Origin of the sequence: Paenarthrobacter sp. PAE-2 (assembly GCF_026013155.1) — a bacterium.
GTDB lineage: Bacteria > Actinomycetota > Actinomycetes > Actinomycetales > Micrococcaceae > Arthrobacter > Arthrobacter ureafaciens.
In genome coordinates, this window is record NZ_JAPDNV010000002.1 from 83,961 (window position 1) to 141,631 (window position 57,671).

Consider the following 57,671-nt stretch of genomic DNA (forward strand, 5'->3'; position numbering starts at 1 on the left):
GCCGTCCTAGGCGGGTTTCGAGCAGCTTGCCGTTCCAAAGTTGGTGGTAGCGGCACGCAGTAGGGGCCTGGAGTCTGGTTTCAATCACGACGGCGGCGGCCCGGCTATGTAGCGGAAGGGGCCGAAGCGACCTGCTTCCCTGTTCGCCAGCACCTCAAGGACTTCGTCCACCATCCGCTGCGGGTGATAGACCACGTCCGCATAGTAATAGTGCAAGCTCAGTCGTCCGCCCCGGATGGAGGCGTTGTCCCGGTAATGGTCCTTTTTGACCTGTTTCGCCTCGAAGTGTGTTTCGCCATCCAATTCGACGATCAGGCAATCCTCGATCAAGCAGTCAACTTCACCCACGCCCGGGACATCCGCGTGCATCTGAACCTTAAGGCCGGCCCGTGTGAAGTGCGTGTGGGCCAGCACTTCCAGAAGTGAGTCGGCCCTTGGCAGGACCAGATCAACTATGGCCCTCAGCCGTCCGTTTCTATTGCCAGGCAGTTTGCTCCGAAGAAAGTCCGGGCCCAGCAGGGCCTGGCTGACAGCAGCCTGCATCATGACCAGTGCTTCGAGTTCGGGCCTGCACCTCAGGGCATGGAGCAGTACATCGGCAACCCCGGCCACCGGCAAGTAGGGATGATCAGGATGTATGCACTCGCCGTGGTGAACTATGCGCCGCCGGGCCAACCCCGTGCCGCAGCTGAGATGGAGGTCCGCGACATCATGCAGGGTCCAGAGCCCGTAGAAGCGGGCCGCCGAAACACACGTCAGCATCCCGTTGGCACGGAACGCGGCCACAATGTCCGGATCGGCGCCCTTGGACACGTACACGCCGCGATGCAGTCTGGCGATCCGGCCTGATCCTACTGCCTTGGCCAAGGCTCGGCGGCTGAAGCCAGCGGTGTAAAGGGTCTTGGTAGTCGCAGCCCCATGACGGCTGCGGAGAAAATCAACGATGTCCATATGGCCATCGTTAGGTCCGCAGAAGGAGCCCGGTGGGCACAAAGCGGGCTATGTGGATAACCCTCCCGGGCCTCCACGACCCGCATTGCGGGCTGCCGCACCCACTTTGCCGGAGCACTACGACGCGGGGATTTGGGGACCAGTACCCCTCCAATGACGGCGTGTCAGCTGTTTGGGGCGGCAAAGTGGGTGGTGGCGGCACGCAGTCGGGACCCTGAGTTTGGGATCTGTAAATCGCTGCACACCAGGGAAAAAATCATTGACCATCCAAGTTGCAAATATGACAGGGTTGTCATAAGCTATTCACGGATCCACTAAATGCCTCCGGTGGGTCTGATGCGAACGGAGATTGTGGTCCCGGTTCGGTGCAGCGTATGACTCGTAACGCTGCAGCGAGCCGGGGCCATTCCGTTTAAGAGCCCAGCAATCCGACTCGGAATCCAGCAGTCCGATGGGGAGCTCAGCAATCCGATGGGGAGCACAATGTTCCGAAGGATGCGTACCGCCACCACCCACATTGAAGCCGCCAAGGTAGGACACGCCGCATAAACGGGGCCTATGGTTCCTCTTCAAGGCCAAAGTCGGTCGTCACGGCCCGCCCAGCACAAAACCTGCTACACCTCCAAGCAAGCAACCCAACCGGCACCGGCACCCCCGCCAACAAAAAAGCAGGCACCCTCCCCCATAAGGGTCAGGTGCCTGCCGGGAACACAAAAACCTAGCTGCTGCGGTCCACCACGGCGTGTGCAAAGTTGGTCAGGGACGCCTTCACAACACCCTCCGGCAGCGGCGCCAAGGCGGCGATGGCCTGGTCGGACCAGTCGCGGGCGATCTTCCAGGACTCCGCAGTGACAGGGTGTTCGCGCAGTCCGGCAACGGCGTCAGCCAAGGCGGCGTCGGAAGTCAGGTCTCCGTCCACCAGCTCCAGCAGGGCGCTGGCCGAGGCATCGCCGGCTGCAGCATCACGACGCAGCAGCAGGACGGGCAGCGTAGGCACGCCTTCGCGGAGGTCGGTGCCCGGGGACTTGCCGGACTTTACCTTCACGCCGGTGACATCGATGACGTCGTCGGCCAGCTGGAAGGCAACGCCCACCTTTTCGCCGTATTCCACCAGCACATCTTCAAACGCAGCGTCAGCGCCGGCGAAAATCGCCCCCAGCTGCCCCGACGCGGCAACAAGCGAGCCGGTCTTGTCCGCAATGACGGAGAGGTAGTGCTCAACGGCGTCCTCGTCCTCGCGGGGACCAACGGTTTCGTGGAGCTGGCCGAGGCAGAGGCGTTCGAACGTCCGGGCCTGGATACCAAGCGCGCGGGAACCCAGCTCGGAAACCAGGATCGATGCACGGGCGAAGATGAGGTCGCCGGTGAGGATGGCCACGGAGTTGCCCCATACCTCGTGGGCCGTGGGGGCACCGCGCCGGAAGGGTGCGGAGTCCATGACGTCGTCGTGGTACAGGGTGGCCAGGTGGGTCAGTTCAACTACGACGGCGGCCTGGACCACCTCTGGGCGTGAAGCGTCGCCGAGGTGGGCACACAGGAGAGTCAACAGGGGACGGATGCGCTTGCCGCCTGCTTCCACCAGGTGCCGCGACGTCGCGTCAGCCAGGGGATCGGAATTGGAGATGGCCTCGCGAAGCTTCTTCTCAACCCGGGCAAGGTTGGTGGTGATGGCGGGCCCCAGCTCGGGATCACCTGCGATGGCGGCAAATCCTGCGGGCAGCTGGAGTCCGGTGGCGATCGCGGTGGTGTTGGGAGCAGGCTCTTGGGGGTCCGGCAGGCCGTGCCCGGCGTGGGTCCAGCTGTGTTCGGCAGAGTTCGTCACGGATTAACCCTAACTAGTTGGTGCGGAAACCGCGGTGTCAGACCCTGCCGCCGTCAAAGACCGGCCGGAGGATGTATTGGATGTCGGCGGAACAAGCATTTCGAGGACCCGGATCACACGGTCCTCAAAACCCTTGGCCGACGAATCAGTCAGGTTTGCCAGCAGGCGAACCACAAAGCGCATCAGCACCGGGATGGGCATGCCCGTGCGCAGGGCCAGCTTCATCACGGCAGGCTTGCCGATCAGGAAGGCAAACGCCCTTCCGAGCGTGAAGTGCGAACCCCACTGGTCCCGGACGTAGTCCGCGTACCGCGACAGGTGCGCGTCGGCGTCGTCCGTTGTCCACCCGGCGGAAGCGGAACGCGCGGTGGCGTCGACAATAAACTCCGCAGCGAACCGCGCCGATTCCATGGCGTAGGAAATGCCCTCACCGTTAAAGGGGGAAACCATTCCGCCGGCGTCCCCGAGCAGGAGCATGCCGGGCGAGTAGTGGGGTGTGCGGTTGAAGCCCATGGGCAGCGCGGCACCGCGGATCTCCCCCACTTGGTTCTCCGGGGTGAAGCCCCACTCGGCAGGCATGCCGGCGGTCCACTCGCGCAGGACCTGCTTGTAGTCGAGCTTGCCGAATTCCTTGGACGAATTCAGGATCCCAAGGCCCACATTGGACGTGCCGTCGCCGACGCCGAAGACCCAGCCGTACCCGGGCAGCGGCTTTCCGGACTTGCCGGGCAGCTCCAGCCACCCTTCCATCCAGTCGTCGTCATGGCGCGGCGAGGTGAAGTAGGTGCGCACGGCCACGCCCAAGGGCCGGTCGTCGCGCTTGTGCATTCCAAGGGACACTGCGGTCCGCGTCGAGTTGCCGTCCGCGGCCAGTACGACGTCGGCAAGGAAGTCGCGCGTCTCCCCCGTCTTCCGTCCGGACTCGTCCAGGATGGCGGCGCGCGCGCCGATGACCCGGCCGTCGTCGTCCTGCAGTGCGCTGGTGACGCTGTGGCGTTCAAGCACGACGGCGCCCGCGGACTCAGCGTGCCGGGCGAGGGACTCGTCGAAGCCCAGCCGGGTACGGATCAGGCCGTAGGTGGGGAAATCGGAGACCTCGGGCCAGGGCAGCTCGATGGTGCGGCCGCCGGCAATGAGTCGAAGGCCCTTGTTCCGCCGCCAACCGGCGTCCTCGGAATGCGGAAGTCCCAGCTTCTGGATCTCACGGACAGCGCGCGGCGTGAGTCCGTCGCCGCACACCTTTTCCCGGGGGAAGGCCGTTTTTTCGAGCACCGTGACGTCGATGCCTGCCTGGGCGAGGTAATACGCGGCGGTGGATCCGGCGGGACCCGCGCCAACTATGAGTACTTTCACGTTGTCCTAAATCAGCAACTTAGCCGGACTGTGCGCCTGTACGGCGGGGCTTGATCTGGCGGCGCAGCTTCGCGACAGGCACGCTTTCCCGGTGCTCCGCCGGCTTCTGCGCACGGTGCACGGCCACGATGCCGCCACTGAGGTTGCGGTAGGTGATGTCCGTCCAGCCGGCGTCGGCGAGCCACTGGGCCAGGTGGTCCTGGTCCGGCCAGGCGCGAATGGACTCGGCCAGGTACACGTAGGCGTCCGGGTTGGAGGAGACCTTGGTGGCGATCGCCGGCAGGGCGCGCATGAGGTATTCGGTGTACATGGTGCGCCACAGCGGAATGACCGGCTGGGAGAACTCGGCGATGACCAGGCGGCCGCCGGGCTTGGTGACCCTGAGCATCTCTTCCAAGGCCTTGCGCGGCTCCACGACGTTGCGCAGGCCAAAGGAAATGGTGGAGGCGTCAAAGCTGTTGTCCGCGAACGGGAGGTTGGTGGCATCCCCGGCGATGAAGTCGATATCCGGGCGGCGGCGCTTGCCTACTTTGAGCATCCCCAGGGAGAAGTCGCAGGCGACGACGTCCACGCCGGCGTCCGCGTAGGGCTCGCTTGAGGTGCCCGTTCCAGCCGCGAGGTCCAGGACGCGCTGGCCTGCCTTGACGTCTATGGCATCCACCACGATCCGGCGCCACCGACGGGTCTGCCCCATGGAGAGGACATCATTGACGACGTCGTATTTTGGGGCGACATCATCAAACATCGTCGCAACTTCGTCCGGACGCTTTTCCAAGGATGCTCGGTTCACCCTGCAATTGTCTCAGACATTCCGCGGAGTTTGCTGCGCTGTAGAAGACGGCGCGGGTTCAGCTTGCGGCCGGGAGTACTGTAGTTCCATCATGACCAGCACTCTGCGTACTTTGACAGTCCCCCTCGATGTTGATTCATCCTCAGGGGGGCTGCCGTCGTTTTTGGTGCGCGATGACGTGCTTTGCTGGTCACGCCGCGAGGCCGGGTTGGTGGGCTATGGCGAGCTGACCCGGTTCAACGCCACCGGCCCTGACCGTTTCCTCGAGGCCGATATGTGGTGGCGGCATCTGATTCTTGAGGCCGATATCACAGACCAGGTGGAGCTTCCTGGTACGGGTCCGGTCGCCTTCGGCTCGTTCGCTTTCTCCAAGACGTCTCCGCACGTTTCGCGCCTCATCCTCCCCGAACTAGTGGTCGGCATGCGTGACGGCCGGGCCTGGGCCACGCAGCTGACGTTCGACGACGCCCCGCTCACCGAGGCGGGCGTGCTGGCGGCCCTGAAACGCTGGCTGTCCGACGCCAGCGGTGACGAGCCCGCCGCGGGAGGGTCCGACGTCGGGCCCTCGCCTGAGGTTGCTGCGCTCAACGGTTCGCGGGGCTCGCTTGGCCGCGGTTCCTTGAGCGAGACCGCGTGGATGGAGGCCGTCACCAACGGCGTGGAGGAAATCCGCGCCGGTAAGCTGGAGAAGCTGGTGTTGGCGCGCGACGTTGTTGCGAACTTGCCGGAAGGCGTCAGCGCAGCTGAGGTGCTTCGCCAGCTCGCGGCCAGGTACCGGGAATGCTGGACGTACGGCGTTGACGGTTTGGTGGGGGCGACGCCGGAGATGTTGATCCAGGTGGAGGGCCGCACCGCCCAGGCCCGCGTACTTGCCGGAACCCTGGACCGTCGGGATGCCGAGGGCGTTGAGGGCTCCCCCATGGAGTACGCCGAGCGCGTCCTGGCCGGTTCCGAGAAGCAGCGGCACGAGCACGAGATTGCCATTGATTCCCTGACCCGGCAGCTGGCACCCTTTTCCGAGGCCATGAACTCCCACAGCGAGCCGTTCATCCTGGAGCTGCCCAACGTGTGGCACCTGGCCTCGGACGTGAAGGCGGAGCTGGCCGATATCGAGGGGCACGTGCCCACCTGCCTGGCCCTCATCAATGCGCTGCACCCCACCGCCGCAGTGTGCGGAACGCCAACCCAGGTTGCCGGAGCTTTGATCCGCAAACTCGAGCACTTGGACCGCGGCCCGTACGCCGGACCGGTCGGCTGGCTCGACGCTGCCGGGAACGGCGAATGGGGCATCGCCCTGCGCGGGGCAGTGATTGAGGACGCCAACACCGTCCGGCTGTACGCAGGGTGCGGGATCGTGGAGGGTTCCCAGCCCGAGGCCGAGCTTGCTGAGACGTGGGCGAAGTTCCGGCCCATGCTGGAAGCTCTGGGTATCCGGCGGTAAATCCGGTATCCCGGACACAGGGTCTGTAAGGATACTTGTATCTTGGCTAAACTGGTTATCTAATAGTGAAACTTCGTTTCCTGTGATGCACATCTCATGTTCGGCGCTACACTAAAACCGACTCAGTTCAGCATCCACTGCAACAAAAGGTAAAAAAACATGCAGATCTCCCGTTCGGTTCTGTCCGGCACCAAGGTGGCAGCCTTGCTCGCAGCAGGCGCCCTTGCCCTGACCGCTTGCGGTGGCTCGTCCACTCCGGCCGCTTCCTCGGGTTCGGGCCCCCAGCTCATCAACGCCGGCAAGCTCACGGTGTGCTCGGACATTCCCTACGAGCCCTTCGAATTCCAGAAGGACGGCAAGAACGTCGGCTTCGACATGGACATCGCCGCAGAGCTCGCCAAGGACCTCAAGGCTGAACTCAACGTTGTGGACAGCTCCTTCGAAGCAATCGAAACCGGAACCGCACTGGCTGGCTGCGACGTCTCCATCTCCTCGGTTTCCATCACCGATGTCCGCAAGAACGTCATGGACTTCTCCAACCCGTACATGGATGACGACCTGACCCTCGTGGCTTCCTCCTCCTCCGGAATCACCAACCTGGACGGCGCCAAGGGCAAGAAGGTGGGCGTCCAGCAGGCAACCACCGGCGCCCAGTACGCCAAGGACAAGGGAATCGATGCCCAGCAGTTCGAGGACTCCGGCCTCCTGGTCCAGGCCCTCAAGGCAGGCACGATTGATGCAGCAGTCGGCAACCAGTCCGTGCTTGGCTACGCCATCAAGGACGAGTCCAACCTCAAGCGCGTTGAAGACTACGCCACGGGCGAGAAGCTCGGAATTGCCTACAAGAAGGGCAACACCGCCATGGGCGACGCCGTGAACGGAACCCTGAAGCGCATCACGGACGACGGCACGCTCGACAAGTTCAAGACCACCTGGTTCGGCGAGGCCGCCAAGTAGTTCCGAGCCCCGGCTCCCCAAGATCCACGCAAGCGGGGCCCCGTCACGATGATGTTCAGCAAAGGACAACTCGTACGGGGCCCCAATTGCGCAACATGAATGTGAGAACAGCATGGCAATGACTGCACGTCAACGCGCCAAAGTCAGTCTGTACGTCCAGGCCGGAATCTTCGTAGTGGTCCTGGCCGCCGTGATCCTTGCCGTGGACTGGAAGACGGTGGGAAACAGCGTCTTCAACTTCGCCAAGATCGGCCCGATGTTCCCGGGCATCTTCCTGATCGGCCTCAAGAACACCCTCATCTACACGGCCCTTGGCTTCATAGTCGGCCTCTCCGGCGGCCTGCTGCTGGCCCTGATGAAGCTTTCCTCCTTCCCGCTGTACCGCTGGATCGCCACCGGCTACATCGAGTTCTTCCGCGGCGTCCCCGCGCTGCTGGTCTTCATCGCCTTCGGCTACGGTGTTCCGCTGGCCTTCGGGATCCAGTGGGACGTCAACGTGATCGTCATGGTCTCCCTGGGCATGGTGGCCGCGGCTTACATCGCTGAAACACTCCGCGCAGGCCTGCAGGCCGTGCCCAAGGGCCAGATGGAGGCCGCCCGTTCGCTGGGTATGCCGCACTGGCGCGCGATGGTCACCATCGTCATCCCCCAGGCGTTCAAGATCGTCCTCCCGCCGTTGACCAACGAGATCATCCTGCTCACCAAGGACTCGTCGCTGATCTACGTACTGGGCCTGACTGCATCGCAGTACGAACTGACCAAGTTCGGCCGGGACGGTATCTCCAGCCTCGGCGCCGGCTTGACGCCGCTGCTCGTGGCAGGTGCCTTCTACCTGATCATCACCATCCCCTTGAGCCTCCTGGCACGGAAGTTCGAAAGCCGCTCCGCGCGGACCAAGCGATAGGCAGGACCGTCATGACTAACTCCGCTACAGTCCACGCTGCGGGCGTGACCATCAAGGACCTCCGCAAGTCCTACGGCAGCAACGAGGTCCTCAAGGGCATCTCGCTGTCCGTCGAACCGGGCCAGGTGGTGTGCCTGATCGGGCCTTCCGGTTCCGGCAAGTCCACCCTGCTGCGCTGCGTCAATCTCCTTGAGCAGCCCAACGCGGGCGTCATCAACGTGGGCAAGTTCGAGGCGACCGATCCCGACGTCGACCTTAACCGCATGCGCCAAAGCGTGGGAATGGTGTTCCAGCACTTCAACCTCTTCCCGCACTTGAGCGTCCTGGACAACTGCACCGTGTCCCAGATCAAGGTCCTCAAGCGTTCCAAGGCCGAAGCAGGCGAGGTTGCCCGGCGGAACCTGGAACGCGTGGGCCTGGGACACCTCGCCGAGCGCTACCCGGACCAGCTCTCCGGCGGGCAGCAGCAGCGCGTGGCCATTGCCCGCGCCCTGTCCATGGACCCGCAGCTGATGCTCTTCGACGAGCCCACCTCCGCGCTGGACCCGGAAACCGTTGGCGACGTCCTGGCCGTCATGCGCAAGCTGGCCCAGGAAGGGATGACCATGCTGGTGGTCACGCACGAGATGGGCTTTGCCCGCGAAGTCGCCGATCGCGTCGTGTTCATGGACGGCGGCGTTGTGGTGGAGGAAGGCCCGGCCGAGAAGGTCATCAGCGCCCCCACCCAGCCGCGGACCAAGGAATTCCTGCGCCGGGTCCTGGATCCCACGCACATCGGCGTCGAAGAGGACTAACCCCTCCGTTCCTCTATCACATCCCGACGGGTTTTGGGCGATCCTCTCTCACATCCCGACGGGTTTCGGGCGTTCCTCAGGCAGCGAGCACGTTACCGACCGCAGCCGAGACGGCGTCCTTGATCCGGGCATGAAGTCCGCGTAGTCCCACCCGGTCTGCGCGGACTTCCACAATGCTGCGTCCCTTGAGCGGTGCCTTCAGCGCTTCGGCAAGTTCCGCCGTCGTACTCACCGCTTGATGCCCGACGCCGTAAGCCGCCGCGAGCGCCGAAAGGTCCACTGCGTGCGGGGTGCCGAAGAGGCGTTCGACGGCGGTGCCGTAGGCGCCTGAGTCCTCAACTGCGCCGTGCTCGAGCAGCCCGAAGATGGCCCCGCCGGCGTCGTTGAGGACCACGATGCGAAGGTCCGGAGTCGGTTCGCCCTTGCCCAGAAGCAGGCCGCCGACGTCATGGAGGAAGGTGACGTCGCCCAGGAGGACGGTGGTTTCGCGTCCGCTGCCGAGGGCAATTCCGGTGGCTGTTGCCAAGGTTCCGTCGATGCCGGCGAGTCCGCGGTTGGCGTAGACCGTTGCGATGGGGTCGGGGTGCGGTTGGCCGGCAAGGTCCACGTCGCGGATGCCGTTGGAGGAGCCGAGCACGAGTTTTCCGCGGGCGTGCTTCCAAACAGTTGCGCCGATCGACGGCCCGGTGGCGGCCGCTTCTTCGGCCAGCACTCCGTCAAGGGCGTGCTGGGCTGCGGCGCCGGCCAGCAGCCAGGAATCGAGCCAGTCAGCGGAACCCCGGCCTGCGAATTCGGCCAAGCCGGGCAGCGTTTCCACCGGCGCTTCCCTTCGGCGTCCTTCCTGGTACCAGGCAACGGGAACAGGCTGGTAAATCACCGCTTCCACGCTTTCGCGCGCCAGGAGTGCGCCCACCGGCCGGGACAGCGTTGGCCGGCCGAAGAGCACAACGCGCTCAATGGGCGCCGGCGATTCCGGACCGAAGTGCTCAAGCAGCAGCCGGTACGGGCCCACGGAGTTCGGCCCGAACCGCGCATTCGAGGATGGCTCCGCCAGCAACGGCAACCCGTGGGCCCGGGCGAAAGCTTCGGCGACGGGACCGGCGTCGTGCCCTGCAAGCACCACCGTACGTCGCTCCGGAAGCCCGGCGGATGCTTCGGGAAGATCAAGCGCCTGCGGACCGGCGTCGTAATGGAAGAGTCCGTGACCCGCCGCGGTCGGGAGGGCGTCGCCCGCCTCCGGCACCAGGGGGTCGCGGAAGGCGAGGTTCACCTGGACCGGACCGGGCGGGGTGTCTTCCAACGCGCCCGTGGCGGCGTACAGGGCAGTGGCCACCGCGCGCTGCGGGTTGTCACCCGCGGCGACGTCGACGGCGAAACGTACGTGATCGCCGAAGAGGTCCAGTTGGGTGGTGGTCTGGTTGGCCCCGGTTCCGTGCAATTCCGCCGGCCGGTCGGCCGATATGACAATCAGCGGCACGGCCGCATGGTTCGCTTCCATCACGGCGGGGAGGAGGTTTCCGACGGCGGTCCCCGACGTCGTCAGTACGGCGGCGGGGGCTTCGGTCGATAAGGCGAGGCCCAATGCCGTGAACCCGGCATCGCGCTCGTCGATCCTGACGTGCAAGTGGACCCTCCCTGCAGCTTCGGCTTCGGCGAGGGCGTAGGCCATGGGTGCCGAACGCGAACCCGGAGCCACCACCACGTGCCGCACACCGCCGTCGAGCAGTGCCGTTACAGCGATCCGGGCGGCGCCAAGGGAGGTCAGGGAGATCTGCGAAGTCACCGTTCCAGTCTATGGGCGCGGTTCTCCTGTCGCGGTTCTCCTGTCGCGGTGCGGGAGGAAACCGTCAAACCCGGCAGGATGTGGAAGAGCAACCGGCCCTCTCTCACATAATGCCCGCCATCTGCCATTCCTTTACGACAGTCGTGCCCGAGGTGACGCCGCTCGATGACGTTGCGTGGCTATGCGCATAGACTCGGTGGATAAGGAGAGAAAATGGCAAAGGGCCCCACTGTTTATGACGTTGCCGAACGTGCAGGTGTCTCCATAGCGACAGTTTCCTTCACCTTCAGGCAGCCGGAGAAAGTCAAGGCATCCACCCGGGAACTGGTTCTGGCCGCCGCGGAAGCATTGGGCTACGTGCCCAGCGCCAGTGCCAGGGGTTTGGCGCGGGGCCGCACGGGCGCCCTTGGCCTGTTCGCTTACGACTACCTCCTGGACCCCGCCAAAGGTGAGGGCGGGGTTTCCGGATCTCCTGCAGCGGAGGGCCCCGACAATGAGGACCTAAGGTTGTTTCCGCTGTACGTTGACGAGGTTCAGCGCGGCGTCGAGTTGGAGTGCTGGCGCCGTGGGCAGGCACTCCTGGTGGGCGGCGGCAACCCGGAGAACAACGAGGCCGTGCTGTCAGACATCGCCGGCCGCGTGGACGGACTTGCAGTGTTCCCGCGCTCGGTCCCCAGCTCCACTCTTGCCCGGATTGCCCGCCGAATTCCCGTGGTGGAAGTCTCGGAGAGCGCGCTGAACCCCGAACTGGACCACGTCACCGTGGACAACGCATCCGGAATCCGGGCCGTGACGGAGCACCTTGTTACGGTCCACGGAATGGAGCGGTTGATCTTCCTCGGCGGCGTGCCGTCCTCCGATAACGACGAACGCATGCAGGCGTTTCTGGCCACGCTGGCTGATGCCGGCATCGAGCCGGCGGGCAAACCCGCCTATCCATGCGGGGGCGAGGACGCCGTCGCCAAGGCCATCCGAGACACTTGCACTGGCGATCAAATACCCGAGGCCATCGTATGCGCCACGGACCAGGATGCCCTGGTGGTCCTGGACACCCTCGCTTCCATCGGTGTGAGCGTACCTGGTGAAGTCGCCGTCACCGGCTTTGACGGCATCGCGGCAGGACGCGTGGCCAGGCCTTCGTTGACCACTGTGCGCCAACCCATGGAACTCATGGGACGCACCATGGTGCGGCTGCTGATGGAACGTTTGGATGATCCGGAAAAGCGTCCGACGGCGGTGAGCCTCCCGGTGCACCTGGTGGTCCGCGAGAGCTGCGGCTGCCAAGGCGGTTAGTTCTTCCCGCTCCCCGCTAAGGGGAAAACTTATCCACTTACCGCTCCGAAGTGTTGCCAAACTCACAGTCAATGCGCTTAGATTAGGTCTTGTCCGAAATCAAAGCGCATAGATTCTTATGCGCAGGCCTCATTCTGTCCTGACCATTCGCGCCTCCGATTGTCTGCAGACCTTGGCCACCACGAAAGGAACGACGATGATCCATCCGAAAGCCGCGAAGGCAGCTGCTGTTGGTCTGGCTGCTGCCCTCCTCTTGACGGCTTGCGGCCGGGACGACAACGGCGCAGCAAAAGAATCCTCAACCCCCGTAGCTTCAGGTCCGGCCACCGGAACCATTACTCTGTGGGCGCAGGGCAGTGAGGGGGAAGCGTTGCCCGAGCTTCTCAAGGAATTCGAGGCAGAGAACCCCGGCGTAACTGTCAACGTCACAGCCATTCCATGGAACGCCGCGCTCAGCAAGTACCAGACAGCGATCGCGGGAGGAACTGTGCCGGACGTCGCGCAAATGGGTACGACGTGGATGGGCGACTTCAGTCCCGCGTTCGAGCCCACGCCATCGGAGATAGATTCCAGTACGTTCTTCCCCGGCTCGGTGAAGTCCACCGAAGTCGAGGGCACCAGCTACGGTGTGCCCTGGTACGTGGAGACCCGGGTGGTCTACTACCGGACCGACCTCGCCGAGAAGGCGGGGATCGACAAATCCCCGGAGACGTGGGACGACTTCAAGAACCTCGCCAAAGCTCTTCAGGAAAAAGCAGGGGCACAATACGGCGTTCAGATGCCTCCAGGCGGTGCGGACTCGTACCAGGCAACATTGCCGTTCCAGTGGTCAAATGGCGCCAAGCTCTTGAACGACGACGGGACCAAGTGGACCCTCGACACCCCGGAAGCTGCTGAGGCCCTGAAGTTCTACTCCGGCTTCTTCAGCGAAGGAATAGCATCCAAGACCGTAGCCACTGGCGCAACAGCCGAAACGCAATTCGTGGACGGCTCAGCTCCCATGATGATCAGCGGCCCGTGGCATGTGGGGCTTCTCAACAAAGCCGGTGGTGAGGGCTTCGCGGAGAAGTACAAAGTGGTGCCGATGCCGAAGGCGAAGACTGCCACCTCCTTCGTGGGCGGATCCAACCTTGTGGTTTTCAAAAAGTCCAAGAACCGGGATGCAGCCTGGGAGCTTGTCCAGTGGCTGTCCAAGCCCGAGGTTCAACTCAAGTGGTACAAGGCCACCGGAGATCTTCCCTCCCAGGAGAGCGCTTGGAAGGATCCATCGCTTGCCGGCGACAGCAAGCTTGCCGTCTTCGGAGAACAGTTGAAGACCACCAATAACCCGCCTTCCGTTGAGACGTGGACCCAAGTAGCCGCAGCCGCAGACAGCGAGCTCGAACAGGTCGTGAAGGGCGGCAAAACTCCCGAAGAGGCCCTGAAGTCCTTGCAGCAGACGGCCGAATCACTCGGTACAGGGAAATAAATGGTGACCACCACCTCAAACGTCAGGCCTGCCAGCACCTCCGGGGCTGGCAGGCCTCCCCTGCGGCGAAACAACGCACGCCGACGTCGGAACGCCATCGTGGCTTGGCTCTTCGCTTTACCGTTTGTGCTCGTTTTCGCCGTCTTCATGTTGGGTCCGTTGGTGTCATCGTTCCTGATGTCCTTCACGGATTTCAGGGCCCGCGACATCGACCAACCCTTGGCAGTGGGCTTTGTCGGCTTTGACCAGTACGCAGAACTGTTTGAAAACAAGCAATTTCTGCACTCGCTCGCGAACACGGCCTACTTCGTTGTAGTCGGCATTCCCCTGACTACGGCGCTCGCGCTGGCTCTGGCTGTCGCCCTGAACAACGGCATCACACGATTCCGCACCGCGTTCCGCGTTGGGTTCTACACTCCCGTCGTCACGAGCATCGTGGCCGTGGCGGTAGTTTGGCGCTTCATCCTGCAGCCTGACGGCCTGCTGAACGTCATCCTCGGCGCATTCGGCATCACCGGTCCGGATTGGCTCAACAGCACCACGTGGTCCATGCCCGCCCTCATTCTGTTGGCTGTTTGGCGAAACCTTGGAACGTTGATGATCATCTTCCTGGCCGGCCTGCAGAACGTTTCCGAAGAAGTCCTCGAAGCGGCCGCGATGGACGGTGCCAACGCCTGGCAGCGCTTCATGCGCATCACCCTGCCGATGCTGCGACCAACGCTTCTCCTTGGCACAGTGCTCCTGTCAGTAGGATTCCTGCAGTTCTTTGAGGAGCCGTTTGTCATGACCAAGGGCGGCCCACTGGATTCGACCTTGTCGATCAGCTACTTCACCTACAACCAATTCGGGTTCGGGAAGTACGGTCTTGCGTCCGCGGCCAGCTACGTGCTGTTCGTCGCCATCGCTTTGTTGAGCCTCCTCCAGTTCAAAGCCCTGCGATCGAAGGACTGAACCATCATGACTAATCCTCAATTGGCCCTGAGGCGCAAGCGCCGCATTCCGTCTGCACGTATCTGGACGTATGCGGTCCTGATAGTTGGGGTCGCTGCCACGCTCCTGCCCTTCGCCTGGATGTTCCTCGGCGCTTTCAAGTCCCAGGGCGAACTCACGCGCCGACCCATCACGTGGTGGCCCGAACATGCCACGTTTGAGAATTTCGCGGTGTGGATCAACCAACTGCACATCGAAACGTTCTTCCTCAACAGCCTTGTGGTCGCGGTATTCACTGTGCTCGGCAACCTGCTGTTTTGTTCGATGGTGGGCTACGCCTTGGCAAAGATGGACTTTCCAGGCAAGCGTTTCTTGTTCGTGCTGGTCATGATCATGCTCATGGTCCCTGGCGTTGTGACGTTCGTACCCCTGTTCGTCCTGGTCAGCAAGCTAGGTCTGGTCAGCACCTATCCCGGACTGATTCTGCCGTTCCTGGCGTCCCCAATGGGAGTTTTCCTGATGCGCCAGTTCATTGCGGGAATTCCGGATTCGCTGATCGAAGCAGCCCGGATTGACGGAGCCGGAGAACTACGGACATTCCTGCGAATTGTTCTTCCGCTGTGCGGCCCTCCCTTGGCAACGCTGGGCATCCTTACCTTCCTCGGTTCCTGGAATAACTTCCTTTGGCCGCTGGTCGTTGCCCAGAGTGAGGAGATGTACACCCTCCCCGTTGCTTTGTCCTTGTACTCAACCGGGCAGAATGCCACGAACTATGGCCTGCTCCTCGCCGGATCGGTGCTGGTCATCACGCCCATCCTTATTTTGTTTGTCTGTCTGCAGCGGTATTTCGTCCAAGGCGTCGCTACCGCAGGTATCAAATAAACCCTGGCGCATTCCAGACTTACGCATCCAATTGAGAAAGAACCATGCCTTCACAACCGCAAACACGCACGCGCCTTGCAATGTCCTTTGCTGATGACGGAACCGAATACCGGGACCTCAATGGCAACGGGATCATGGATCCCTACGAGGATCATCGTCTCAGTCCCCTGGAACGAACCGAGGACTTGCTGTCCCGGCTGAGCCTGGAAGAAAAAGCCGGCGTCATGTTCCACACGGTTATTGAGACCGGGCCTGCGGGTTCCCTGCTTGAGACTCCGGGCAACATCAGCAAGTCTCCCACCAGCACCGTGGTGCTTGGGAAGTTGATGAACCACTTCAATATCCATGGGCTGGGCACGGCACGGGAAGCCGCACGCTGGAGCAACTCCCTGCAGGAACTTGCCGAGCGAACACCGCACGGCATTCCGATCACTATCTCCACCGACCCGCGCCACGCCTTCATTGAAAACTCCGGCGCATCGTTCACTGCAGCACATTTCTCCCAATGGCCGGAACCCATCGGCCTCTCGGCGATCGGCAGCCTGGAGCAGATCCGCAGGTTTGCCGATATCGCCAGGCAGGAGTACACGGCTGTTGGCATTCGGGCCGCGTTGCATCCTACGGTGGATCTGGCCACCGAGCCCCGATGGTGCCGGCAGGCCGGCACCTTCGGACAGGATTCCGAGCTGAGTTCACAGTACGTGGTGGAGTACCTGCAGGGGTTCCAAGGGGATACCCTGGGCCCGGGCAGCGTGGCCTGCACTACCAAACACTTCCCCGGGGGCGGGCCCCAGCGGGACGGCGAGGATGCGCACTTCCCCTACGGGCGCGAACAGGTCTACCCGGGTGGACGGTTCCAGGAGCATCTGGCTCCCTTCCGCCGCGCGATAGCCAATCAGACCAGCGCCATCATGCCGTACTACGGCATGCCGGTCGGGCTCGAACTCGACGGCGAACCCGTAGAGGAAGTGGGGTTCGGCTACAACAAGCAAATGATCACCGGCCTCCTCAGGGGCAAGCTTGGTTACGACGGTGTTGTCCTCAGCGACTGGGAACTGGTCAATGACAACCTGGTGGATGACCAGGTACTCCCGGCGCGTGCCTGGGGTGTCGAGGATCTCAGCGCGTCCCAAAGAATGCTGAAGATTCTCAATGCGGGCGTGGATCAGTTCGGCGGCGAAGAATGTACCGATCTCCTCATCAACCTGGTGAGGCAGGGACTCGTCGCCGAGGAACGTATCGATGAATCTGTTCGGCGGTTGTTGCTGGTGAAGTTCCAGCTGGGACTCTTCGATAACCCGTTCGTGGATGAAGATGAGGCTGATCGAATTGTCGGAAATGCGGAATTCCGGCGCGAAGGTCGGATCGCCCAGAGCCGTTCAGTGACGGTGCTCAAAAACGGCCCGTCAAACAGTACTGCCCTTCTTCCTTTGACAGGCTCACCCTCGCTGTATGTGGAGGGCATGGACCCAGCCAACGTCACAGGGTTCGGTTCCGTCACCACGAACCCTGACGAAGCCGACGTCGCGCTTGTCCGGCTGATCGCTCCTTGGGAACATCGGGATGACCTCTTCTTGGAGAAGCATTTTCACGCGGGCAGCCTTGACTTCCCGCCGGGCCTTATCGCGCGGCTTCGCTCGTTGGCGGCCCGGGTTCCCCTGATCATCGACGTGTGTTTGGACCGACCTGCCATCCTGACGCCGCTCACGGAATTTGCGTCAGCCATCGTCGGGACTTTCGGGGTCTCAGATCCGGCACTCCTCGACGCCCTGTTCGGACGTGTCCAGCCCCAGGGCCGCTTGCCGTTCGAGCTACCCCGATCCATGGACGCCGTCCGAGCGTCCCGGGCGGACGTCCCTGGCGACACCGCCGATCCCCTATACCCGTTTGGGCACGGCCTGGACCTGCCTCAGCGAACAAGCCCCGGAAAACAGACCGAAAGCTGAATCCATTACACAGTCAGGATTTTTCTCATGAACCATTTGTCGTCAGGTACGTCCGGAAAACCAAGTGCTACGCGTCGCCACGTCCTCGCAGGGGCGGCGGCAGTCGCCGTCGCGGGTTTGGTCTCGGCCACCACGCAAGCCGGCATAGCTGTGGCAGGTACCCGTCCGACGTCGGACGATCCGTTTTCATCCCGCGGCCGTTTCAAGGGTGGAATCGATCGCAAGGTCATCAACCAGTGGGCGCAGGACACGTGGAATTCGTTGGTGGCGATGACTCATCCGGAGACCGGCCTGCCCGCCGACTACATCGGGGAATCAATCAAGGACCCCCAGCGGAGCGGCTTCACATCGCCCACCAACATCGGGGGCTACATGTGGAGCACAATCGTGGCCCGGGAACTGCAGATCATCAGTGCCAAGGAGTGCCGGGACCGCCTGGCCCAAACGCTCACCACGTTGTCCGGCCTCAAACACCATGAGCCCAGTGGCATGCTTTACAACTGGTACGACGAAAGTACCGGGGAAGTCATAACATCGTGGCCGGAAAACGGCCAACCGGTGACGCCGTTCCTCTCGAGCGTGGACAACGGCTGGTTCGCTGCGTCGCTGATGGTGGTTCGCAATGCAGAGCCGAAGGTTGCTGCGCTGGCCAACAGCATCTTGCGTCGGATGGACTTCGGGATCTTCTACAACAAGGACGCACGCCCCGGCGTCGGCGCAGGCCTGCTGCGTGGCGGGTTCTATGATCAAAAGCCCGACGTCGGCACGGTCCAGGGAAACTATTTGGGCAAGGGACCCGATGTCTTCTACACCCTGAACCACTACGACGTCACCAACTCCGAACCCAGGATTGCAACGTACATCGGGATTGCCCTCGGACAGCTTCCCCCGGCCCACTACTTCGCCACCCTGCGGGTCTTCCCGGACACTTGCGATTGGTCCTGGCAGGAACAGAAGCCCGTAGGTGAGCATCGTACCTATCACGGGATTGACGTGTTCGAGGGTGCTTACACCTACCGTGGGATGCGCTTGGTGCCGAGCTGGGGCGGCGATATGTTCGAGTCGCTGATGCCTGACTTGTTTGTTCCCGAAGCAGACTGGGCACCGAAAGCATGGGGAATCAACCATCCTCTGACCGTCCGTGCACAGCGGGAATTCGGTTTGGACGACGCCAAATACGGGTACTGGGGATTCTCCCCAGCCAGCCATCCAAACGGCGGATATTCCGAATGGGGTGTGGACGCAATCGGCATGAGCAGCGATGGATACCCTTCCGACGTGGAGAGAACAAGCGTCGACAACGGCTTCGAAGGCTGCCGCCCCGCCACGAACCCAAACCCGTCCTGGGGCGATGGAGTGGTCACGCCGCACGCCGCTTTCCTCGCCATGGAGTACGAACCCGTTGAGGCGTACCAGAACCTTCAGAAAATACAGCGTGATCTTGGCGCGTACGGCCTCGGTGGATTCTTCGACGCCGTGGCGGTCAAGTCCGGTACTGTCGCCCGGCGTTACCTTTCGCTCGATCAGGCTATGGTGCTGGGTGCCATCGGGAACGTCTTTGGCAACAACGTGATTCGCCGTAATTTCGTACGCGGAGAAGTGGAGAAAGTCATTAAGCCACTCATCGAGGTCGAGGAGTTCGGCGCGGGCGTGCTCTAGGAGGTCCCAAAAACGAATGCCCGCCCACTTCCGCACACGCGGGAGCGGGCGGGCATTCGTCGTTAAAGGGGGTGATGTGACAGAGGAACCGGCAAAACCCGGCGGGAAGTGGAAGAGGAACCGGCAAAACCCGGCGGGAAGTGATAGAGCAACGGACCTGCTGGACGCTCTGTCACATAACAACGCCATATTCGAAACGCTCTATCACCCATAGAAACGCGGGCCGGGCTACTTGCGGGACACTTGGACGATCGAGGGTCGCGGGGCGCGGGCCGCGCCGGGTGCCGGGGTGGATCCGGCACCGACGTAGTCCGGGAACAGCGAGTTGGGGGCCGCGAATGTGCCGTCTTCGCCGGGGTGCTGGACGGCTACGAACACTGTCCGCTCGTCGTCGTGAATGATCGGGCCACAGGTCTCGGCGTCGCGCGGGACGGAGAGGAACTGCTCCACCTTTCCACGCTCCGGTCCGTCGAGGGTGACCTTGAACAGGCCGTCGTTGTAGCCGATCGTCGATGGAGCACCGTCGGTGGAAATCCAGAGGTTGCCCACGGAGTCGAAGGCCACGTTGTCCGGGCAGGAGATCGGCGAGACCTTGTCTGCCGGGAAGCCCGAAAAGTACGTGGACCCGTTCGCTGCGGGATCGCCGGCAACCAACAGGAGGGTCCAATTGAATGCCGTGCCGGTCTGGCCCGGAGCCTCGGTGATCTCGACGATGTGACCGTCGCGGTTCAATGTGCGCGGATTGACCTCCGTGGCGCCTTCCTTGCCGGTCTTTCCGCGGTCCGAGTTGTTGGTGCACGCAACGTAGACCTTGCCGGTCAGCGGGTTCGGTTCCACGTCTTCGCAACGGTCCATCTTGGTGGGGCCTACCTTGTCCGCCGCAAGCCGGGTGTACACGAGTACTTCGGCCACGGACATGCCCGGCACAGCTGACTGCCCGTTCACGACCAACGGGAGCCATTCACCGGAACCGTCAAAGGCACCATCTGCGGGAAGTTTGCCGGTGCCGTCGATTTCCGAGACCGGGGAATCACCGGTGAACCGGGCAACGTACAGGTCACCTTCGGACAACAGGTTCATGTTGTTCTTGCGTGCCTCGGCTGAGTCGCCGGGCTTGTAGAAACCCTTGGACACGAACTTGTAGAGGTAGTCGAAGCGCTCGTCGTCGCCCATGTAGGCCACCACGCGGCCGTCGGGGGCGACGATCACGTTGGCGCCTTCGTGTTTGAAACGGCCCATGGCGGAGTGCTTCTTGGGGGTGGATGAGGGGTCGAAGGGATCAACTTCCACTATCCAGCCAAAGCGGTTGGACTCGTTGGCGTAGCCGGGGTTCCGGGTATCGAAACGGGGTTCGTCGAGTTCCCACTGACGGGTGGTGGGTTTCGCGGCCAGGCCGTAGCGCTTATCCTCTGCCGAGGATCCCGGCGCTGCGAAGTAGCCGTTGAAGTTCTCTTCACCGGACAAGATAGTGCCCCACGGGGTGGTGCCTCCGGAGCAGTTGCCCAGGGTTCCCTTGATCCACCGGCCTGCGGGGTCATCGATGGTGGCGACCAGGTTGGTGCCAGCCGCGGGACCAGTCAGCTCATAGATAGTGTCCGTCAGGAAACGACGGTTGCGGGGTGCGCCCTGGACGTAGTTCCACGGCTTGTTCTTGTTCTTCCGCTCGAGTTCCACAACAGCCAGGCCGTGGGCGGCACGGCCGATAGCCCGTGCTTCTGCGGCGTCAAAGCCGACGGGCAGCATGAGGTTCTCATTGGTGTACTCGTGGTTGGTGAACAGGACTGCCCGGCGGTCCTTGGAGCCCGGGATCGGGAGGATATCCGTGTAATCGTTGTTGTAGCCGAACTGGCGGGCCTGGGCGGCGGCGGTCTGGTTGTTGAGATCGAAGGCCGGTGAATCGGCGAACAACGGATCGCCCCAGCGGATGATCGGCCTCCACTCGAAACCTTCCGGCACGGTAAACGCGTCCACCGAGGCGTCCACGGGCTTGATGGGAGCAAACGTGAGTTTGGACTTGCCGAATCCCTTCTTTGCAGCGTCGGAAAGCCCGCTGCCGGAGTCAGCCACGGCGGCGTCGGTACCCGTTCCGCCAAGTACGACGGCGAGCGCCCCGGCGGCGCCCAGGCCAAGGGCGGCGCGGCGGGACATGGCGGTTGAGGCGATGTCGCGGAAGTAACCGTTGGAGCTGGTGTTGCAGACATCGCCTGCACAAGCGTTGTCGCACTTGAGGGCACACGTGACCGCGCTCCGCTTTCCCTTCGTGTGGCCGAGCATGGGCAACAGCGGGAACGTGCGACGGGTTGTTTCAGACATGGGGACCTTCCAGACTTGTACGAGGTTCCCGCTGAGCCTTTCAGCGGAACCCAACGCTGGAAGGACATTCCGGTTAAGGCTTGGTGAATAGATTGCCGGGGGCCGCCTCCAGGACTGCATGGACCCGGCCCAGGCGGTCCAACCACCAGTCCCGGCGTTCCCCGGTGGCTGCGTACTGCTCCAGCAGCCCGGGATCGGCGACGGCCTCGCGGAGGCGGATGGCGCCGTCGTCGGCTACCAAGGGGTCCAACGTTATGTCCGAGGCGAACAAGGAAACCGTGCCGAGGCCGCAGGCATAGGGCAGCGATGGCAGTGCGGCTGCGAGCGCGAGCCCGGCGCGGATTCCCACCGAGGTATCCAGGGCGGAGCTGACGACGGCGGGCAGGCCGGCTTGGGCGACGATGTCCAGGGCGCGTGCGACTCCCCCAAGCGGCGCCACTTTGACAACTATCAGGTCGGCAGCGCCGGCCTTTGCTACACGGAGGGGGTCCTCTTCCTTGCGGACGCTTTCGTCGGCAGCGATGGGCACGGGGATTCCCGTTGCTGCAAGACGGCGCCGCACCTCTGCCAAGCCTTCAATGGTGGGGACAGGTTGTTCGGCGTATTCGAGCCCGACAGCCGAGAGCCTGCCCAACGCGTCAACGGCCTGGTCAACATCCCAACCGCCGTTCGCGTCCACCCTGATGGAAGCATCGGGCAACGCTTCACGAACTGCGGTGACCCTGGCGATGTCCTCCGCCACGTCCTGCCCGCGTTCTGCCACTTTGACCTTCACCGCGTCCACGCGTCCGAACCGGGCCAGCACCTCCGGTACCCGGTCAGCGGAAACGGCCGGGACGGTGGCGTTCACCGGAATGGTGTCCCGCAGGGCCGGCGGAAATCCTTGCCAGCCGGCTTCCAGGGCGGCAGCGAGCCACCGGGAGGATTCGTCGTCCCCGTATTCGGGAAAGGGACAGAATTCGCCCCACCCAAGAGGTCCCTTCAGAAGGAGCGTCTCCCGCTGCATAATGCCGCGGAAGTTGACCCGCATGGGCAGCGAAACAACGCGGGCAGATTCCTGTAATTCTTCAAGCGAAGGGAGCATAGTGCCACTGTACCGGCGGGTTTTTGGCGTTGAGGCGGCCAAGCCGGGCTATGTGGAGAACTATTCCACCCAGAACTTCCGGACGTCGCCCACCGCCGCAATCAAGCGCTCGTGCGGAAGGTTGTATGAGCTTTCGGGCATCCGGAGCCCATCCCACTTCACCACCACTTTTGTGCCGGCTTCAAGGGGGAGCGGCCAGAGCCAGTATCTGGCGGTCCCGTGGACTTGCTCGTCGTTGCCGCCGGCTCCCCCGCCGCCCAGCACCGACAAGACCGGACCTTCCACCTCGTCCCCCTCGGACAGTGCGGGACCCGGCCTTGAAGCGAGGGCCTTGCGTCCGTCCCCGTATCCGACTCCCACCATCAGCCCGGATGCAGCGGCTACCGGCGATCCCGGCGGGATGAACGCCTGGTCCATGGTGTCCCGCCACTCGCTTCCTGTCTTGCCGTCGCGGCGGGCCGTCCAGACGAATTCCAGAACGCAACCTGTTGAGTAGACGTCCGCGGATTTCAGGGCCACCACCATGCGGTCGTCGCCATAGATGAACCCGCCGATGTGCACCACACCGGGGAGTTCGTCAGACGGCGGTCCCGCCCAGCCCGGGCGTGGCGGAGTGGACTGATGAAACCGTTCCGGTGGCTCGGAAGCGGGCTCGAAGAAGGTCATGATCCATGCTTACACCGACTTGCCGCCAATGTGGAGAACTGCTTGTGAAGCGAGAGGACGCAACCGCGATATCCTCGATTCGACACTTAAAAAGGGGGACTCATGACTCAGGGTTTCAACAGCTCAGCAACTCCTCCGGGATGGTACCCGGATCCTTCACAGCCCCAGCAGATGCGTTGGTGGGACGGAGTTCAGTGGACCCAAAATGTGGCTCCGGGACCTGCTCAATACATGCCCGTCCAGCGGCCGCTGATCAGCAACGAGACCCCCGTTTACAACCCGTTCATCTGGGCCATTGTCCTGTTGCCGCTTGTGGCAATCTTCCTGCTGCTGACGTGGCAGCCCGAGTTCCGGTATTTGAACACCCGGCAAGGGACCACTTTTGACCCCACGTCCATGTACACCCCGGGTTTCTTCCTGATGCAGATCTCAAGCTTCCTGGTGTGGGGCGTGAGTGTCTTCCTGGCCTATCTGGACTACCAGCGACTCTCCCGCTCCGGGGTGGTCCGGCCTTTCCACTGGGCGTGGTGCTTCCTGAGCGGGACCGTCTATGTCATTGGCCGGTCCGTCATTGTCCGCAAGGTGGCTCAGGGCCGCGGTTTGGCGCCAATCTGGGTCCTCATCGGAACGATAGTGGTCTCCTTTATTGTTGCCGCCATCTGGTTCTCCAACTTCATGACGCAGCTCTACTCGCAGATCGGCTACTCGATCAACGCATAAACACGGGATGGGCGACGTCCACAGCCTCACACGCGTTAGGTAGACTGCTAATCGAGGCAGGAACGGAAGGACCCCCGATGAACCGCAAGGCAACCGCACTGGACGTCGCCAAAAGAGCGGGGGTGTCCAGGAGCGCGGTTTCCCTTGTTCTCAACGGCAGGGGCGACGGAAACGTCGCAAAGGAAAGCCAGGAACGCATACGTTTGGCGGCGCAGGAGCTGAACTACTCCCCCAACGCGATCGCACTGAGCCTCCGGAACCAGCGTTCGCGGGTGATCGGAATCCTGTCCGATGAAGTGGTGGTCAGCCCCTTCGACGGCAACATCATCGGCGGCGCCGACGACGTCGCCCGCAGCCGCGGTTTCGTCACGGTGGTCATGGACACCGAGCGCGATACCGCCCGGGATGCGGGAGCGATCGAAACGCTCCTCGACCGGCAGGTTGACGGCTTGATGTACGTGACCGTAGGCCTGAAACCACTTGAGGTTCCGCCCGGTATGGAGCGCGTGCCGTCCGTCCTTGCCAATTGCTACGACGCCCATCCCCGGCCACGTCTCCATCACGTCATCCCGGATGAAGTCACCGGCGGACGCGAGGCCACGGAGCATCTGATTCAGTTCGGCCACCGCGACATCGCTTTCCTTGCCGGTTCCGAGGATTCCCCCGCCTCGCCCCTCCGCATCGAGGGCTACCGCGAGGCCTTCGCCTCCGCGCAACTCCCGGTCACCGATGCGCGGATAGCGCACGCCGGCTGGGATATTGACGACGGTTACAAGGGGGCGATGCGATTGCTCGACGGCGTGGTCCCGGCTGAGCGGCCCACCGCCATCATGTGCGCGAACGACAGGCTCGCCGTCGGGGTGGTCCTCGCCGCTGCCCGCCTTGGCCTCAGCATCCCGGGCGACCTCTCCGTGATGGGCTACGACGACGAACACCGCATCGCCAACACCATGGTCCCCGCCCTCACCACCATGGCCCTCCCCCTGCGCGAGATTGGCCGCGAGGCGATGACCAGGTTGCTGGACGCGATCGAGGACGGTAAAACCACGACGGCGGAGCCCACCGTTGAGACGATGGTCCCCTGCCGCTTGGTCTTGCGCGAGTCCACCGGACCGGCAACGCGCTAGGCGGACCCATAGCGAGGCCGGCAAGGCGGGACACAGCGAGGCCCGCAACGGAAACCGCTGCGGGCCTAACAACTGATATGGCCTAGCGGGGCAGGGTCAGTTCCCACACATCGGCGGTGGCACCGGCGGTAAGCTCCAGCGTCCAGGACTCCCCGGCCAACGGGTACGCCCGGAGGGTGGTTGCGACGGATCCGGAGCGGTACACCTCCACCAGCGAGGCGTCGATGAAGATCCTCAGCTTCTCCCCTGCAGCAACCGCTCCGGAGTACACAAGCTGCTCATCCGCATCGGACACGAGCCGCAAGGAAACCTCCCCGGCGCCGCGCACCAATACCTCCGCGAACGCCGGAATATCCACCGAGCCCGAAGCGTCAGAAGCCACGGCAGCACCCCGGTACGCGGAAACCTCCGGCGCGGGGGCAACAACCAGTGCTCCATCAGCTACAGACAGAAGGCGCGGGTGCGTCAGCACGCCCGACCATCCGGCGTCGTCGATTTCTTCCTGGGTGCGGCCCCGGCGGCCGTCGCGTCCGGGACCTTCGTTGGCCCAGCCCCACATCAAGGCAGAAGCAGAGGCAACAGCCGAAGACGCATCCGGGGAGCTGTAAGCGAGCTGCACGATCTGCGGCGCGTAGAAGTCGCGCCCCAGGTCGGACTTGCCACCCGTAGCGGCAGTAAACACGGGCAGCCCGGTTTCCGGATCCTGGGAAAGGGAGCCGATCAGGTGCCCCACGCCGTTGGCGTGCTCGTGGTCGTCGCCGGAGAGCCAGAGGGAGAACATCATGACCCACGTTGAACCGCCGCCGGCAACGGGCACCTCCACCAGTTGCGGGCACTCCCAGATCTCTGCCGGTGCGTGCATCGCGGCCACGGGGTCGGAGGAGGTCAACCAGATGCCTTTGTACTCCCAGTTCTCCATGTCTTCCACGGAGTAGAGCAGCAATGCCGCCCGCCCGTCCGCCAGGCCTGCGCCTTGGATGGCGTAGCGGGCGCCGTTGAAGCGGAAGATGAACGGATCCCGCACGGCCGTCACCATGGGGTCCGTCGGCATGGAGGCAGCAACGAGGCCGTCCTGGTTCCAGGAAACAAGGTCGGAAGAGCCGCGGGCGATCACTACCTGCGAGTGGCCGCCGTGATCCTGCACGCCCGAGTACGCAGCCGTGGGAACCCCGTCATCCAGCGTGACTACGCCGGTCCAGCATCCTGCCGAGTCCGGCCCGCCGGCCTGGGGGACCAACGCAACGGGGTGTTCTTCCCACTGCACCAGGTCCGCGGAGCTGACGTGTCCCCACTGGATCAGCCGGTGGCGGGCGGAGTCCGGGTTGTACTGGAAGAAGACGTGGTACTTGCCGTCGATGTAGCTGACGCCGTTGGGATCGTTGATCCAGCCCTGTGCCGGACGAGGGTGGAAGCGCGGGAACGCCGGGTCGGGGTGCGTAGCCGCACGGGCGAGGGAGGAATCAAGAGCAAGGTCCGTCATTGGAATGCCTTTCACAAGGTGGAGGTTATTTGCCCGTACCTGCGGTGAGCCCGTCCTGCAGCGCACGCTGCCCGAACATGAACACCACCAACGCGGGAATCATGGAGAGGACAACACCGGCCAGCACCACGGAGATGCTTCCTGTGCCGAGGTTGCCTTGGAGCGAGACCAGGCCGAGCGGGAGCGTGAAGTTTTGCTCGGAGATGGTCATGATGAGCGGCCGGAAGAATTCGTTCCAGTGGAAGTTGAAGGCCAGGATGCCCACGATCGCCAGGCCGGGCATCGCCAGCGGCGCGTACACGGAACGGAACGTCCGCCAGGGCGAGGCGCCGTCGATCGCTGCCGCTTCAGCGAGGTCGGCCGGGAGTCCCATGAAGTATTGCCGCATCAGGAACGTACCGAACGCCGTCGGGATGGCCGGAAGGATCAGTGCGAGCAGCGTGTCCGAGAGGCCTACGCCGCGGATCAGCATGAACACGGGAACGATCGTTACCTGCGCCGGCACCATCATGGTGGCCAGCACAATCGAGAACAGCGCTCCGCGTCCCCGGAAGCGAAGGTGCGCGAAGGCGTATCCTGCCAGCGCCGCCGTGATCATCTGCCCGATGGCGATCAGTCCGGTCACCAGCGCACTGTTCAGCACCAGCCCCAGGATGTTCAGCTGCTTGAAAACCTGGCTGTAGGAGGTGAAGTCGGGGTTGAGCGGCAGGAAGGCGGGCGGCAGTTTGAAGGATTCCGACGGCGGCCGCAGCGAGGTGGACAGCGTCCAGAGGACGGGGCCCAGGACAAAAACGGACGCGATCAGGAGGGCGACGATCCGCCAGGCCACGGACCAGTCGCGCTTCTTCCGCAGGACAGGCCGGGCCGTGCTTTCAACACGTTCAGAAATGGTGGTCATGGCTGGCCTTACTGGTAGAAGACGAATCGTTTGCTGAGCCGGAACTGCAGGGCCGTGATGGCCATGATGATCAGGGTGAGGATCACGCCGATCGCCGAGGCCTGGCCGAACTCAAGCCGCTGGAATGCGGACTCGAAGATCACCATCACGGCTGTCCGCGTGGAGTCGCCCGGTCCGCCCCGGGTGAGCACGTAGGGCTGATCGAAGACTTGGAGGGCGTTGATGATCGCCATCACGGAGGCCACCAGCGTGGTGGGGCTCAGAAGCGGCAAGGTGACGTACCAGTGCTTGCGCCAACCGGTGGCACCGTCCAGGGACGCGGCCTCGTAGGTTTCCACCGGGATCGAGGCGAGGCCGCCGATGAACAGGAGGAAAGAGAACCCGAAGTTCTGCCACACGTAGACAAGAATCACGACGGCGGCAGACCCGCCTGGCGTCGTCAGCCACGGAACCGCGGGGATGCCGATGAGCGAAAGCAGCCAGTTCACGACGCCGAACTGCTCGTTGAACAGGTAGCGCATGAAGATGGAAACGGATGCCGCGGACAGGATCAGCGGGAAGAAGAACGCCGAGCGGAAGAAGACCCGGAGCCAGGCCGGGAGCTTTTCCTGGACCATGATCGCCAGGCCCAGCGCCAACCCCAGCTGGAGGGCCACTGCCACCACCACGAACACGATGGTGTTGAGGAAGGACACCCGGACCGTGGGGTCCTGGACGACCTCGGCGAAGTTATCGAAACCCACGAACGTCGGGGCCGAGATGATGTCCCAGCGGAAGAACGCGAGCGCTATGGAGGCCACGATCGGCAGGAGGGTGAACAGGCCCATGCCAACGATGGTTGGGGCAAGGAATGCCCACGGGAGCCACCGTTGCTGGGCCCGGCTCCGTTTGGAAGCTGGACTGCTTCCGGGGGCCGAGGCCCGGGCATTGCCCGTTGTGGTTCGGGTGACAGTGCTCATGGCTGCCTCCTCAAGGCCAGTTCAAGATCGCGTTGCATGGATTCGAGTGCTTGTTTGAGTTGCCGCTCGTCCCCGCTGACAGCCAGGGATACGTTTTTCATGAGGGCGGTCTCGACGGCAGCCTGCTGGGGAGGCGCCGGAATGGGGCCAGTTGTGGGGAACTTGTCCAGGGTGTCGTAGAAGACGTTCCAGTGGCGGGGGCCGGTGCCGGCGTAGAGCTGCTGGTTGGCCATGGACCGGCGGGCCGGGGTGGTGTTGGGCGTCGGGAAAATGATCTGCATGGCTTCGAGGCTGGCGCTGAACTTCACCCACTCCCAGGCGGCGTCCTTGTCCTTGGCGGTCTTCATGATCGCGTAGCCGGCCGTGCCGAACTGGTGCCGCTGGGTCCGCCATTTGGGGAAGAACTGGACGTCGAATCCGTCCTCGGTCATCCCCGCCTCGTGGAGGCCTTGCACCCAATAGCCGCCCGCCGGCGTCGTACCTATGCGGTTGGAGGCGAAGAGACCGATCAACGAGCTTCCGCCGCCTTCTTCGGGCCGGACGCCGAGGCCGTCCTTGACCAGTCCGCGGAGGTAGTCGAATGATTCGAAGACGCGGGGGTCATCGGCGTTGGGCTCGAGCCATTGGTAGCCGCCGGAACGCAGGCTGCGGGAGGGATCATTGCCGTAGAAACCGTCCCACAGCCATTCCCCGCCGCCGGACTTTGTTTCCTTGAGGAAGCTGGTGTCATTGGCGTAGAGCCACGGGACCACTCCGCCGAAGAGCCGGTTGGTCCAGTAGTACGGCGTGAAGTCGGACGGCTTGGCCTTCTTCATCGCCGCGAGGGTGGCGCGGAAGTCCGTGTGGGTCCAGTCCTCGGCGGGGCGTTCCAGCCCGGCCGCGCGCAGGGACGCAGTGTTGTAGTACATGTTGGCTGCGTTCCAGTCGATGGGGAGCTGGAACAGGCTGCCCTTGTACATAAACGCTTCCACCAAGCTCGGGTGGACATCCTCGAAGTATTCCTTCATGTCCGCAGCGTCGCGACGAAGGTAGTCGTCCAAGGGGTGGGCGAGCTTCTCAGCGAAAAGCTGGGCGCCTTCGGTTGCCACGTACACAACGTCCGGCGGGGTGCCTGCGGCCACCATGGTGAGGATCTTGGTAAAGAAGTCCTTCCAGTCCACGGCTTGGATGGCCTGGACTTTGACTTTGATCTCGGGGTGGACCTTGGCGAAAGCGTCAATGACTTTCTGGCGGGCTGCGGCGTCCGCTGCGGTGCCCATGATGGCGATGCTGAGGCTGTTGTCTCCCCGGCCGGGGATGTCTGTTCCCGTGAGTCGCGGCCACGACGCCGCCGTCACTCCAACAATCCCGGCACCGAGGGCTGTGAGGGCTGTCCTGCGTGTGAATTGACGCAAAGCCCCATTGGTTCCCGGCATTCTGAATTTCCCTTCCTAACACGTGTTAGGAACTGTAGACCTGCCACCTAACACGTGTCAAGCGTCACAGGAAAGTTGCCTGAATCTCACCATCGCCTCCGCGGCGTGCGTGCGGCTCACATGAGGCATCCAGCGAATTATGGCAATGTAGGAACAATGAGTTCCCAGCAGTTCCGGGTAGGCGGAAGGTCGAGCAAACGGCCACTCAAGGAGCGTGCAGCAGGCGCGGGCACGGGCTTCTTGTTCTGCCTGCTGACCGTCGCGTGCATGGTCGGCCTGTTTGCCACGTATTACTTCTTTGTCCGCACCACCATGGGGCAGTTCATCGACGAGTCAGCCCTGGTCGAGGCCAAGGAACTGAGCGGTTCGGCGGGCAAGGCTTCCACGGGATTCCTGGACGCGCTGCCAGTCACTTCCCTGGTCATTGCCGCCGTCGTGGTTTTGTTCGTGACGGTCGCCCGGCAACGCTGGACAGCCGCGGGCATCGCCGTCGCGGCCTGCATAGCGGCCAACGTCGCAACCCAGGTGCTGAAGTTCCTGATCCCGGACCGCCCGGACCGTGGCGTCCAGACGCTGGAGCTGAACTCACTCCCCTCAGGGCACACTACTTTGGCCGCGTCAGCCGCCGCCGCTGTCTTCCTCATGGTTTCGCCGCGCTGGCGGCCCCTGGCCGGTTTCCTTGGCAGCACGTTCGCGGTGGCCACCGGCGTCTCGACGCTCATCAACCAGTGGCACCGTCCCGCCGATGTGGTTGCGGCCTTCCTCGTGGTGGGCGCAGTCATGCTCCCCGCCGGGTGGCTTATCCTCCGCAGCGGGAACCAATGGAACCTGTGGCGTGGTTACGGAGAGCACTGGGCGTCCTCCCGGCTGTGGGTGATGCTCACCGTTTTTGCCGTGCTGGCTGCAGGCGCCGTTGCCGCATACTCACTGCTGCAAGTGATGCCCGGGCTGAGTACGGACAGCACCGTGGATTACTTCTGGGTCGGTACAGCCTTTATTGTGCTCGCCGGCTACCTCTCCGCACTGGGCAGCATCTGGCTGTTCGGCATGGCGGCGAGGAAGCGATAAAGCACGACGGCGGGTGGTTGGGCGTCGCTACAAATTCCGCCCCTTGCCTATCCGGCCGAATATAACAAGGCTTCACCGTATTACTTCCGAGTAGTAGATTCTGCGCTACCGCGCCCGGCCACCAGATACCGGGTCCGATCAGGGAGATGCATGAAATGCACACAACGCACCATCTGCTAACCAGGAAAAAGTTCAGGGTCCTCGCTGCCGGAGCGGCAACGTCGGCCCTTCTTTCTGTCGCGCTCACGCCGCCGGCACTGGCTGCCACTGCCACGGACACACAAGCGTTACGGGATGCTGTCTCGGCAGGCTCAATCGTCGATCACCTTGAGCAGCTACAGGCCATCGCGGAGGCCAACGACGGCAACCGCACCGCAGGTTCCTCCGGCCACGAGGCTTCTGCCGAGTACATTGAGTCCCAACTGAAGGCGGCCGGTTACACCCCGCAACGGCAATACTTTGATTACGTGAAATTCAACCTCACCGGCGAGGCCTTCGAACGGCTGACACCAACACCCCGCACGTACACGGCAGACGAGTTCGCGGCCATGTCCTACTCGGGTTTCGGCGATGTCAGCGGCACCGTAACGGCAGTAGATATCAACTTGTCCGGCGACCGTGCTTCCACCAGCGGTTGTGAAGCTGCTGACTTCGCAGGCTTTACAGCGGGGAATATCGCCCTCATCCAGCGCGGCACCTGTCCCTTCAATACCAAGGCCGTGAACGCCCAAGCTGCCGGAGCCTCGGCGGTCATCATCTTCAATCAGGGAGACGCCGATGACCGGCTGGACAGGGTTGACGGGACCTTGGGTGCTCCGACTGCGGATAACCCGGAGGTAACCATCCCGACGGTAGGCACGAGCTTTGCCGTTGGTGAGGAACTGGCCGGACTACCGGGAGCCACCGCACGGGTTATGGTTTCCGGCGACACTGAGCCGATAAAAACCTTCAACGTCCTGGCCGACACCACGGGCCGGACTGACCGCACCGTGCTGGTGGGCGCACACCTGGACTCTGTTGCCGAAGGCCCCGGCATCAATGACAACGGCTCCGGCTCGGCAACCATCCTGGAGACTGCCCTGCAGTTCTCGAAGCTGGGAATCACCCCCGAAAACAGGGTCCGGTTTGCTTGGTGGAGCGGTGAAGAGGACGGCCTGATCGGTTCCGACTACTACGTGGCGCAGCTCAGCAAGGCAGACCTTAAAAACCATGCCCTGAACCTGAACTTCGACATGGTTGCCTCACCGAACCCCGTCCGCTTTGTTTACGACGGTGACGGCAAGCAGCTCGGTACGGCCGGTCCCAACGGTTCCGCGCAGATCGAAAAGACCTTCCTGGACTACTTCGCCTCGCAAGGGTTGGCTACCGAACCCACGGAGTTCGACGGACGTTCGGACTACTTCGGGTTCATCGAGAACGGCATTCCTGCCGGTGGCCTGTTTACCGGTGCCGAGGAGATTAAGACTACCGAGCAAGCTGCCGTCTATGGTGGCACGGCCGGTGTTGCCTATGACCCCTGTTATCACCAGGCCTGCGATGACATCGACAACATCAACACAGCTGTTCTGGAGCAAATGGCGGACGCCGTTGCCCACGCTACGTTGACGTTCGCCATGACGCAGTCCGCGGTCAACGGTACGGCCAACGGCAAGGGCGGAAAGCTGAGCATGGAGTTCAAGGGCAGCAAGGCAGTCCGCTAGCCTTCCTACCCGGTCCCGGGCGGCTGCAGGTCTACCGAGAGGTGGATCTGCGGCCGCTCGCTAGTAGTTCCTGCGGTGCTTCAACCGGGGTATGGCAATGGCGAAAACGATCGCCGCGGCAAAGCCCAACAAACCGGTCGCCCACACCCCGGCTGCGAGGGAAACGGCGGCCGTCAGCCCAGAGAGCAGCACCGGCCCGCCGGTTGCCCCCGCGTCGGCGATGAAGCGCCAGATCCCCAGGAAATGGCTCCGCCCGTTGTCCGGTGAGAAGTCGGCTCCCAAGGTCATGATCAGCCCGGAGCTGATGCCGTTGCCGAAGCCGATCAAGAGTGCCACCAGGAGCAGCGGAACAAACGCGCCCGTGAACGGGATCAGGACCAGTGCAGCGCCCATGATCACGGTGGACGGCACGGCCACCCATTGCCGCCCCTTGCGATCCATGAGCTTTCCCGCCGGGTAGAACACCAGCATGTCGATCGCGCCGGACAACCCGAAGATCAGCGAGGCGTGAGTCGCATCCATCCCCAAGTGGTCAGCCCACAGCGGGATAACCACCTGCCGTGATGCCCTCAGTGCGCTGAGCAGCAGTATGCCGAAGCCCACGGACAGGAACACCCCGGCATGGGACGCGGCAACCTGCCGGAGCGTCGATGCCGGCGGTACCGGTCCGCCGTCGGACGTTCCGGGAGCCACGAGGTCCGGGATGGTCAGCGATAACGCTGCGGCCGCCATCATCCCGGCAAAGCCCACCCAGTAGGCTCCGCTGATTCCGGCGAACTGCATGACGGCAGCACCGATGAACGGACCGATGAAGATGCCGATCCTGGTGACCCCGCCCAGCGTCGAGAGTGCCCGGGCGCGGTACATGACCGGCACGGCCTCGGTGAGGTACTTCTGCCGGGCAAGGTTGAAGACGCTGGAACACATGCCCACCAACGTCATCGACGCCGCGAGCAACCAGATACCGTGATCAAGTTGGGGCGCAAAAGCAGCTGCTCCCAGAGCCAAGGCCCCGGCCGCACCCGCTCCGACGATCGCCCAGCGTTCACCAAACTTGATAGTGATGATCGAGGCCGGAATGTTGAAGAGCCACGATCCAAGCCCGATCAACGTGACGATCAATGCCGAGACAGCAACGGAAGCACCCAGGTCCCGCGCTGACAGGGCGATGACCGGCAGCACAGCCCCTTCACCGATACAGAACAGCAGGGCCGGCCCGAAGGCCGGGAGGGCGACGCTGCGAAGGCTGAAGTTCTGGTCTGCTCGGGTGCTTGTCATCCCCTTCATCCTAGGACCGCACCTCAACGGTTTGGCTTCCGCCATGGACAAAGTGGTTGGAGCATACTTAGAGACATTGACCGGCAATGCACCTTGGTGAGGAGGATAAACGCGATATGTCAGTAACACGCGGGCGCTCTGGTAGCGCGAAGAGCAAGACCCATGCGGCCAACCAAGCCTTCACCTTGGGCAGCTCGGTCAAAGTCCGGTTCGGAAAGCGCACTTTCGATGCGAAAGTCATTGAGTGTCACAAGGACCGGGTAACGGTAGAGATCAGTATCGAAGGGGCAAGTGACCCTCTAATAACCTCCTACAGGTCGGATGAAGTCACGACCTAGCAGCGCGGTTGTTGCGGTCCCGGAGACCGGGACCGCAACAACTATCCCTCTAGCCGCGTGTTAGCGACGGAGCGCTACGGTCTTCATGCGGCCCGCCACAGTGAGCACCAGGCCGAGCAAAGCCAGTCCAGCGGCCCAGAGGATGAAGCTCTGGTTCAGCCCCGTGGCTGCCAGTCCGGCGGAGCTTGCGACGGCGGCAGTTGACCCTGCGCCCATCGCACCCTTGGTGCTGGCGGAGGCTGGGGTCACGGTGCCCACCATAGTGTGGTTGAAACCGGCTGTAGCGCCTGAGATACCGGTGTCGGAACCGGGGGTGGTGATCACAGTGTCGACTCCACCGGTGCTGCCGCCTCCGGTTGAGGGGCCCTCAGTGCCGGGAACACCAGTGCTGGGACCGCCGGTGGTCGGCGGAGTATCAACAGGCGGGTTCACAACAGGCGGTTCAACCACCGGAGGGTTCACAACAGGCGGTTCCACCACAGGAGGCTCAACTACCGGAGGGTTCACAACCGGGGGCGTTACCGTTCCAGCGGATTCCCCACCAATGCCTACCGAAGTCGATCCAAGGGTCAGCGGGGCGGTGATCGGAACGATGACCTGCGTTCCCGACAGGAGCCCGTTGTCCCCGGACGTTGTTCCGTTCGTACCCGGCGCTGCAGTTGCGGAGCCAGCCGACGTACCGCCGGAAGTAACGGCCGAGTCACCCAGCACACCGGCCGAAACCGAACCTACAGTCACCGGGGCCGTGATCGGAGCCACCACCTGGGTTCCGGAAGCAACACCATCAGAACCACTCGTCGTCGCACCCGACGCCGCAGGAGCAGAACCCTCCGGAGCTTCCGACGTACCGCCGGACGTAACGGCCGAGTCACCCAGAACACCGGCCGAAACCGAACCAACAGTCACCGGCGCCGTGATCGGAGCCACCACCTGGGTCCCGGAAGCAACACCATCAGAACCACTCGTCGTCGCACCCGACCCCGCAGGAGCCGAACCCGCGGGCGTGGCGGATGTGGCGGAGGAGTCGCCCCCTACACCCACGGCAGTGGCCCCGACATTAACAGGGACCGATATCGGAGCCACTACCTGAGCGCCGGACGCGATGCTGCCATCCCCCGACGTCGTTGCCTGCGCTGGCGCTTGAGCCGGCGCAGCCGTTGTTGCAGCGGGTGTTGTAGACGCCGATGAGTCCCCCAACAGACCCGCCGATGTTGAACCGACAGTCACGGGGACCGTCACCGGAGCAACTATCTGCGTGCCGGAGGCAATGCCATCCGACCCGCTGGTGCTCGCTGCCGGCCCTGTTGGGGCCGGAGCGGCAGTTGTAGCTGGGCCCGTCGCAGTGGAGCCCCCCAGCAGACCCACTGATGACGGGCCCAGGTTTATGGGCGCCGTAACCGGAGCGACAATCTGTGTCCCCGAGGCCACTGACGACGAACCGTCGGTGGTGGGGCTCGTCGATGCGCCTTGTGCCGGAGCGGCAGCCGGAGCAGTCGACGTCGCGGACGAGTCTCCCAAAAGGCCCAAAGCGGTTGATCCCACGTTGATGGGGGCCGTTACCGGAGCCACCACTTGTGTTCCGGATAGGACTCCGTCCTGGCCGCTCGTATCGGCGGCATTTGCAGCTGTAGCACCGACGGCGATCAGGCCCCCGGCAAAGCATGTGCCAATGAGGCACCTGCGGAATGTTGCATTCATTGTGATCTTCTCCTGAAGGTCTTTGTTCCCAGAGACCGCCCGATTGCCGGATGGTCCGATGTCCCGTCTGCCGTGCTCGCAGCAACGGCGCGGTGGGGGAACTAGTCAGGAGATGAGCCGGGATCAAAAGACACCGGCTTGGGATGCTGCTGGTCGCCTGCGGATGCGAGGCCGGAGATGAGGCTCGCAGGGATGATGAGACTGCCGGCGAGGACCGCCGCAGCCTGGTTCGGAGGGCCGTTGGAGGAAGTTCCCGAGCCGGCTGCGGCACCGGAAACGGGGGTACTCTCAGGGCCGGTCGGAAGGTCACCCGGGATGCCACCGCCGACGGCGGCAGGTACGGATGCGCTCGTCCCGACGGACACGGCTGCCTGGTTCCAGGAGGAGGTCAGCGGGAACCGCTGAAGACCCGGAACAGCTGAGCTTCCGGCAAAGAACGAGGTGTCGGTTGGCCCGGAATCGCCCGCCTTCGAGGCGACAGGGCTTGCCGTTTCAGGGCCGGAAGGAAGCACGACGGCGGGTGGTGCCGAGGCGATTCCCTCAGGACCCGCCGGGGTCAAAGGCGCGTCGGAACCGCCTGTCCCGGGGAGAGCAGGAAGCGCCGGGCCTTGTCCGGTCACTGGAGGAATGACTCCGTCAACGGGCGGAATCACTCCGTCGACCGGCGGAACCACGGTGTCCACGACGTCCACGATCGGCTGCACAACGGGCGAAGCTGCGTCAGTAACCGGCGCCAGGCCTATGGGCGTCACAACCTCGTTGACCGTCGGTACCAGTTCTCCGACGGCGTCATCCACCGTGCCCGTCACGGGCGTAACGGTCGAATCCACCACCTTGCCGAGGGTGCCCGGCGAAACAACTTCCTTGACCACCGGCAGGGTGCTCACGACGTTGTCCGTAGAGGCAACCACCTGCTCAACCACGGGTGTCACAGCGGGAACAGGCACAGCGACCCGGGTGGGCACCGCGGGCTTGATGGCCGCCGGCAAAGGAAGATCGGGCACCGGAACGCTGACTGTTGGGGCCGTCGACTTCGGCGACACGACGCCGCTGACGGCTGCTCCGCTGCTCTTTACCGCACCTGTAGTCGCGGACAGCGTCTTGTCCAGCTGTGCCGAGACACTGCCTCCGGCAGACGACACGGTGGAGGTCACTGAGGATGTCAGTTCGCCCAGGAGTGAGCCGGAGTTGCCCGTATCGGCACTGGCTGCGCTGGTGGAGAGTGCCACCCAAGCGGCAGCGCCGGCTCCTGCGATCATGACGGAGCGGAGAATCCGAGCAGCACGCGGGAACGCGTGTATGGCCTTCATCTCGACACCCCCCAGGTAGTCGCAAACCGATGGTCGACTTCATCCTAGGACCGGCTCAGCCTGCTAGTCCATGGTTTTTGGGGGTTTAAGGCGAAGTTTTTGTAAGTAACCTTTGCTTACGACGGGTAGAAGCCCGTTTTCTCCGGCCCGAAATCTGCAGCCGCTAGTGAGCCACCGGCTGCGCGCCCCTCCGCTTGGGTTTCCTGAAGCCGCTTGATGAACCAGCGTGATTGTTCCGGCCCATAGGGCAGCACGGGGATTGCCTTGGTGGCGTCGGCGGGCATATCCCGGATGGATTGCGTCGCCTGCCGGACAGCGGTGCTCATGGTGTTGGCCATGGTCTTGACGAACTCGTCGCTCGCGGGCTTTCCGTGACCCGGGACCAAGTGCTCGTAACGGTGGCGGAGCGCTGAAATGTGCCGCAGCACATCCGCCCATTCCTCGGGGTAGGAATCCTCGAAGGACGGGTGCGCCCCCTGCTCCACCAAGTCACCGACGAACAGGGTCGAGTTGGTGCCCACCAGGAGGTCGCCATCGGTGTGTGCCCGGCCGAGGTAGAACAGGGTGGCGGTGATTCCACCCAGATCCACCAGTACGGGCTGGTCGCGGACAATCGCGTTGGGGACAACGATCTCGACGGCGTCGCCCTCCCCCGCAGCCATCTCAGGCTCGTTGGTGGCGACGAAACGCCGCTGAAGGTCGCCGTCCTTTTCGATGGTTGCCGCACAGTTGGCGTGCGCCCAGAACTCTGTGACGCCGTCGTCCGCGAAAACTGCGTTACCGAAGAAGTGGTCATAGTGTGCGTGGGTGTTCACCACAACCAGCGGAAGCTGGGTCTTTTCACGAACTGCTGCGAGGATCTCGCGCCCTTGGCGTGGCCCGCAACCCGTGTCGATCACCATGGCGAGCTCGGAGCCCACCACTAGTCCGGTATTGAGTAAGGACCCCTCGGTTTCCAAGACGTAGTGGTCCGGTCCGAGTTCTAGCCAAGCTGACAATGAGTTCTCCGTATCCATGCAAATCCGGCGATGTTCAGGCCTCTACTCTACCCGCGCGAAGCTGGGAGATCGCGGAACAGACACCCCCGGACCTTGCGATCTACAGGATGGCGTTCATGATGTTCCAGCCCGAACCGACCTGGTATGAGCGGAAGAATCCGTTCGAACCGTAACCCTCGTAAAGGAACAAGTTGCCGGAAGCATTCCGTGCAAGCACGTCCATCTGGCCATCGCCGTTGAAGTCCCCCGGCCCTTCAATGGCCGTCATGACATCCCAACCCCAACCGATCTGCTTGGCTGGGAGCCAGCCACCGGCCCCGTTTCCCGGGTACAGCAGAAGCCCTCCGGAAGAATTGCGCGCCAGGACGTCGGCATTGCCGTCACCGTTGAAGTCGCCCGGGCCGTCGATGGCAGTCATGACATTCCACCCCCAGCCGATCTGCTTGGCAGCGAGCCAGCCACCGCTACCATTGCCCGGGTACAGCCAGAGGACGCCGTTACCGTCGCGGGCGATGACATCAGCTTTACCATCTCCGTTGAAATCACCGGGAGCTTCAATGGCGGACATGACGTTCCAACCCGAACCGATCTGCCTGGCAGCCAGCCAACCACCTGAACCGTTCCCCGGGTACAGCCACAATGCACCCTTGGAATCACGGGCGATGACATCAGCTTTGCCGTCACCGTTGAAGTCGCCCGGAGCCTCGATGGCTGTCATGACGTTCCAACCCGAACCGATCTGCCTGGCAGCCAGCCAACCACCGGAACCATTGCCCGGGTACAGCCACAACGCACCGGCAGTGTCGCGGGCCAGCACGTCAGGCTTACCGTCGCCGTTGAAGTCGGTGATCTTGGCCGGCGAAGGAGCCACCGGAGGGTTGCCATCGTAGGCAATCAGGGCTGCCGCGGCATCCACCAGCCCGGCTCCACATCCTCCGGTGCAACCGCCGGGAAGGGGCCGGGCACTCTCTTTGAGTTGTTGCTCCAAAGTAGCTGGAGCCAGGGAGCCTCCTTGCGCGGAGATCAGGAGAGCGGCCACACCGGACACGTGAGGGGCAGCCATGGAGGTTCCTTGCACGAACGCGTAGGCGGGCTCCGCCTTCCCGGTGGTGCCCGTGTTGTAGGTGGACAGAATCCCGCTCAAGGGGTCCGTTCTCATGTCGCCACCGGGCGCTGTGAGGTCTACGTTACTCCCGTAGTTGGAGTAGTACGCCCGGGCACCAGCCCTGTCGCTGGCTCCAACTGCAATGACATTTTCGCAGTTTGCAGGGCTGAAGTTGGCTGCAGGCTTGTTCGAGTTACCAACCGCCACCACCACGGCAGCCCCTGCATTGTGAGCGAAATTGATTGCGTTTTGGTAGGTGGCAGAACAGGTGCTGACGCCACCGATGCTCAGGTTGATGACTTTCGCCGGGTTGGGGTTGACCGGCACGCCCGCCACCACGCCACCGGCAGCCCAGACGATGGAATCGGCAATATCGGATGTGTAGCCGCCGCAGAAGGATATCGCCCTGACGGGAAGGATCTTCGCTCCGGGAACCACGCCAGTGACGCCTCGGTTGTTATTTCCCGCCGCTGCAATGGTTCCCGCCACGTGAGTGCCGTGCCAGGAAGATTTTTCGGCCGGGCTGTCTACCGCGCATTCATCTGCCGGAGCCCAGTCACCCATGTCAGTGGGATCGGGATCCCGGCCGTTCCCGTCGCGCGCGTCGGCTGCGTTGGCGATCATGTCGTACCCCGGGAGTACGTTGGCATCCAGATCGGGGTGCTGCGTGATGCCGGTATCCACTACGGCGACTACAACGCCCTCGCCGCGGGTGTAGTCCCAGGCACCTGTAGCGCGGATCCCGCCCGGGCTCTCCCACAGGTTCCACTGTTCGTTGAAATACGTGTCATTCGGTGCAGCAGCGATCTGCATGACCGTGTCCGGCTCGGCATAGGCGACGTCCGGATCAAGCCGCAGGGATTGCACGAACTTCTCGGCTTCGACTGCCGAAAGCGGCTCATCGAGCTTGACGACGTGCCCGCCGGTGGCCGTGTCCCGGAGGCCCTTTGCGGCGACACCTAGTTTTGATGCCGCATTGCCCGCTGCTTCTTCCGCTGCGGCTTTGACCGCTTGAACGGTGTTGTCTTTGATACCAACAATGAATTGGTCGGTCTTCACCTCGGCGGCAGGCTGCAGCGCCTGCGGTGCGGCCGGAAGAATGTCTCCGTCATCGGCCATCGCCGGCTGAACAGCAAACCCGCCTGCCAACCCGCCTGCCAAAAGGAGCGTGGCCGTGGCCATCCCCATAAATCTCAGTGATTGCTTGGCGGGGCTCGTAACCATGATTCGGCATCCTTGGGACAGCGCGACCAACCATGGCGGCGGATCGCGGGCAGACTGGAGACCACCAGCTGACCCCCACCGAATTGTAAGCAGAAAATCCGCCATCTCCAGTCGATGGAGATTTATGACGGTTTGCCCTTCAGGCTCAGGCCCGGGTGAATCCCATCTCAGCCAACCCGGATGTCCAGTCCCCGCTCGCAGCGACCGTCAGCGCTTGGACGTGAATCGGTTTTGGCGGCGCAACGTGCCCTTCGCCCCATTCACCTAGCAAAAGGTAAATCTCATTGTCCGGGTGCGCGGCTGCGAGCAACGGCTCCATGTGATTCTTGACGTGCGGCAGATCGGTGATGTTCTGCATGTAGGCAACAACGTTGCCCCGCGGCTCCTGGTACAACCCCAGAAGGTCAGTTGTTACGTCGGCGGGAAGCTGGCTCATGGGGTCGGGGCCTTCAATCCCGTAGCACACCTCGGCGAAGCGCTTAACGGCCGGTTGCTCATATTTGGCGACGTTGGTTTGCGGGTTGGAAACAATAGCCAAGGACCCAGGGAACTGTGCGGAGAAGAAGAGGGAAGCAAAGCCGCCACCCGATGCACCAAAGAAAACCAGCTTTTGCTCGCCCCAAGTACCCACGATGTGCTTGATGATGCTGAGCAGCTTCTGCTGGGTATTCATCCGCGAGTTGCCAACGAACCATCCAAGGTTCAACCGATCCGTCAGCACCAGGCTCGGGTCCGAGATGAAGATCCTGTTGACCGGCACGTCGGTGGAAACACCCATGCCCCCAAAGGCCGGAAGGGTCCACGACGGATCCACGGCGCCTTGGAAAAAGACGACCGTTGTGTCGGAGCCACGGTTTTGGCTGATGACGTCAATGGGTAGGCCGTTCTCGATGATCACCTGGTACCCGGGCGGAATCTTGGAGGTCTTCAAGAAAGCGTCAACGCCGCGGTATTTGGTGACCATGTGCTTTGAGGGGTCAACAACGCGCGGTCGGGTGGGGCAAGGGTGATCCTCGGCCCCGGAGGTCCCGTCCAGGAAGAATGCATCCCCGCAAAGTTCGCAAAAACCGAAGCCCATATCGAACGCGTATGCACGGGTTTCTTCGATGTTGTCCACTCTTGCCATCAGGACAACATACCGGAAGCCCGCGCACGGGAGCGAACTGCGGACCGGCTGTCCGAGGCACCACAGATCTGAAATCAGTCAGGCTCCTTGCTAGGCTTGGGTGATTTCTTTTCGGACAGCACAGGGGTTTCCATGCCAGGAATGTTCATCTACGGGAGCTGCGTTTCCCGGGACACAAAGCCGTATCTCGGCGACGATTGGACCATCTCCGACTACGTCGCACGGCAAGGCATGATCAGCGCAGCGTCACCGCGGGCAGTCCTGCGAGGCGAGAGCGCCCTGAAGTCCAAGTTCCAAAATCAGTGTGTCCGAAACGACATTCGTTCCACGCTGTTTTCTGCCATTGAAGCCGCCGCGCCGAAGACGGACGTCTTCGTGCTGGACCTGGTGGACGAGCGCCTGGGGGTTTACGACCTCGGAAACGGTACCTACGTCACCCAGACGTGGGAGCTTGAGGAAAGCAAACTCCTCCAGCAGCAGCAGACCAAGCCGCGCCTCATCCCTTTCGCCTCAGATGAGCATTACCAGCTGTGGACCAAAGCCGCTGATGTGGTCCTCGAACGGATCAAAGCCACGGGCCGTCCATTGATCGTGTTGTCACCGGAATGGTCGGAGACAGCAGACAACGGCCAAGAAAAGCTCCAATACCGCGGCTACTTCTCCTCCACATGGAACAAGCTGTACGCCCCCTACTTCGATCACCTGCGCAGCCGGGGATGCAACGTCCTCTCGGTGGGCCAGGACACGGTGAAGGCGGCAGCAGGGCACCAGTGGGGCTTGGCTCCCTACCACTACGTCGACGCCGTTTATCACCGCATGCGGGATGCCATCACGGCCGCAGTCGAGTAGTTAACGGGAAATGGGGCCGCACCTGCGGCCCCATTTCTTTTGCGTATCGGCGGGTTACATATCCGCGAGCGCGGCGCCCGGGTTCTCGATGCAGTCCGCTACGTACCGGAGGAAGCCGGCGGCCGTCTCTCCATCGCAGACCCGGTGGTCGAACGCGAGAGTCAGCTCAGTGACCTTCCGGACAGCAAGCTCACCGTTTACCACCCAGGGCTTGTCGATGATCCGGCCCACGCCGAGCATCGCCACCTCGGGGTAGTTGATGATGGCCGCCGATCCGTCCACACCGAACACGCCGTAGTTATTCAAGGTGAAGGTGCCCGAGCCGAGTTCGGTGGGCGTCGCCTTCCCTTCGCGTGCGACGGCGGTGAGTCGCCTGATCTCCGCGTCCAGTTCGCGGGCGCTGAGCTGATGCGCGTTGCGGACGGACGGGACAACCAATCCCCGATCGGTCTGTGCCGCGAAGCCGAGGTTGATGCCGTCGAACCCGACGATCTCCTGGGAGCCGTCAGTCCCGGTTTCAAACCGCGTGTTAAGGGCCGGGTACTTTTTTAACCCAGCCGTGACAAAACGGGCAATGAAAGCCAGCAGGCCGGGGGTATCGTGCGGCGAGCGCTTCTTCAGCTCGGCCCGCATATCCAGCAGAGCGGTGGCATCCACGTCCACCCACACTGTGGCCTCGGGGATCTCAGTGCGGCTCTTGGTCATGTTGGCGGCGACGGCCTTCCGCACGCCGCGCACCGGCGTGCGGGCGGAAACGGCAAGCCCTGTACGGCCATCAAGGTCACCTAAAGCTGCAGCCGGAGCAGCAGCCTGGGCAGGAGCCGAAGGTGTGGCCGGTGCCTCAGGAGCAGAAATCGCTGCCTCAACATCACGGCGCATGATCAGCCCGCTGGCACCTGAACCGTTGATGGCATCCAGCGATACCCCGTGATCACGTGCCATTTTCCGGACCAACGGCGAGATCACGGCGCTGAGCTTTCCCGGAATGCGCGTACCGGCAACGGCCGGTTCCATGGGAGCAACAGGAACCTCCGCAGCGGCAGCAGGAGCAGGAGCAGCATCAACGACGGCGACGCTCCCCTTCCGCGGTCGGGTGCGGCCTGCGGTAGCGCCACCGGGCGTCCCGTATCCGATGAGGACATTGCCTGAGCCGGCCTTCTCCTCGGTCCGGTACGTCTCGGCAGCCGCCGAAGCCTCAGCGTCGGTGACAACACCGGTGGAGACGGCGTCGTCCGTTGCGGCGGGCGCTTTGGGCTCGGCCGGAGCGGCACCAACGGGAGCGATCGAGATCAGCGGCTTGCCGACGTCGAGCGTCTCGCCTGCCCGGCCGTGCAGCTCGGCAACCGTGCCCGCGTAGGGCGACGGCACCTCAACCATGGATTTGGCGGTTTCGACTTCGGCGATCGGCTGGTCCACCTTGATCTGGTCACCAACGGCAACCAGCCAGTTCACGAGCTCCGCCTCGGTAAGGCCTTCGCCGAGGTCCGGCAGGCGGAACACTTGCAGTTCTGAGCTCATGGTCAGTCCTCCCACTGAAGGTCGTCTACGGCGTCGAGGATGCGGTCGACGCTGGGCAGGTAGTAATGCTCCAACTTGGGAGACGGGAACGGAACGTCAAAGCCGGTGACGCGGCGGATGGGCGCGGCCAGATAGTGGAACGCCCGTTCCTGCACGCGGGCCACGATCTCGGAGGACACGGATGCGAAGCCGTGCGCTTCGGCGATCACGACGGCGCGTCCCGTCTTGCGTACTGACGCGCAGACGGTCTCGTCGTCGAAAGGAACGATGGTGCGGACGTCGATGACTTCCAGGGACCGGCCTTCTTCGGCGGCGGCCGCAGCGGCGGCGAGCGCGGTGGGGACCGACGGGCCGTAGGCGATCAGCGTCGCGTCAGTGCCTGGACGCGCGACGGCGGCGCGGCCCTCGGTGGAGGTTCCGGCGTCGTGCTCTGCCCTGAGCGCATCCAGGTCCACCAGGTCCTTGGACCAGTAGAGCTTCTTGGGCTCCATGAACATCACGGGATCATCGGAGTCGATGGCTTCGCGCAGCATCCGGTAACCGTCGGCCACGGTGGCGGGGGTGTAGACCTTCAGCCCGGCCGTGTGGGCGTAGTAGGACTCGGAGGAATCGCAGTGGTGCTCCACTCCCCCGATGCCGCCGGCGTAGGGCACCCGGATGACCATGGGCATCTTGAGCTTGCCCTTGGTGCGGTTGTGCATCTTGGCCACGTGGCTGACGATCTGTTCGAAGGCCGGGTAGGCGAAGGCGTCGAACTGCATCTCGATGACGGGCCGCATGCCGTTGATGGCCATGCCCACTGCCATGCCGACGATGCCGGACTCGGCCAGCGGAGTATCGAAGCAGCGTTCTTCGCCGAATTCGGCCATGAGGCCGTCCGTGATGCGGAAGACGCCGCCGAGCCTTCCGACGTCCTCACCGAAGACGAGGACGGAGGAGTCGGCACGCATGGCGTCGGCCATGGCGGTGTTGAGCGCCTTTGCCATGGTGATGGACTGCGGGCCGGCGGCTTCGGCAGTAGCAGCGGCGGATGCTGCCGCGTTGGCGGTGGCGGCGCTGACGTTGGCGGTGGCAGAGGTGGTCACGGTCATTTTGCACCCTCCTCGCGGGCGAGTTCGTCAGCGAGCAGCTCGGACTGTTCCTTGAGCTGCGGCGTTGGCTTGGAGAAGACGTACTTGAAGAGGTCCATCGGCTGGACGGGGACGTCCTCGCCCAGTCCTTCCCGGAGCTGGGTTGCCACGGCTTCCGCGTGATCGGCAATTCGGCTGTTGGCGTCGTCGTCCAACAGGCCCTTGTCCGTCAGGTAGGCCTTCATGCGCGTCAGCGGGTCCTTGGCCTGCCACTCGGCAACTTCACTTTCCGGCCGGTAGCGGGTGGCATCGTCGGCGTTCGTGTGTGCCTGCATGCGGTAGGTGTGCGCTTCGATGAGCAGCGGTCCCGAACCTTCGCGGGCCAGCTTCACGGCGCGGTCCATGACGGCCAGCAGGGCCACGAGGTCGTTGCCGTCCACGCGCTCACCGGCCATGCCGTAACCGACTGCTTTGTGCGCAAGCGACGGCGCCACGGACTGGTGACTCAACGGCACGGAGATGGCGTACTTGTTGTTCTGCACGAAGAAGATCACGGGCAGGTGGAAGACTGCCGCGAAGTTGAGGGCTTCGTGGAAGTCACCTTCGCTGGTAGCACCGTCACCGCACATGGCCATCACTACCGTGTTCTCGCCGCGCAGCTTCGCAGCGTGCGCAACACCCACGGCGTGCAGCAGCTGCGTGGTGAGCGGCGTGCATTGGATGCCGACGTTGTGTTCCTTGGGGTCGTAGCCGCCGTGCCAGTCGCCGCGGAAGATGGTCATGACTTCCACGGGGTCAACGCCCCGGGTCATGACGGCGACGGCGTCACGGTAGGTGGGGAACAGCCAGTCACCTTCGCTGAGGCACATGGCAGCGGCCACTTGGCAGGCTTCCTGGCCGTGGCTTGAGGGGTAGACGGCCATGCGGCCCTGCCGGACCAGAGCGGAGTTCTGGTCGTTGACTCGACGCCCGACGACGAGGCGCTCGTAAGCTGCCAGCAGTTCGGCATCGTCCGGGGTGGGGTACTCGTGGCCGGGTTCGGTGCCCTGCTCCTCTTTGGAGCGGAGGGTTCCGTCGGGGTTCACCATCTGGATCTGGTGACGGGCGGGAAGCATGTAATCCTCGACGCTGATGCCGAATTTCCTCCGCACGTCAGCAGCCTGGTCTTCCACCGCCGTTTCCGGCACAGGGCGGTCTGCATGGATCGTCATTGGTCCGTCCTTCTCTGGGCACTATGTGCTTCCAGTATGGTCCTCCAGGCTGTTTCGTATCCAGCTTTGGACAGAATCATGGAAGAGCTTGTCAAGAAGGGCTATTCTGAAAGACGAATTGTAAATGTGAGCTGGGTTACGAGCCGCTGCTGTAGACGAATTGGAGTGCCATGAGCGAGGCCGAGGCGGAGCAGACCGCCGTCCCCTTGGACAGCGTGGACCGGGACATCATCCGGGAGCTGACCACGGACGGGCGCATGTCCATCACCCAAGTAGCCGAAAACGTCCACATCAGCCGGGCCCACGCATATTCCCGCCTTGCCCGGCTCACCGGCGAAGGGGTGATCACCAAGTTCACGGCCTTGGTGGATCCGATCAAGGCCGGCTTGAGATCCTCCGCCTACGTCACGTTGAAGGTGCAGCAGCATTCCTGGCGCGAGCTCAAGGAGCAGTTGCGCGCTATTCCGGAGGTGTACCACATCGCTCTGGTGGGTGGTGACTTTGACGTGATTCTCCTGGTCCGGGCGACGGACAACATTCACCTGCGCCGTGTGATCTTCGACCAACTCCAGTCCATGGATGGCGTGCTGGATACGCAGACTTTCCTTGTTTTTGAGGACGTCGATACGAGGTAGGTTCCGATCATGGCGAGCGCCCTGCCCGCGAAACCATAAACTGTCCCCGTGCCCACAGAAACAGCCGCGCTGCACCGTGTCCTAACGCGGGCTCTTGTGGCGGCTGCTGCGGCTTTTGTTCTTTGGCTGCTTTTGGCGATCCAATTCTTCGCCAATCCTCCCCAGGCGTCCCCGCATCGCACTGATGCAATTGTGGTGCTGGGTGGCCTGAGCCGTGAGCGTTTGCCTGTTGCCCAGGATCTTCAGGAGGCCTTGGACATACCCGTGCTGGTGGTGTCCATCACCGGGCTGTCCGGCAACCTCGAAGGCGACGCTTTGTGCCGCGAGAGCCAAGGAGACCCGGGCCTTCTGTGCTTCCGCCCGGAGCCGCTGAACACCCGCGGTGAGGCAGACGCCGTCGGCGGTCTTGCGGCGAAGTACGGGTGGAAGTCCATCACGGTGGTCACCTCCGATTACCACGTGATGCGCGCCGGCACTCTGATGCACCAATGTGTGGCCGCGGATGTACAGATGGTGGGCTCCGAACCGGACATGACAGCCGGGGCTTGGCTGGACCGGTTTGTGGTGGAAACAGGCGGGCTGATGGACGTCTGGATGCAGCCCGAGTGCCGTTCTCACTAAGGTAGTGGGAAGGACTATCGAAAAAACCGTCCACGACGGCGCTCTAACGGAAGGTGCAAAAGGTGAGCCAAACGCCCCCTCGGCCACTTCCGGCCGGCCGTCATTTCAAGCGTCGGCGGTTCAATTTCCAGGACCCGTCCGCTGCCCCGCGTACCGCTAAGCCGCTGCGTCCGGAGCGGTCGCGCCCGGCCCGTGCTGCAGTCCAAAATTCGACAGCTGCAGAAACTCCCACGCCGGACCAACAGCAATTCAAGCGGCGGGTTGCGCTGGTGATCGTGACGCTGGTTGTTCTGGCAGTTCCCGTTTTGCTGGCCGCACTGATCCTGGCGGGCTAACCCCCGAGCAGCCCCTTTCCCGACCGCGTGTCAGTTAACGTCAGCCTCCTTCTCGGGTAGGATTGGGAAGTCTTTGTCTGATTCAAATCGCTCTCTTTGGGGGAAACTTGCCCAGCATCATGCCAATTTTCGGTACCCGACCGGAGGCCATCAAGATGGCTCCCATCGTCCACGCCCTGCACGAATCCGATGAATTCGACTGCATCGTGACGGTCACCGGTCAGCACCGGGAAATGCTGGACCAGGTGAATCAGCTGTTCGGCATCACCCCGGACCACGATCTGGACATCCTGCAGCCAGGGCAGTCCCTTTCGGACATCATGACCCGGACCATCACCGGCCTTGACCGCCTCTTCGCCGAGAAAAAGCCGGATGCGGTCATCGTCCAAGGCGACACCACTACCTCCACAGCCGGCGCGATCGCCGCTTTCTACCACGGCATTCCGGTCGTCCACGTAGAGGCCGGCCTGCGAAGCGGAAACCTCCTCTCACCGTTCCCTGAAGAGGCCAACCGCAAGATCACCAGCCAGATCACCACGCTGCACCTGGCTCCCACCACCACCAGCCGCGCCAACCTTCTTGCCGAAGGCGTGAAGGCAGAAGACATCGTGGTGACGGGCAACTCCGTCATCGACGCACTCTTCACCACCGTTGACAAGCAGATCCCGTTCACGGACCCGCAACTGGAAGAGCTCGCAGCCAGTGGCCGGAAGATCCTCCTTGTCACCACGCACCGCAGGGAAAACCAGGGCGATGCCATGCGTGGCGTGGGCCGCGCTTTGGCCCGGATCGCAGACGCCGAGCCGGACCTGGTCATTGTTCTTCCCGCGCACAAGAACCCTGTTGTACGCGAAGCTGTCCTTCCCGCCCTCGACGGCAAGCCCAATGTAGTGGTCACTGAGCCGCTGGCTTACGGCGAGTTCACCCGCATGTTGTCCTTGGCGCACATCGTCCTGACCGACTCCGGTGGAGTCCAGGAAGAAGCCCCCAGCCTGGGCAAGCCGGTCTTGGTGATGCGTGAGAACACCGAGCGTCCCGAGGCCGTGGAAGCTGGAACCGTGACGCTCATCGGAACGGATGAAGAGCGCATCGTTACCGAGGTCCTCCGCCTGATGAATGACGCCGAGCACTTCTCGACTATGGCCAACGCTGTCAACCCATACGGTGACGGCCTGGCCTCCGCGCGTACAGTGGCTGCCATCGCTGAACTTCTTGGAATCGGCGAGCGGATCGAAGAATTCGGCGTTGCCGTTTCCGTCTAGCCTGACACTGCTTATGTGAAGTTGACGGTCCCTGAAGAGGGGCCGTCAACTTTTTAACTGCCCATTTCAGGCGCGGCAACGGACGTGAATCTTTCCGTCAAGCTGTTGCATTTCGATACCGCTCACAGCCATTCTTTTGACATAGGTCCAAGGTCTCACCCTACGAGCCCGAGGATCCGCTGTGCGCAAGATCAGGTTTAAGCCTCCTATCCCCCGAATCCAGCATGCACGCCACCTTACCGCCGTCGTTGTGGCGGCCTTTGTCCTTTTAACGGGGACCCTTCATGGCGCCGTAGCGAACGCCGAGCCCGCACCCGTCTACCCCATCAGTGGCTTCTTTATCTACGGCAGCACCAGCGATGCAACCAACAACCAGAAGCTGAGCGACATCAAGGCTCTGGGCGGAGACACCGTCATCACTTTCGGTAGCCGTCTCAAGCCTGCCACGCTGGCGGACATACCGGCTGACTGCAAGATCAACGGGACCAACTGCGCCCAAGCTGCGGCGTCCGGGGTCAAGGTCAACCGTTACTTCACGTATGCCGATTCGGCACTCTGGGGCACGCCGTCCTTGGTTTGCCCACGCGACAAAGCCATTACCGTGAACGGCCAGCCATTCACTATCTTTGTCCTCCCGAACCAAGGAACCAGTTGCAACTCCTCCAACGGGGCCTACGACGTGGTGGTGGTCAGCGGCTCAACGGCGGCAGGCACCGCCGGAGTCAACGTCTCGTTGGCCAAGACAGCCACTAACCTCGGCATGAAGTACTACGCCGGCATGCCGCTTCCCGTGGCCAGGACCGACTACGCGTACCTTCCTGACGTTTCCTACCTGCCTGCCTTTACCCGCTTCACAGACCGCTTCCTGCAGTATCAGAAGGCTGTCATTGACGTTTCCGGACTGGGCGGCTTCTACCTCTCATACGAGATGCCGGTCACCGATGGCACCACCTTCGATCCCATCCTGAACCTCTACAAGATCCAGAATCAGGCCGTTGCCAAGCTGCATCCAGGCCGAGGGACGGTGGTCAGCCCATACTTGGACGGCCGACGCACCTCGAACCTGACCGTGGACAGGGTCCGCAACGGGGCAGAGCGGATCGGCAAGACCTCTGGAAACACAAAGATGGCCATCGCCATCCAGGACGGCATGGGAACAGGCAAGAGCGGCGCCTTCTTCGGTAATGAGGCCAGCTACCCGGTGGACTCCTTCAACGCTTCCATCGTGGGCAGCGGCTCGTGGGGCAGCAAGTACCTCGCACCCGTCCGTGAATACTTCCTCGCCGCAGCTGAAGGTGTGGACGGCACGGGAGCAGAGCTGTGGGCTAACCTCGAGGGAATGGCGCCGGCCACCAGCCAAAACCCCTGCGCCAACAACACCCGGGGGCAGACCACAAAGTCCCGCGTTGACCGGCAGCTCCAGCAACTTGGCAACTACCCCCAAAAGATCATCTCCTTCATGTGGGACGGTTACTACACCTGCACCGGCACGTGGTCTCCCTTGGCTGACCGGTTCAAGGCAGGCAACATGACCCCGGTCATCACCGATTCCATCTTCTACGGAAACGGGGACGTGCTGGTCACGGGCCAGAACCTGAGCGGCGGATCGGTCACCGTCAAGTGGACCGACACCTGGGGCCGTACGTACACCAAGACCGTCACTGCCACGAGCTACAACCCGGACTACGGCAACCAGCGGGGCATGAACCCCAGGCTGGAATCGGTCACGGCAAAGCTGGGCAGCACCTCGCTTGGCATTGGGAAGTACTACATGATTGACGTCGTCAATGGCTCCGGAGTCAAGAACGACGCCTTCTACTCCGATCGGGGGTAGAAGGCGCCGTAGTTGTTCCTGGTAGGCCTGAGGCCCGGGTACTTCCTGTTACGCACCCCAGGGTGACGTGGAAACGGCTGACACCGAGTGAACTGCTTCGGTGGCGCCAACCCACTCCACGTTGCTAACGGTTGCTGAAGGGAAGAATCCGGGCCCTGGCTTGACCGACTTGTCCGCTGGCCGGATACCAAATGACACAGTCGGGTGTTTGATGGTCTTCGGAATACGGATCCGGAGGTGGCGGCTGGTGGGCGACATCCGAAGGTTCTCTACGTACGCCGGAGCCCCCTCCACGCTGACCACCAACTGATAGAGGCCCGCTGTATCCTCGGTGACCCGGTGGTCAACCGTGACGACCAGGTCCGTGCCCTTGCCCTTGATGCGTTCATGCGCCAGGGAAAGCGACTTCTGTTCGTACCCGAGGTGCCATTCCGGAACGAGGCCGGCATCCTGCTGGCCGTCTACCATGGTGCCCGCGATAGCCTTTCCGCCCGATGGCTCGGCAAAGATTTGTTCCATCATCGCTGCGAGCCTGCGCTCCGCGTTGAGGGGTCCTGTAACCACTTCCTCCGCTGCAGCCAGGATCCGTGCGGTGCTCGCGGGAGATGACGCCAGCCTGGAAAGCTTCAAGGCCAGCTCGCCCTTCTCACGGACGGATACGGAGGCGGTCCCCGGTTCACAGATGTTCATGGGCCCCACGCCCCGCGGAACAACCACCAGTGAACCGGCAGCCAGGGCAAACGGCAGGACCTCCGAAGGAAGGGGTCCGGGAACGCTGGCATCGAAAGGCGCAACCACAACAGTTGACTTCAACGCGGCGGCCAGCATGTCCAAGTCCTTGTACTCTTCCGGTGATTCCTCAATGAAGAGTTCTGTTGAGGGCCAGTCAGCGAGGTCACGGAATGCCGCGGCCTGCTTGGAAAAGTGCAGTCTCCGCTTGCCCGCCACCACGGCTTGCTGGCCACGTACGGGGACTTTCTCAATCGCATTGAGGAAGCCGCGGTCCACCAAATGGGGCAGGTGTTCAACGGAATCAAAATGGTCGCTCTTCAGGCCGTCAGCTACCTGCGGGTTCAGGACGCCAAGGTAGTCCACCCGTCCGGCGAGGCGTTCGAGTTTCTTTCCGCCCTTTGCCGACTCAACGCCGATCACCGCCAAACGGACACCGGCTTCCAGCAACTGCTCGCGGCCGGCTTGGGTGATGCCGCAATCCAAGTTGGAGACGACCAGCAGCTCGGGCCGTTCCTTAACAGCCTCCAGGAATTTCACGGCGTTGATGACGAACTTGTATTCGTTGTTCGGATCGGGAACCAGGACGCTCTTGTATTGGCTCAGGTCCAGCACGTTGACCCTGTGCCCCAACGCCTGCAGTGTCCGGACGGTCACGGATGACGTGGACGTCACCCTGCCGAACCCTACGCCGAGGACGCCAATGCAACGTGGCTCCACGGTCTGTGAAACTTCGATCACCTCGCGGCGCTTATCGGATTCCACGACGGCACCCTCCCGGGCTTCTTCGCGGCCGGCCTCCACTGCATCGAATTGCGTGAACCAGAGGCTTCGTTCCCGTGAGTCCAGCGTCTTCCAGGAGTCGTCCGACAACACGGATTCCAACGCCATCACGCGGGCCGCAGCAGAGTAGTTCCGCAGGAACCGCTCGTGCGTTGCTTTGCTCAGGTCCTGCAGCGAGGGTGAGGCCAGCACGCTTTGGATCGCTGAATCGAGTTGGGCGATGGAGTCGACGCACACAATTTCCGGGAAGGATGCGAGGTCATCGGAGTCGGGTACTACGGAGATGATGGGGAGACCCATGGCGGCGTACTGGATGACGCGGCTTGGATATTGGAAGAATCCCAGCTTGTCCAGGCCGTCAAACCAGGTTTCCAGTCCTTGGTGGTCCCGGAAGTATTGCGGGATATTGACTGCGAGCCCTGCCCGGGCGCCGGCGTCAACCACCTCAGCGTCGCTGTCCAGAAATCCACCGGCGATGTTGAAGTAGTCCCGTCCGACGTTCCCGTGGATACGGATGCTGGAGGACAGCGAACCCAGATCAAAGTACCGGGTCCTGCGGACTTCGTCATGGACGTTGCCGAGGAACATGGCGTCGGACTCCCGAGGCTGGGAGCCGTAGACGTACGGGAATGCCGTCTGGTCGGTCCAGAAGGGGAAGTTGATGCCGGTAGGCCGGCCGAACATTGATTCATAGAAGTCCAGCACCCTGGCAGTGCCGCAGTGGAGCACGATGTCGTAGCTATCCACCACGGGCCCGTAGGACAGGTCCCACAGGACGGGGTCGTCCGAGAGCCAGGCGACCATGCGGGCGCCTGTCCGCTTGGCCCGCTCCAGCAATGGAGAAGGCAGGCTCGCCGGACGGAAAACGAAAATGACGTCGGGCTGGAAATCCACCACAGTATCCAACGCGTTGCTCAAGGTGTGGAGCTGGCTGCGGCCGGTTGCGAACTTGTAGCCGTGACCCACCTTGCCGGTGTTCAGGACCTGATGGCCGGCGGCCACCAAGGCTCGCTCCAGGGAACTTGCAACGTGGGTTTCCACGATGCCGTCAAACAGTGCAATCTTCATGGTCAATCCCTATATCGTCCAGGAGAGGTCTGAACTGGTAGAAGCCGTGCGGACGTTGAACCGATCCGTGATGGACATTGGTTCCGGACCTTCGAAGACCGAACCGGGCGCCAGCATCTCGTTGGAGAGCACCGGCTGCCAAGCCGCATCCGCTGGGGCGATCCATGCCCCGGACAGCACGTGGAAACCTTCAACGTCCTCTTGCCAAGTGTTGCCGACGTAGGCCGACTCGGGTTTCCGGGCTTCCCCGGTCACTGCCTTGCCGGTGACACGGGCGTCAGAGTCGTGCAAGGTGTAGAGCCGCAGGTCGTTGGCGTAGTCCGGCGCGTAGTCGTACGCCTCCGAGAAAGCAACGATGTACCGGGTGTCTACCTGGTAATTGGCAATGTCCTGCGGCGTGCGGAGGATGACCGGCGCGTGGTTGATCCCCTTGCGCTGAAGAAGTTCGCGAATTTCCGCATCGTCAGGGCCAACGCGGGAAATCACCACGAGCTGTTCGAAGTCTGCGGTTTGCGCGTCGACCTGGCTCAGCAACCGTTCCAGCGAGGACAAAGAGGAGACGACCAAGGCGGCAGTGAGATCGTGCCGCGGCTCATACCATTCCAGGCTGGCCATGGAGTAAACCTGCTTCATGCGCTGGGCATACGTGTGCTGCTGCAGCGTGCGGCGCCAGGCCTTGTGGGTGGCCCGCTCGCGGAAGACATGGTCTTTCACGAGGCGGCCAAGAACCTCGGCGGCCTCCTGCTGGGTCTGCACTGTGAAAACTTCATCCGCTGCGTAGGAACCGGAGATCGCCTCGGACTCGACGCTGACCACTGCTGTCTTGCTGCTGCTCAGTTCGAAGATGCGCCGGGCACACATACTCTTGGACTGCGGAACAGAGTTCACGTTCAGGAAGACCTTGTGATGGCCGTACGCACGCACCATGGCCGCGTACGGCAGGGAACCAACCACGAAGTTCGAGTACGGCTCAGGGAATGCATAGTTGGGATCCCCGCCCAGCGCCCGTGAGTAGATGGACAAGCCGAGGTCGGCAGACGGTGGAAACAGCAGGTTCATCTGCTCGCGCCGTTCCGGGAATTTGTGCGCAAAGTATTGTCCGGCGAAGGCGACGTTTCCCACGCTTGCCTGGGCATCCCGGAGAGGCCGGTGGATACGTGGCTGGGCCGCAAAGGGAAGCGCTGCAACGTTTTGGTGTCCTGCGGCCTCAACGTAGTCATTGATCAGCGATTCCTCCGACGTCAAAATAACGTCGAATTCGCGGGCTGCCGGGAGGAATTCCTGGAAGTGGGGCGGATCTTCCTTATTCCAGAAGACAGTGGGGATTCCCAGTTCCCGGCAAGCCTGGATCAGGGAAAAGAAGCCCTCCTTGGGGCCATTGGGGCTGGTGATCTGGAACGACCAGTCGCCGTCATTGCCGTTCCATGCCGACTCGATGAGCATGATCTCGGGACGCAGGCGTTCCAAAGCTTCCCGGTGGTCACGCACGGAGATAGGCCACAGACGGGCTTCCGGCGCAAAGCACTGGGTAGAAAAATCGTCCAGGATAATGCCGACCGACGGAAGCCCGCGTTTGGCTTCGGGCAGAGAATAGGAAATGTCCAGCCCAAAGGAGTCCGTTACCAGATTGGTCAGGCCAGCTTGTACGTCATTGCTGATCATCGTTTTCACATTCCAATCAATTCGGCGTGACTCAGGGACGCGGAAATCTTCTTTACGTAGAACCGCGGGTGTGCTGCGAGGAACTCCTCCACCGCGGGCCGGACGTCAATGGCGGAAGAGTCCACGATCACCACAGGAGTGTTGGGGCGAAGCCACGTGAAGTAGCGCTCGGGAATGTTGTCCTGCACTGACGCTTTGTTGGCGATGCCGCCAAAGTCGATCACCACCATGTCCACGGTATGCGCTGTGATCCCGGCCAGGGATGCGGCAGGCGTGGGAGCGACGGGGAGCTGCTGGCACGTGGCCTTGTCTGCGGAAAGGGCCAGTCCTTCCATGCTCTTGAATGCCGCCAGTTCCTCGGTGGAATCCACCAGCCCGGCAGCGAAGGACGGCTTCGCCTGCAGGCGGCTCAGGCAGTTGGCTACCCATGCAGTAGAGACTGCGGAGCCAATGTGTACCGCCGTTGAGGGCAGGTGGCTCTTGATCGCTTCAAAGATGCCGTTTGCGGCAGCTACGGAGAGGTTGCGCCCGTTTGAACTCCGTGACATCCCCACCCAATCGCGGATTTGCTCCAGCTGCACATCCGGGGCGGCCGCTGCCTGCTTCGGCTGGCTCACGACGGAGACCAGCTTGTTCAGTTCCGCGTGATCCAGGCGTGCACGGTTGTCCGGGGCAGGCTGGTTCCGGGCCGCGGAGGCCGCGGCCCGGGCCTGCTCTTCGGACTTCCGGACGCCCTGCCGCAGGACAGTCAGCGAGCGGCGGATGGTGTGGGTACCTTCAAACAGCACCGGAATGGCCAACGCGACGCCCAGCACCACCAGGAAGATCCCGAGGCTGCCAAGCCCTGCGAGGTGCAGTACTCCGCCGATGACGAGTAGGAAGAAGATTCCCAAGCCAAGAAGTCCCCGGGGACTTCTGAGGAATCTCACGAAGGATGAGTCAAGAATTCTAGACATTTTGCAATGCTCCAGGATGTTAGATGCACATCAGCCGTTCAGGGGACGTCTGATGTAGTTGTGCAGCAGGCGGTCTGGGATGCCTGCTGGCAAAGCTGTAAAAACGTACCCCGTCAGTTACGGGCGAAGCCGAGCCCCTCGAGTCCCTTGGCCCACTCGTCCCCCGCTGCCACCTGCAGGATGCTGTCTACGAGCTCCCGGGGAGGAGCGGCATGACCTGCACCCCAATGGTTTCCAGCGAACTCGAAGACCTGATTCTCCGGGTGAAGATTCGCGACGAAGGGGTCACGGTGATGCTCGGTGTGAAAAGCATCCATGGCGTTCCGGACATAGGCGACGGTGTTCGGCAGGGGCCTGCTGTAAAGGTCGCTCAAGTCGGTGGTAATACTGTGCGGCAGCCGGTTCACGGGGTCTTCACCGGTGACACCGAAGCAGGCTTCGGCATACTGCGCCACGACGTCTGCTTGCTGATGCCGTGCAATGTTCGTGTGCGGGCTGAGGGCAACAGCCAGCGACCCCGGAAAGTGCGCGGAAAGGTAGAGCGCAGCGAACCCTCCCCCGGCGGGGCCAAAGAAGACGAGCCTCTCGCTGCCGAAGGATGCAACCACCTTGGCAACAATGTCCTGCAGGATCGGCTGCAGCCGTTGCTCCGAATTGCCCGCGTACCAACCAAGGTTCATGTCCGGGTCCAGGATAAGGCTGGGATCGGAGATGAAGATGCGGTTGACCGGGACATCGCGGGAAATTCCGAGGCCTGTAATAACCGGCAGGCCCTGGTCTGCGCGAACGGCTCCGTGCAAGAAGACAACCGTGGTTTTGTGACCACGGTCCTGCACCAGCAGATCGATGGGCAGGTTTCCATGCTCGATCACATGGAAACCTGGGCCGACCTTGGTTTGCGCCAGAAACCTCCCTAAGGATGAATAGGAGGTTATGGCGTGGACCTTGGGATTGATACTTCTTGCGCGAGGCATTGTTAGACAGCGCCCACCGGAGAGGATGCTTCGAGCTTCAACGCACCTCGCGTATCAATAACCACCTTGCCGGCCAGAAGTTCAGGCGCAACTTCCTTGACGTCGTCGTGGTCCACCAAGACCACCACCACGTCTGAACGCTGGATGGATTCCTCGATGGATACGAGCTCTACGTTGCTGCGTCCGGCGAGCTGCTTCGGCAGTTCCTCAACGTGCGGTTCCGCTACGTTGATGCGGCGGTCCGCGAGTGCCTCGGAGAGGTGGGCGGCGATCTCGATGGCGGGTGATTCGCGGAGATCGTCGATGTTGGCCTTGAAGGCGAGGCCCAGGACGGATACCTCGGCCGTGGCGGGCAGGTTCTCCAGGGCGGCAACTACCTTCTGGAAGACCCACTCGGGCTTGGAGTCGTTGACTTCGCGGGCGGTCCGGATCAGGCGGGATTCTTCCGGGGCGGCGGCAACAATGAACCAGGGATCGACGGCGATGCAGTGACCGCCGACGCCGGGGCCGGGCTGGAGGATGTTGACGCGGGGGTGGTGGTTGGCCAGGCGGATGAGCTCCCAGACGTCGATTCCGAGCTTATCGCTGATAACGGACAGCTCGTTGGCGAACGCGATGTTGACGTCGCGGTAGGAGTTTTCCACCAGCTTGGCCATTTCAGCCGTGACGGCGTCCGTGGTGAGG

Annotated in this window: 48 protein-coding genes (1 of these 48 only partly in view); 22 read left to right on the forward strand and 26 right to left on the reverse strand. The window is 62.8% G+C overall.

Features of this window, described 5'->3' with window-relative positions:
• Nucleotides 1-84: 84 nt before the first annotated feature.
• The 4 genes from OCL88_RS01435 to OCL88_RS01450 all read right to left on the reverse strand — a co-directional run bounded on the left by OCL88_RS01435 (nucleotide 85) and on the right by OCL88_RS01450 (nucleotide 4,916).
• Nucleotides 85-951, reverse strand: coding sequence for a type IV toxin-antitoxin system AbiEi family antitoxin domain-containing protein (locus OCL88_RS01435; protein ID WP_264961340.1), 867 nt, complete (start codon nucleotides 949-951; stop codon nucleotides 85-87).
• 718 nt (nucleotides 952-1,669) lie between these two features.
• On the reverse strand, nucleotides 1,670-2,773 hold the full coding sequence (locus tag OCL88_RS01440; protein WP_062097646.1) for a polyprenyl synthetase family protein: 1,104 nt from the start codon (nucleotides 2,771-2,773) through the stop codon (nucleotides 1,670-1,672).
• 9 nt (nucleotides 2,774-2,782) lie between these two features.
• Entirely contained in the window at nucleotides 2,783-4,126 is a 1,344-nt protein-coding gene (locus OCL88_RS01445; RefSeq protein WP_264961341.1) for a geranylgeranyl reductase family protein, read from the reverse strand.
• A 19-nt stretch (nucleotides 4,127-4,145) separates the two neighbouring features.
• Complete coding sequence (locus OCL88_RS01450) at nucleotides 4,146-4,916, reverse strand: demethylmenaquinone methyltransferase (RefSeq protein ID WP_264961342.1); 771 nt, start codon at nucleotides 4,914-4,916, stop codon at nucleotides 4,146-4,148.
• A gap of 91 nt (nucleotides 4,917-5,007) precedes the next feature.
• On the opposite strand from OCL88_RS01450, the gene OCL88_RS01455 reads away from it, so the two are divergent.
• The 4 genes from OCL88_RS01455 (at nucleotide 5,008) to OCL88_RS01470 (ending at nucleotide 9,012) form a co-directional block, all read left to right on the forward strand.
• Entirely contained in the window at nucleotides 5,008-6,357 is a 1,350-nt protein-coding gene (locus tag OCL88_RS01455; RefSeq protein WP_264961343.1) for an isochorismate synthase MenF, read from the forward strand.
• Nucleotides 6,358-6,516: 159 nt separating this feature from the next.
• Entirely contained in the window at nucleotides 6,517-7,314 is a 798-nt protein-coding gene (locus OCL88_RS01460; RefSeq protein ID WP_264961344.1) for an ABC transporter substrate-binding protein, read from the forward strand.
• A 112-nt stretch (nucleotides 7,315-7,426) separates the two neighbouring features.
• Complete coding sequence (locus OCL88_RS01465) at nucleotides 7,427-8,218, forward strand: amino acid ABC transporter permease (RefSeq protein ID WP_021472276.1); 792 nt, start codon at nucleotides 7,427-7,429, stop codon at nucleotides 8,216-8,218.
• 11 nt (nucleotides 8,219-8,229) lie between these two features.
• A complete protein-coding gene (locus tag OCL88_RS01470) occupies nucleotides 8,230-9,012 on the forward strand; it encodes an amino acid ABC transporter ATP-binding protein (RefSeq protein ID WP_021472275.1) in 783 nt (260 codons plus the stop codon).
• A gap of 76 nt (nucleotides 9,013-9,088) precedes the next feature.
• Here the strand turns inward: OCL88_RS01470 and menD are convergent, their stop codons facing one another.
• A complete protein-coding gene (menD, locus tag OCL88_RS01475) occupies nucleotides 9,089-10,795 on the reverse strand; it encodes a 2-succinyl-5-enolpyruvyl-6-hydroxy-3-cyclohexene-1-carboxylic-acid synthase (protein ID WP_264961345.1) in 1,707 nt (568 codons plus the stop codon).
• Between the two features lie 213 nt (nucleotides 10,796-11,008).
• Here menD and OCL88_RS01480 point away from each other — a divergent pair, with 213 nt between their 5' ends.
• From OCL88_RS01480 to OCL88_RS01505, 6 genes are all read left to right on the forward strand, one after another.
• Entirely contained in the window at nucleotides 11,009-12,088 is a 1,080-nt protein-coding gene (locus OCL88_RS01480; protein WP_264961346.1) for a LacI family DNA-binding transcriptional regulator, read from the forward strand.
• Nucleotides 12,089-12,284: 196 nt separating this feature from the next.
• A complete protein-coding gene (locus OCL88_RS01485) occupies nucleotides 12,285-13,556 on the forward strand; it encodes a sugar ABC transporter substrate-binding protein (RefSeq protein ID WP_264961347.1) in 1,272 nt (423 codons plus the stop codon).
• On the forward strand, nucleotides 13,557-14,507 hold the full coding sequence (locus tag OCL88_RS01490) for a carbohydrate ABC transporter permease (protein ID WP_264961348.1): 951 nt from the start codon (nucleotides 13,557-13,559) through the stop codon (nucleotides 14,505-14,507). It begins immediately after the preceding gene.
• A gap of 6 nt (nucleotides 14,508-14,513) precedes the next feature.
• Nucleotides 14,514-15,368 (forward strand): carbohydrate ABC transporter permease, encoded by an 855-nt coding sequence (locus OCL88_RS01495; protein ID WP_264961349.1) that lies wholly within the window; start codon nucleotides 14,514-14,516, stop codon nucleotides 15,366-15,368.
• A 44-nt stretch (nucleotides 15,369-15,412) separates the two neighbouring features.
• The gene (locus OCL88_RS01500) at nucleotides 15,413-17,314 is read left to right on the forward strand and encodes a glycoside hydrolase family 3 protein (RefSeq protein WP_264961350.1); all 1,902 of its coding nucleotides are present in this window, start codon (nucleotides 15,413-15,415) and stop codon (nucleotides 17,312-17,314) included.
• A 27-nt stretch (nucleotides 17,315-17,341) separates the two neighbouring features.
• The gene (locus tag OCL88_RS01505) at nucleotides 17,342-18,973 is read left to right on the forward strand and encodes a glucoamylase family protein (protein WP_264961351.1); all 1,632 of its coding nucleotides are present in this window, start codon (nucleotides 17,342-17,344) and stop codon (nucleotides 18,971-18,973) included.
• A 228-nt stretch (nucleotides 18,974-19,201) separates the two neighbouring features.
• Here OCL88_RS01505 and OCL88_RS01510 read toward each other — a convergent pair whose 3' ends face one another.
• From OCL88_RS01510 to OCL88_RS01520, 3 genes are all read right to left on the reverse strand, one after another.
• On the reverse strand, nucleotides 19,202-21,286 hold the full coding sequence (locus OCL88_RS01510) for a PhoX family protein (RefSeq protein ID WP_264961352.1): 2,085 nt from the start codon (nucleotides 21,284-21,286) through the stop codon (nucleotides 19,202-19,204).
• Between the two features lie 73 nt (nucleotides 21,287-21,359).
• Complete coding sequence (locus OCL88_RS01515; protein WP_264961353.1) at nucleotides 21,360-22,370, reverse strand: o-succinylbenzoate synthase; 1,011 nt, start codon at nucleotides 22,368-22,370, stop codon at nucleotides 21,360-21,362.
• 60 nt (nucleotides 22,371-22,430) lie between these two features.
• Nucleotides 22,431-23,036 carry a hypothetical protein gene (locus OCL88_RS01520; RefSeq protein WP_264961354.1) on the reverse strand — a complete coding sequence of 202 codons (606 nt, stop codon included), beginning with the start codon at nucleotides 23,034-23,036 and terminating at the stop codon, nucleotides 22,431-22,433.
• Nucleotides 23,037-23,138: 102 nt separating this feature from the next.
• Here OCL88_RS01520 and OCL88_RS01525 point away from each other — a divergent pair, with 102 nt between their 5' ends.
• Together OCL88_RS01525 and OCL88_RS01530 are read left to right on the forward strand one after the other, a co-directional pair.
• Nucleotides 23,139-23,756: a DUF2510 domain-containing protein gene (locus OCL88_RS01525; protein WP_264961355.1), complete on the forward strand. Its 618-nt coding sequence runs from the start codon at nucleotides 23,139-23,141 to the stop codon at nucleotides 23,754-23,756.
• A gap of 77 nt (nucleotides 23,757-23,833) precedes the next feature.
• A complete protein-coding gene (locus OCL88_RS01530; protein WP_264961356.1) occupies nucleotides 23,834-24,883 on the forward strand; it encodes a LacI family DNA-binding transcriptional regulator in 1,050 nt (349 codons plus the stop codon).
• 82 nt (nucleotides 24,884-24,965) lie between these two features.
• Here the strand turns inward: OCL88_RS01530 and OCL88_RS01535 are convergent, their stop codons facing one another.
• Genes OCL88_RS01535 through OCL88_RS01550 form a run of 4 tightly spaced genes read right to left on the reverse strand, consistent with a single transcriptional unit; the run spans nucleotide 24,966 to nucleotide 29,635 of the window.
• Nucleotides 24,966-26,363: a glycoside hydrolase family 32 protein gene (locus OCL88_RS01535; RefSeq protein ID WP_264961357.1), complete on the reverse strand. Its 1,398-nt coding sequence runs from the start codon at nucleotides 26,361-26,363 to the stop codon at nucleotides 24,966-24,968.
• A gap of 25 nt (nucleotides 26,364-26,388) precedes the next feature.
• On the reverse strand, nucleotides 26,389-27,261 hold the full coding sequence (locus tag OCL88_RS01540; protein WP_062097669.1) for a carbohydrate ABC transporter permease: 873 nt from the start codon (nucleotides 27,259-27,261) through the stop codon (nucleotides 26,389-26,391).
• Nucleotides 27,262-27,269: 8 nt separating this feature from the next.
• Nucleotides 27,270-28,220 carry a carbohydrate ABC transporter permease gene (locus OCL88_RS01545; protein WP_264961358.1) on the reverse strand — a complete coding sequence of 317 codons (951 nt, stop codon included), beginning with the start codon at nucleotides 28,218-28,220 and terminating at the stop codon, nucleotides 27,270-27,272.
• Nucleotides 28,217-29,635 carry an ABC transporter substrate-binding protein gene (locus OCL88_RS01550; protein WP_062097673.1) on the reverse strand — a complete coding sequence of 473 codons (1,419 nt, stop codon included), beginning with the start codon at nucleotides 29,633-29,635 and terminating at the stop codon, nucleotides 28,217-28,219. The genes OCL88_RS01545 and OCL88_RS01550 overlap by 4 nt, the downstream gene beginning before the upstream one ends.
• 156 nt (nucleotides 29,636-29,791) lie before the next feature.
• On the opposite strand from OCL88_RS01550, the gene OCL88_RS01555 reads away from it, so the two are divergent.
• Entirely contained in the window at nucleotides 29,792-30,703 is a 912-nt protein-coding gene (locus tag OCL88_RS01555) for a phosphatase PAP2 family protein (RefSeq protein ID WP_206616222.1), read from the forward strand.
• Nucleotides 30,704-30,858: 155 nt separating this feature from the next.
• A complete protein-coding gene (locus OCL88_RS01560) occupies nucleotides 30,859-32,403 on the forward strand; it encodes a M28 family peptidase (RefSeq protein ID WP_264961359.1) in 1,545 nt (514 codons plus the stop codon).
• Between the two features lie 60 nt (nucleotides 32,404-32,463).
• Here OCL88_RS01560 and OCL88_RS01565 read toward each other — a convergent pair whose 3' ends face one another.
• A complete protein-coding gene (locus tag OCL88_RS01565) occupies nucleotides 32,464-33,681 on the reverse strand; it encodes an MFS transporter (RefSeq protein WP_264961360.1) in 1,218 nt (405 codons plus the stop codon).
• A gap of 116 nt (nucleotides 33,682-33,797) precedes the next feature.
• Between OCL88_RS01565 and OCL88_RS21235 the strand changes: the two genes are divergently transcribed.
• Nucleotides 33,798-34,019 (forward strand): hypothetical protein, encoded by a 222-nt coding sequence (locus OCL88_RS21235; protein WP_413775441.1) that lies wholly within the window; start codon nucleotides 33,798-33,800, stop codon nucleotides 34,017-34,019.
• 60 nt (nucleotides 34,020-34,079) lie between these two features.
• Here OCL88_RS21235 and OCL88_RS01570 read toward each other — a convergent pair whose 3' ends face one another.
• A complete protein-coding gene (locus OCL88_RS01570; RefSeq protein ID WP_264961361.1) occupies nucleotides 34,080-34,496 on the reverse strand; it encodes a hypothetical protein in 417 nt (138 codons plus the stop codon).
• A gap of 67 nt (nucleotides 34,497-34,563) precedes the next feature.
• On the opposite strand from OCL88_RS01570, the gene OCL88_RS01575 reads away from it, so the two are divergent.
• The gene (locus OCL88_RS01575) at nucleotides 34,564-35,109 is read left to right on the forward strand and encodes a hypothetical protein (RefSeq protein WP_264961362.1); all 546 of its coding nucleotides are present in this window, start codon (nucleotides 34,564-34,566) and stop codon (nucleotides 35,107-35,109) included.
• 709 nt (nucleotides 35,110-35,818) lie between these two features.
• On the opposite strand, the gene OCL88_RS01580 is transcribed toward OCL88_RS01575, so the two are convergent.
• The 4 genes from OCL88_RS01580 to OCL88_RS01595 form a co-directional block, all read right to left on the reverse strand.
• On the reverse strand, nucleotides 35,819-37,027 hold the full coding sequence (locus tag OCL88_RS01580; RefSeq protein WP_264961363.1) for a hypothetical protein: 1,209 nt from the start codon (nucleotides 37,025-37,027) through the stop codon (nucleotides 35,819-35,821).
• Between the two features lie 116 nt (nucleotides 37,028-37,143).
• On the reverse strand, nucleotides 37,144-38,043 hold the full coding sequence (locus OCL88_RS01585) for an MBL fold metallo-hydrolase (RefSeq protein WP_264961364.1): 900 nt from the start codon (nucleotides 38,041-38,043) through the stop codon (nucleotides 37,144-37,146).
• Between the two features lie 82 nt (nucleotides 38,044-38,125).
• Nucleotides 38,126-40,354 carry a S8 family serine peptidase gene (locus tag OCL88_RS01590; protein ID WP_264961365.1) on the reverse strand — a complete coding sequence of 743 codons (2,229 nt, stop codon included), beginning with the start codon at nucleotides 40,352-40,354 and terminating at the stop codon, nucleotides 38,126-38,128.
• Between the two features lie 145 nt (nucleotides 40,355-40,499).
• Nucleotides 40,500-41,480: a hypothetical protein gene (locus tag OCL88_RS01595; RefSeq protein WP_264961366.1), complete on the reverse strand. Its 981-nt coding sequence runs from the start codon at nucleotides 41,478-41,480 to the stop codon at nucleotides 40,500-40,502.
• 132 nt (nucleotides 41,481-41,612) lie between these two features.
• On the opposite strand from OCL88_RS01595, the gene OCL88_RS01600 reads away from it, so the two are divergent.
• The gene (locus OCL88_RS01600; protein ID WP_264961367.1) at nucleotides 41,613-42,329 is read left to right on the forward strand and encodes a DUF6270 domain-containing protein; all 717 of its coding nucleotides are present in this window, start codon (nucleotides 41,613-41,615) and stop codon (nucleotides 42,327-42,329) included.
• A 54-nt stretch (nucleotides 42,330-42,383) separates the two neighbouring features.
• Here the strand turns inward: OCL88_RS01600 and OCL88_RS01605 are convergent, their stop codons facing one another.
• From OCL88_RS01605 to pdhA, 3 genes are read right to left on the reverse strand one after another with little or no spacing between them, the layout of a single operon-like run.
• Entirely contained in the window at nucleotides 42,384-43,847 is a 1,464-nt protein-coding gene (locus tag OCL88_RS01605; protein ID WP_264961368.1) for a dihydrolipoamide acetyltransferase family protein, read from the reverse strand.
• Nucleotides 43,848-43,849: 2 nt separating this feature from the next.
• On the reverse strand, nucleotides 43,850-44,938 hold the full coding sequence (locus OCL88_RS01610) for an alpha-ketoacid dehydrogenase subunit beta (RefSeq protein ID WP_201433574.1): 1,089 nt from the start codon (nucleotides 44,936-44,938) through the stop codon (nucleotides 43,850-43,852).
• A complete protein-coding gene (gene pdhA, locus OCL88_RS01615; protein WP_062097701.1) occupies nucleotides 44,935-46,128 on the reverse strand; it encodes a pyruvate dehydrogenase (acetyl-transferring) E1 component subunit alpha in 1,194 nt (397 codons plus the stop codon). The genes OCL88_RS01610 and pdhA overlap by 4 nt, the downstream gene beginning before the upstream one ends.
• Before the next feature lie 170 nt (nucleotides 46,129-46,298).
• Here pdhA and OCL88_RS01620 point away from each other — a divergent pair, with 170 nt between their 5' ends.
• The 5 genes from OCL88_RS01620 to OCL88_RS01640 all read left to right on the forward strand — a co-directional run bounded on the left by OCL88_RS01620 (nucleotide 46,299) and on the right by OCL88_RS01640 (nucleotide 50,815).
• Nucleotides 46,299-46,763 (forward strand): Lrp/AsnC family transcriptional regulator, encoded by a 465-nt coding sequence (locus OCL88_RS01620; RefSeq protein ID WP_021472251.1) that lies wholly within the window; start codon nucleotides 46,299-46,301, stop codon nucleotides 46,761-46,763.
• A gap of 48 nt (nucleotides 46,764-46,811) precedes the next feature.
• Nucleotides 46,812-47,384 carry a YdcF family protein gene (locus OCL88_RS01625; protein ID WP_264961369.1) on the forward strand — a complete coding sequence of 191 codons (573 nt, stop codon included), beginning with the start codon at nucleotides 46,812-46,814 and terminating at the stop codon, nucleotides 47,382-47,384.
• Nucleotides 47,385-47,446: 62 nt separating this feature from the next.
• The gene (locus OCL88_RS01630; RefSeq protein ID WP_264961370.1) at nucleotides 47,447-47,719 is read left to right on the forward strand and encodes a hypothetical protein; all 273 of its coding nucleotides are present in this window, start codon (nucleotides 47,447-47,449) and stop codon (nucleotides 47,717-47,719) included.
• Nucleotides 47,720-47,838: 119 nt separating this feature from the next.
• On the forward strand, nucleotides 47,839-48,981 hold the full coding sequence (gene wecB, locus OCL88_RS01635) for a non-hydrolyzing UDP-N-acetylglucosamine 2-epimerase (protein WP_413775442.1): 1,143 nt from the start codon (nucleotides 47,839-47,841) through the stop codon (nucleotides 48,979-48,981).
• 181 nt (nucleotides 48,982-49,162) lie between these two features.
• Nucleotides 49,163-50,815 (forward strand): hypothetical protein, encoded by a 1,653-nt coding sequence (locus OCL88_RS01640; protein ID WP_264961372.1) that lies wholly within the window; start codon nucleotides 49,163-49,165, stop codon nucleotides 50,813-50,815.
• A gap of 48 nt (nucleotides 50,816-50,863) precedes the next feature.
• Here OCL88_RS01640 and OCL88_RS01645 read toward each other — a convergent pair whose 3' ends face one another.
• The 5 genes from OCL88_RS01645 to wecC form a co-directional block, all read right to left on the reverse strand.
• On the reverse strand, nucleotides 50,864-53,395 hold the full coding sequence (locus OCL88_RS01645) for a glycosyltransferase (RefSeq protein WP_264961373.1): 2,532 nt from the start codon (nucleotides 53,393-53,395) through the stop codon (nucleotides 50,864-50,866).
• Between the two features lie 9 nt (nucleotides 53,396-53,404).
• Complete coding sequence (locus tag OCL88_RS01650; protein ID WP_264961374.1) at nucleotides 53,405-55,057, reverse strand: glycosyltransferase; 1,653 nt, start codon at nucleotides 55,055-55,057, stop codon at nucleotides 53,405-53,407.
• Nucleotides 55,058-55,062: 5 nt separating this feature from the next.
• Nucleotides 55,063-56,013, reverse strand: coding sequence for a hypothetical protein (locus OCL88_RS01655; RefSeq protein ID WP_264961375.1), 951 nt, complete (start codon nucleotides 56,011-56,013; stop codon nucleotides 55,063-55,065).
• Between the two features lie 113 nt (nucleotides 56,014-56,126).
• Nucleotides 56,127-56,885, reverse strand: a complete 759-nt coding sequence (locus OCL88_RS01660; RefSeq protein WP_264961376.1) for a hypothetical protein — start codon at nucleotides 56,883-56,885, stop codon at nucleotides 56,127-56,129.
• 104 nt (nucleotides 56,886-56,989) lie between these two features.
• Nucleotides 56,990-57,671 carry the 3' portion of a UDP-N-acetyl-D-mannosamine dehydrogenase gene (gene wecC, locus OCL88_RS01665; RefSeq protein ID WP_264961377.1) on the reverse strand. The gene runs 599 nt beyond the window's last position, so only the last 682 of its 1,281 coding nucleotides appear in the window; the start codon falls outside the window, past its right edge; the stop codon is at nucleotides 56,990-56,992.

Bases quoted from the DNA above. Each gene is read 5' to 3' on its own strand.
- OCL88_RS01495 (WP_264961349.1), top strand. From the start codon at position 14,514: ATGACTAATCCTCAATTGGCCCTGAGGCGCAAGCGCCGCATTCCGTCT.
- OCL88_RS01480 (WP_264961346.1), top strand. From the start codon at position 11,009: ATGGCAAAGGGCCCCACTGTTTATGACGTTGCCGAACGTGCAGGTGTC.
- OCL88_RS01535 (WP_264961357.1), bottom strand. From the start codon at position 26,363: ATGACGGACCTTGCTCTTGATTCCTCCCTCGCCCGTGCGGCTACGCAC.
- OCL88_RS01460 (WP_264961344.1), top strand. From the start codon at position 6,517: ATGCAGATCTCCCGTTCGGTTCTGTCCGGCACCAAGGTGGCAGCCTTG.
- OCL88_RS01510 (WP_264961352.1), bottom strand. From the start codon at position 21,286: ATGTCTGAAACAACCCGTCGCACGTTCCCGCTGTTGCCCATGCTCGGC.
- OCL88_RS01565 (WP_264961360.1), bottom strand. From the start codon at position 33,681: ATGACAAGCACCCGAGCAGACCAGAACTTCAGCCTTCGCAGCGTCGCC.
- OCL88_RS01580 (WP_264961363.1), bottom strand. From the start codon at position 37,027: ATGAAGGCCATACACGCGTTCCCGCGTGCTGCTCGGATTCTCCGCTCC.
- OCL88_RS01575 (WP_264961362.1), top strand. From the start codon at position 34,564: ATGCCTACCGAAGTCGATCCAAGGGTCAGCGGGGCGGTGATCGGAACG.
- OCL88_RS01610 (WP_201433574.1), bottom strand. From the start codon at position 44,938: ATGACCGTGACCACCTCTGCCACCGCCAACGTCAGCGCCGCCACCGCC.
- OCL88_RS01550 (WP_062097673.1), bottom strand. From the start codon at position 29,635: ATGCCGGGAACCAATGGGGCTTTGCGTCAATTCACACGCAGGACAGCC.
- OCL88_RS01655 (WP_264961375.1), bottom strand. From the start codon at position 56,013: ATGTCTAGAATTCTTGACTCATCCTTCGTGAGATTCCTCAGAAGTCCC.
- OCL88_RS01520 (WP_264961354.1), bottom strand. From the start codon at position 23,036: ATGACCTTCTTCGAGCCCGCTTCCGAGCCACCGGAACGGTTTCATCAG.
- OCL88_RS01490 (WP_264961348.1), top strand. From the start codon at position 13,557: ATGGTGACCACCACCTCAAACGTCAGGCCTGCCAGCACCTCCGGGGCT.
- OCL88_RS01485 (WP_264961347.1), top strand. From the start codon at position 12,285: ATGATCCATCCGAAAGCCGCGAAGGCAGCTGCTGTTGGTCTGGCTGCT.
- OCL88_RS21235 (WP_413775441.1), top strand. From the start codon at position 33,798: ATGTCAGTAACACGCGGGCGCTCTGGTAGCGCGAAGAGCAAGACCCAT.
- OCL88_RS01560 (WP_264961359.1), top strand. From the start codon at position 30,859: ATGCACACAACGCACCATCTGCTAACCAGGAAAAAGTTCAGGGTCCTC.
- OCL88_RS01585 (WP_264961364.1), bottom strand. From the start codon at position 38,043: ATGGATACGGAGAACTCATTGTCAGCTTGGCTAGAACTCGGACCGGAC.
- OCL88_RS01605 (WP_264961368.1), bottom strand. From the start codon at position 43,847: ATGAGCTCAGAACTGCAAGTGTTCCGCCTGCCGGACCTCGGCGAAGGC.
- OCL88_RS01525 (WP_264961355.1), top strand. From the start codon at position 23,139: ATGACTCAGGGTTTCAACAGCTCAGCAACTCCTCCGGGATGGTACCCG.
- OCL88_RS01555 (WP_206616222.1), top strand. From the start codon at position 29,792: ATGAGTTCCCAGCAGTTCCGGGTAGGCGGAAGGTCGAGCAAACGGCCA.
- OCL88_RS01455 (WP_264961343.1), top strand. From the start codon at position 5,008: ATGACCAGCACTCTGCGTACTTTGACAGTCCCCCTCGATGTTGATTCA.
- OCL88_RS01470 (WP_021472275.1), top strand. From the start codon at position 8,230: ATGACTAACTCCGCTACAGTCCACGCTGCGGGCGTGACCATCAAGGAC.
- OCL88_RS01515 (WP_264961353.1), bottom strand. From the start codon at position 22,370: ATGCTCCCTTCGCTTGAAGAATTACAGGAATCTGCCCGCGTTGTTTCG.
- OCL88_RS01600 (WP_264961367.1), top strand. From the start codon at position 41,613: ATGCCAGGAATGTTCATCTACGGGAGCTGCGTTTCCCGGGACACAAAG.
- OCL88_RS01435 (WP_264961340.1), bottom strand. From the start codon at position 951: ATGGACATCGTTGATTTTCTCCGCAGCCGTCATGGGGCTGCGACTACC.
- OCL88_RS01465 (WP_021472276.1), top strand. From the start codon at position 7,427: ATGGCAATGACTGCACGTCAACGCGCCAAAGTCAGTCTGTACGTCCAG.
- OCL88_RS01530 (WP_264961356.1), top strand. From the start codon at position 23,834: ATGAACCGCAAGGCAACCGCACTGGACGTCGCCAAAAGAGCGGGGGTG.
- wecB (WP_413775442.1), top strand. From the start codon at position 47,839: ATGCCAATTTTCGGTACCCGACCGGAGGCCATCAAGATGGCTCCCATC.
- pdhA (WP_062097701.1), bottom strand. From the start codon at position 46,128: ATGACGATCCATGCAGACCGCCCTGTGCCGGAAACGGCGGTGGAAGAC.
- OCL88_RS01620 (WP_021472251.1), top strand. From the start codon at position 46,299: ATGAGCGAGGCCGAGGCGGAGCAGACCGCCGTCCCCTTGGACAGCGTG.
- OCL88_RS01505 (WP_264961351.1), top strand. From the start codon at position 17,342: ATGAACCATTTGTCGTCAGGTACGTCCGGAAAACCAAGTGCTACGCGT.
- OCL88_RS01650 (WP_264961374.1), bottom strand. From the start codon at position 55,057: ATGATCAGCAATGACGTACAAGCTGGCCTGACCAATCTGGTAACGGAC.
- OCL88_RS01540 (WP_062097669.1), bottom strand. From the start codon at position 27,261: ATGACCACCATTTCTGAACGTGTTGAAAGCACGGCCCGGCCTGTCCTG.
- OCL88_RS01500 (WP_264961350.1), top strand. From the start codon at position 15,413: ATGCCTTCACAACCGCAAACACGCACGCGCCTTGCAATGTCCTTTGCT.
- OCL88_RS01545 (WP_264961358.1), bottom strand. From the start codon at position 28,220: ATGAGCACTGTCACCCGAACCACAACGGGCAATGCCCGGGCCTCGGCC.
- OCL88_RS01595 (WP_264961366.1), bottom strand. From the start codon at position 41,480: ATGGCAAGAGTGGACAACATCGAAGAAACCCGTGCATACGCGTTCGAT.
- OCL88_RS01590 (WP_264961365.1), bottom strand. From the start codon at position 40,354: ATGGTTACGAGCCCCGCCAAGCAATCACTGAGATTTATGGGGATGGCC.
- OCL88_RS01645 (WP_264961373.1), bottom strand. From the start codon at position 53,395: ATGAAGATTGCACTGTTTGACGGCATCGTGGAAACCCACGTTGCAAGT.